This window comes from Pseudomonas sp. GCEP-101 (genome assembly GCF_025133575.1).
Lineage (GTDB): Bacteria > Pseudomonadota > Gammaproteobacteria > Pseudomonadales > Pseudomonadaceae > Pseudomonas > Pseudomonas nitroreducens_B.
The window spans coordinates 5,994,932-6,050,412 of sequence record NZ_CP104011.1 but is presented as its reverse complement, the minus strand read 5'-3'; the positions used below and the strand labels follow the sequence as shown (position 1 = coordinate 6,050,412).

Annotated in this window: 52 protein-coding genes and 1 tRNA gene (2 of these 53 running past the window's edge); 30 read left to right on the top strand and 23 right to left on the bottom strand. The window is 65.4% G+C overall.

The window, feature by feature from the left end; translation table 11 throughout:
• The 5 genes from N0B71_RS27315 to N0B71_RS27295 all read right to left on the bottom strand — a co-directional run.
• Positions 1-1,076, bottom strand: partial view of a deoxyguanosinetriphosphate triphosphohydrolase gene (locus N0B71_RS27315; RefSeq protein WP_259756207.1) — the 5' portion only. It extends 256 nt beyond the left edge of the window; 1,076 of the gene's 1,332 nt are visible here — the first part of the coding sequence; its start codon is at positions 1,074-1,076; its stop codon lies off the left edge, out of view.
• A 68-nt stretch (positions 1,077-1,144) separates the two neighbouring features.
• Complete coding sequence (locus N0B71_RS27310; protein WP_259756206.1) at positions 1,145-2,311, bottom strand: EAL domain-containing protein; 1,167 nt, start codon at positions 2,309-2,311, stop codon at positions 1,145-1,147.
• 81 nt (positions 2,312-2,392) lie between these two features.
• On the bottom strand, positions 2,393-2,737 hold the full coding sequence (locus N0B71_RS27305; RefSeq protein ID WP_259756204.1) for a hypothetical protein: 345 nt from the start codon (positions 2,735-2,737) through the stop codon (positions 2,393-2,395).
• A complete protein-coding gene (locus N0B71_RS27300) occupies positions 2,734-3,114 on the bottom strand; it encodes a phage holin family protein (protein WP_259759689.1) in 381 nt (126 codons plus the stop codon). Before N0B71_RS27300 ends, N0B71_RS27305 begins: the two co-directional genes overlap by 4 nt.
• 15 nt (positions 3,115-3,129) lie before the next feature.
• On the bottom strand, positions 3,130-3,447 hold the full coding sequence (locus tag N0B71_RS27295) for a DUF883 family protein (protein ID WP_259756202.1): 318 nt from the start codon (positions 3,445-3,447) through the stop codon (positions 3,130-3,132).
• A 403-nt stretch (positions 3,448-3,850) separates the two neighbouring features.
• Here N0B71_RS27295 and N0B71_RS27290 point away from each other — a divergent pair, with 403 nt between their 5' ends.
• The gene (locus tag N0B71_RS27290; protein WP_259756200.1) at positions 3,851-5,059 is read left to right on the top strand and encodes an ammonium transporter; all 1,209 of its coding nucleotides are present in this window, start codon (positions 3,851-3,853) and stop codon (positions 5,057-5,059) included.
• Positions 5,060-5,200: 141 nt separating this feature from the next.
• On the opposite strand, the gene N0B71_RS27285 is transcribed toward N0B71_RS27290, so the two are convergent.
• The 3 genes from N0B71_RS27285 to N0B71_RS27275 form a co-directional block, all read right to left on the bottom strand.
• Entirely contained in the window at positions 5,201-6,472 is a 1,272-nt protein-coding gene (locus N0B71_RS27285; protein WP_259756199.1) for an OprD family porin, read from the bottom strand.
• A gap of 176 nt (positions 6,473-6,648) precedes the next feature.
• Positions 6,649-7,515, bottom strand: a complete 867-nt coding sequence (locus N0B71_RS27280; protein ID WP_259756197.1) for an MBL fold metallo-hydrolase — start codon at positions 7,513-7,515, stop codon at positions 6,649-6,651.
• Between the two features lie 67 nt (positions 7,516-7,582).
• A complete protein-coding gene (locus tag N0B71_RS27275; protein ID WP_259756196.1) occupies positions 7,583-8,179 on the bottom strand; it encodes a glutathione S-transferase family protein in 597 nt (198 codons plus the stop codon).
• A gap of 174 nt (positions 8,180-8,353) precedes the next feature.
• Between N0B71_RS27275 and N0B71_RS27270 the strand changes: the two genes are divergently transcribed.
• From N0B71_RS27270 to N0B71_RS27260, 3 genes are read left to right on the top strand one after another with little or no spacing between them, the layout of a single operon-like run.
• The gene (locus N0B71_RS27270; protein ID WP_259756195.1) at positions 8,354-8,911 is read left to right on the top strand and encodes a TetR/AcrR family transcriptional regulator; all 558 of its coding nucleotides are present in this window, start codon (positions 8,354-8,356) and stop codon (positions 8,909-8,911) included.
• Between the two features lie 28 nt (positions 8,912-8,939).
• Positions 8,940-9,179 (top strand): glutaredoxin family protein, encoded by a 240-nt coding sequence (locus tag N0B71_RS27265; RefSeq protein ID WP_311197260.1) that lies wholly within the window; start codon positions 8,940-8,942, stop codon positions 9,177-9,179.
• Between the two features lie 52 nt (positions 9,180-9,231).
• The gene (locus N0B71_RS27260; RefSeq protein ID WP_259756193.1) at positions 9,232-10,107 is read left to right on the top strand and encodes an NAD(P)-dependent oxidoreductase; all 876 of its coding nucleotides are present in this window, start codon (positions 9,232-9,234) and stop codon (positions 10,105-10,107) included.
• A 115-nt stretch (positions 10,108-10,222) separates the two neighbouring features.
• Here the strand turns inward: N0B71_RS27260 and N0B71_RS27255 are convergent.
• The 3 genes from N0B71_RS27255 to mobA form a co-directional block, all read right to left on the bottom strand.
• A tRNA-Pro gene (locus N0B71_RS27255) sits at positions 10,223-10,299 on the bottom strand.
• 144 nt (positions 10,300-10,443) lie between these two features.
• Complete coding sequence (locus N0B71_RS27250) at positions 10,444-10,665, bottom strand: YgdI/YgdR family lipoprotein (RefSeq protein ID WP_017519306.1); 222 nt, start codon at positions 10,663-10,665, stop codon at positions 10,444-10,446.
• A 94-nt stretch (positions 10,666-10,759) separates the two neighbouring features.
• Positions 10,760-11,344: a molybdenum cofactor guanylyltransferase MobA gene (gene mobA, locus N0B71_RS27245; protein WP_259756192.1), complete on the bottom strand. Its 585-nt coding sequence runs from the start codon at positions 11,342-11,344 to the stop codon at positions 10,760-10,762.
• A 70-nt stretch (positions 11,345-11,414) separates the two neighbouring features.
• Between mobA and moaB the strand changes: the two genes are divergently transcribed.
• Both moaB and N0B71_RS27235 read left to right on the top strand, forming a co-directional pair.
• Positions 11,415-11,954, top strand: coding sequence for a molybdenum cofactor biosynthesis protein B (gene moaB, locus N0B71_RS27240; protein ID WP_152224593.1), 540 nt, complete (start codon positions 11,415-11,417; stop codon positions 11,952-11,954).
• Positions 11,951-13,165, top strand: coding sequence for a molybdopterin molybdotransferase MoeA (locus tag N0B71_RS27235; protein ID WP_259756191.1), 1,215 nt, complete (start codon positions 11,951-11,953; stop codon positions 13,163-13,165). Before moaB ends, N0B71_RS27235 begins: the two co-directional genes overlap by 4 nt.
• A 224-nt stretch (positions 13,166-13,389) precedes the next feature.
• Here the strand turns inward: N0B71_RS27235 and gliR are convergent, their stop codons facing one another.
• Positions 13,390-14,418 (bottom strand): AraC family transcriptional regulator GliR, encoded by a 1,029-nt coding sequence (gene gliR / locus N0B71_RS27230; RefSeq protein ID WP_259756190.1) that lies wholly within the window; start codon positions 14,416-14,418, stop codon positions 13,390-13,392.
• 144 nt (positions 14,419-14,562) lie between these two features.
• Here gliR and N0B71_RS27225 point away from each other — a divergent pair, with 144 nt between their 5' ends.
• The 6 genes from N0B71_RS27225 to N0B71_RS27200 all read left to right on the top strand — a co-directional run bounded on the left by N0B71_RS27225 (position 14,563) and on the right by N0B71_RS27200 (position 22,656).
• Positions 14,563-16,158: an FAD-binding oxidoreductase gene (locus tag N0B71_RS27225; protein ID WP_259756188.1), complete on the top strand. Its 1,596-nt coding sequence runs from the start codon at positions 14,563-14,565 to the stop codon at positions 16,156-16,158.
• 4 nt (positions 16,159-16,162) lie between these two features.
• Entirely contained in the window at positions 16,163-17,737 is a 1,575-nt protein-coding gene (locus N0B71_RS27220) for a glycerol-3-phosphate dehydrogenase/oxidase (protein WP_259756187.1), read from the top strand.
• A gap of 51 nt (positions 17,738-17,788) precedes the next feature.
• Positions 17,789-19,348 carry an FGGY-family carbohydrate kinase gene (locus N0B71_RS27215; protein ID WP_259756185.1) on the top strand — a complete coding sequence of 520 codons (1,560 nt, stop codon included), beginning with the start codon at positions 17,789-17,791 and terminating at the stop codon, positions 19,346-19,348.
• Positions 19,349-19,426: 78 nt separating this feature from the next.
• Positions 19,427-20,347 carry a lipid kinase YegS gene (gene yegS / locus N0B71_RS27210; protein ID WP_259756183.1) on the top strand — a complete coding sequence of 307 codons (921 nt, stop codon included), beginning with the start codon at positions 19,427-19,429 and terminating at the stop codon, positions 20,345-20,347.
• Positions 20,348-20,460: 113 nt separating this feature from the next.
• Positions 20,461-21,390, top strand: a complete 930-nt coding sequence (locus N0B71_RS27205) for a chemotaxis protein CheV (protein WP_259756182.1) — start codon at positions 20,461-20,463, stop codon at positions 21,388-21,390.
• Between the two features lie 456 nt (positions 21,391-21,846).
• Positions 21,847-22,656: an MOSC domain-containing protein gene (locus tag N0B71_RS27200; protein WP_259756180.1), complete on the top strand. Its 810-nt coding sequence runs from the start codon at positions 21,847-21,849 to the stop codon at positions 22,654-22,656.
• A 117-nt stretch (positions 22,657-22,773) separates the two neighbouring features.
• Here the strand turns inward: N0B71_RS27200 and N0B71_RS27195 are convergent, their stop codons facing one another.
• Together N0B71_RS27195 and N0B71_RS27190 are read right to left on the bottom strand one after the other, a co-directional pair.
• Positions 22,774-23,154: a lysozyme inhibitor LprI family protein gene (locus N0B71_RS27195; protein WP_259756178.1), complete on the bottom strand. Its 381-nt coding sequence runs from the start codon at positions 23,152-23,154 to the stop codon at positions 22,774-22,776.
• Positions 23,155-23,215: 61 nt separating this feature from the next.
• A complete protein-coding gene (locus tag N0B71_RS27190; protein WP_259756176.1) occupies positions 23,216-25,141 on the bottom strand; it encodes a transglycosylase SLT domain-containing protein in 1,926 nt (641 codons plus the stop codon).
• A gap of 207 nt (positions 25,142-25,348) precedes the next feature.
• Here N0B71_RS27190 and N0B71_RS27185 point away from each other — a divergent pair, with 207 nt between their 5' ends.
• Both N0B71_RS27185 and N0B71_RS27180 read left to right on the top strand, forming a co-directional pair.
• Positions 25,349-27,259: an ATP-binding cassette domain-containing protein gene (locus tag N0B71_RS27185; RefSeq protein ID WP_259756174.1), complete on the top strand. Its 1,911-nt coding sequence runs from the start codon at positions 25,349-25,351 to the stop codon at positions 27,257-27,259.
• Positions 27,260-27,521: 262 nt separating this feature from the next.
• Entirely contained in the window at positions 27,522-28,208 is a 687-nt protein-coding gene (locus tag N0B71_RS27180) for a DUF6901 family protein (RefSeq protein ID WP_259756172.1), read from the top strand.
• Positions 28,209-28,251: 43 nt separating this feature from the next.
• Here the strand turns inward: N0B71_RS27180 and N0B71_RS27175 are convergent, their stop codons facing one another.
• Entirely contained in the window at positions 28,252-28,692 is a 441-nt protein-coding gene (locus N0B71_RS27175; protein WP_024766849.1) for a universal stress protein, read from the bottom strand.
• Positions 28,693-28,772: 80 nt separating this feature from the next.
• Between N0B71_RS27175 and N0B71_RS27170 the strand changes: the two genes are divergently transcribed.
• On the top strand, positions 28,773-29,207 hold the full coding sequence (locus tag N0B71_RS27170) for a hypothetical protein (protein WP_259756171.1): 435 nt from the start codon (positions 28,773-28,775) through the stop codon (positions 29,205-29,207).
• 5 nt (positions 29,208-29,212) lie between these two features.
• Here the strand turns inward: N0B71_RS27170 and N0B71_RS27165 are convergent, their stop codons facing one another.
• On the bottom strand, positions 29,213-30,019 hold the full coding sequence (locus N0B71_RS27165) for a hypothetical protein (RefSeq protein ID WP_259756170.1): 807 nt from the start codon (positions 30,017-30,019) through the stop codon (positions 29,213-29,215).
• Between the two features lie 471 nt (positions 30,020-30,490).
• Here N0B71_RS27165 and fadB point away from each other — a divergent pair, with 471 nt between their 5' ends.
• From fadB to N0B71_RS27135, 6 genes are all read left to right on the top strand, one after another.
• Positions 30,491-32,638 (top strand): fatty acid oxidation complex subunit alpha FadB, encoded by a 2,148-nt coding sequence (gene fadB, locus N0B71_RS27160; protein ID WP_259756168.1) that lies wholly within the window; start codon positions 30,491-30,493, stop codon positions 32,636-32,638.
• Between the two features lie 30 nt (positions 32,639-32,668).
• The gene (gene fadA / locus N0B71_RS27155) at positions 32,669-33,844 is read left to right on the top strand and encodes an acetyl-CoA C-acyltransferase FadA (RefSeq protein WP_259756166.1); all 1,176 of its coding nucleotides are present in this window, start codon (positions 32,669-32,671) and stop codon (positions 33,842-33,844) included.
• 122 nt (positions 33,845-33,966) lie between these two features.
• Entirely contained in the window at positions 33,967-34,230 is a 264-nt protein-coding gene (locus N0B71_RS27150; protein WP_259756164.1) for a DUF1653 domain-containing protein, read from the top strand.
• Positions 34,231-34,322: 92 nt separating this feature from the next.
• Complete coding sequence (gene topA, locus N0B71_RS27145; protein WP_259756162.1) at positions 34,323-36,929, top strand: type I DNA topoisomerase; 2,607 nt, start codon at positions 34,323-34,325, stop codon at positions 36,927-36,929.
• 68 nt (positions 36,930-36,997) lie between these two features.
• Positions 36,998-37,519, top strand: coding sequence for a DUF6586 family protein (locus N0B71_RS27140; protein ID WP_259756161.1), 522 nt, complete (start codon positions 36,998-37,000; stop codon positions 37,517-37,519).
• A gap of 107 nt (positions 37,520-37,626) precedes the next feature.
• Entirely contained in the window at positions 37,627-37,866 is a 240-nt protein-coding gene (locus N0B71_RS27135) for a hypothetical protein (protein WP_045211682.1), read from the top strand.
• A 44-nt stretch (positions 37,867-37,910) separates the two neighbouring features.
• On the opposite strand, the gene sulA is transcribed toward N0B71_RS27135, so the two are convergent.
• Positions 37,911-38,384, bottom strand: a complete 474-nt coding sequence (sulA, locus tag N0B71_RS27130) for an SOS-induced cell division inhibitor SulA (RefSeq protein WP_259756158.1) — start codon at positions 38,382-38,384, stop codon at positions 37,911-37,913.
• 13 nt (positions 38,385-38,397) lie between these two features.
• On the bottom strand, positions 38,398-39,012 hold the full coding sequence (gene lexA / locus N0B71_RS27125) for a transcriptional repressor LexA (protein ID WP_259756156.1): 615 nt from the start codon (positions 39,010-39,012) through the stop codon (positions 38,398-38,400).
• A 251-nt stretch (positions 39,013-39,263) separates the two neighbouring features.
• Between lexA and N0B71_RS27120 the strand changes: the two genes are divergently transcribed.
• The 4 genes from N0B71_RS27120 (at position 39,264) to N0B71_RS27105 (ending at position 42,456) form a co-directional block, all read left to right on the top strand.
• Complete coding sequence (locus N0B71_RS27120) at positions 39,264-39,980, top strand: TetR/AcrR family transcriptional regulator (protein WP_259756154.1); 717 nt, start codon at positions 39,264-39,266, stop codon at positions 39,978-39,980.
• Positions 39,981-40,035: 55 nt separating this feature from the next.
• Positions 40,036-40,560 (top strand): L,D-transpeptidase, encoded by a 525-nt coding sequence (locus N0B71_RS27115; protein WP_259756153.1) that lies wholly within the window; start codon positions 40,036-40,038, stop codon positions 40,558-40,560.
• Positions 40,561-40,571: 11 nt separating this feature from the next.
• A complete protein-coding gene (gene nagZ, locus N0B71_RS27110; protein WP_259756151.1) occupies positions 40,572-41,570 on the top strand; it encodes a beta-N-acetylhexosaminidase in 999 nt (332 codons plus the stop codon).
• 148 nt (positions 41,571-41,718) lie between these two features.
• A complete protein-coding gene (locus N0B71_RS27105; RefSeq protein WP_259756150.1) occupies positions 41,719-42,456 on the top strand; it encodes an S-methyl-5'-thioinosine phosphorylase in 738 nt (245 codons plus the stop codon).
• A 119-nt stretch (positions 42,457-42,575) separates the two neighbouring features.
• Here N0B71_RS27105 and N0B71_RS27100 read toward each other — a convergent pair whose 3' ends face one another.
• Both N0B71_RS27100 and mfd read right to left on the bottom strand, forming a co-directional pair.
• Positions 42,576-43,238 carry a peptidoglycan binding protein CsiV gene (locus tag N0B71_RS27100; RefSeq protein WP_259756149.1) on the bottom strand — a complete coding sequence of 221 codons (663 nt, stop codon included), beginning with the start codon at positions 43,236-43,238 and terminating at the stop codon, positions 42,576-42,578.
• An 11-nt stretch (positions 43,239-43,249) separates the two neighbouring features.
• Positions 43,250-46,714 (bottom strand): transcription-repair coupling factor, encoded by a 3,465-nt coding sequence (gene mfd / locus N0B71_RS27095; protein ID WP_259756148.1) that lies wholly within the window; start codon positions 46,712-46,714, stop codon positions 43,250-43,252.
• A gap of 140 nt (positions 46,715-46,854) precedes the next feature.
• Here mfd and N0B71_RS27090 point away from each other — a divergent pair, with 140 nt between their 5' ends.
• The 4 genes from N0B71_RS27090 (at position 46,855) to sthA (ending at position 52,572) form a co-directional block, all read left to right on the top strand.
• Complete coding sequence (locus N0B71_RS27090) at positions 46,855-48,321, top strand: glyceraldehyde-3-phosphate dehydrogenase (RefSeq protein ID WP_259756147.1); 1,467 nt, start codon at positions 46,855-46,857, stop codon at positions 48,319-48,321.
• A 108-nt stretch (positions 48,322-48,429) separates the two neighbouring features.
• Positions 48,430-49,827 (top strand): amino acid permease, encoded by a 1,398-nt coding sequence (locus tag N0B71_RS27085; RefSeq protein WP_259756146.1) that lies wholly within the window; start codon positions 48,430-48,432, stop codon positions 49,825-49,827.
• Between the two features lie 126 nt (positions 49,828-49,953).
• Positions 49,954-50,967: an FAD:protein FMN transferase gene (locus N0B71_RS27080; protein ID WP_259759688.1), complete on the top strand. Its 1,014-nt coding sequence runs from the start codon at positions 49,954-49,956 to the stop codon at positions 50,965-50,967.
• Between the two features lie 210 nt (positions 50,968-51,177).
• Entirely contained in the window at positions 51,178-52,572 is a 1,395-nt protein-coding gene (gene sthA, locus N0B71_RS27075) for a Si-specific NAD(P)(+) transhydrogenase (protein WP_259756145.1), read from the top strand.
• Between the two features lie 42 nt (positions 52,573-52,614).
• On the opposite strand, the gene N0B71_RS27070 is transcribed toward sthA, so the two are convergent.
• The 3 genes from N0B71_RS27070 to N0B71_RS27060 are packed head-to-tail and all read right to left on the bottom strand — an operon-like array spanning position 52,615 to position 54,238.
• On the bottom strand, positions 52,615-53,337 hold the full coding sequence (locus N0B71_RS27070; RefSeq protein WP_259756144.1) for a glycerophosphodiester phosphodiesterase: 723 nt from the start codon (positions 53,335-53,337) through the stop codon (positions 52,615-52,617).
• Entirely contained in the window at positions 53,334-53,648 is a 315-nt protein-coding gene (locus tag N0B71_RS27065) for a phosphodiesterase (protein ID WP_259756143.1), read from the bottom strand. Before N0B71_RS27065 ends, N0B71_RS27070 begins: the two co-directional genes overlap by 4 nt.
• A 14-nt stretch (positions 53,649-53,662) precedes the next feature.
• Entirely contained in the window at positions 53,663-54,238 is a 576-nt protein-coding gene (locus tag N0B71_RS27060; RefSeq protein ID WP_259756142.1) for a PilZ domain-containing protein, read from the bottom strand.
• 124 nt (positions 54,239-54,362) lie between these two features.
• On the opposite strand from N0B71_RS27060, the gene N0B71_RS27055 reads away from it, so the two are divergent.
• Positions 54,363-55,481, top strand: partial view of a lipoprotein-releasing ABC transporter permease subunit gene (locus tag N0B71_RS27055; protein ID WP_259756141.1) — the 5' portion only. The gene runs 135 nt beyond the window's last position; 1,119 of the gene's 1,254 nt are visible here — the first part of the coding sequence; the start codon lies at positions 54,363-54,365; the stop codon falls past the right edge of the window.

Below are 55,481 nucleotides of genomic sequence, written 5' to 3'. Positions count from 1 at the left end.
AGCGTCTTGCGCTTGTCCTGGAATATTTTCTCCCGTGCCATGCCCTTCGCGCGCTGTACGCAGCGCTTGGCTGGGCCGTGCATGTGCTCCACCAGATCGCCTTGCAGGGTGCCGGCGAGCAGGGCCGGTTCCTGTTCGACAAAGGCGCGTGCGGCGGCGTTGGTCAGGTGTTCGATGGCCTTGCCGCGCAGGATGGCGAGCTTGCGCCGGCGCGAATCCTTCGGACCGAGCTGACGGTAGGTTTCCGGCAGATCGTCCCCCACCAGGTCGAGCAGTAGCGATTCGACCTCTGCGTAGTCGAGCAGCTCCATTTCCAGGCCGTCTTCCAGGTCGATCAGACCGTAGCAGATGTCGTCGGCGGCCTCCATCAGGTAGACCAGTGGGTGACGGGCCCAGCGTTCGTTCTCCAACTGCGGCATGCCCAGCTTGTGGGTGATCTGCTCCAGTAGCGGCAACTCGCTGCGGTAACAGCCGAACTTGTGTTTCTTGTAGCCCAGTGAGTCGGCATGGCGCGCCGTCCAGGGGTACTTCAGGTAGGTGCCGAGCGTGGCGTAGGTCAGGCGGGTGCCCCCGTCGAACTGGTGGTATTCCAGTTGGGTGAGGACGCGGAAGCCCTGGGCGTTGCCTTCGAAGTGCAGGAAATCGGAGCGTTCCTCTTCGCTCATGCCGTCCAGCCAGCCGCGCCCGGCAGCCTGCTGGAACCAGTGGCGGATGGCGTCTTCGCCGGAGTGGCCGAACGGCGGGTTGCCGATGTCATGGGCAAGGCACGCGGACTGCACGATCACGCCCATGTCCGCCGGGTCGCACCATTCCGGCAGGCGGTCGCGGATGATTTCGCCCACCCGCATGCCCAGCGAACGGCCGACGCAGCCGACTTCCAGCGAATGGGTCAGGCGGGTGTGGATGTGATCGTTGCTCGACACGGGATGCACCTGGGTCTTGCGCCCCAGGCGACGAAACGCGCCGGAAAAGATGATGCGATCGTGATCCTTGTGGAAGGCGCTGCGGCCAAGCTCGGCGCTGCTGTGCACGGGTTTACCGAGACGTTCCCGGGGGAGCAGGGTGTGCCAATCCATTCTTCGTTCCGCAATCGAGAGAGTTACCGGCAACGCTAGCCGTTCGCGCCGGCAATCTCAATCGCGCGCTAGAGGCCCTCGGCGTCGATATCGATGAGCAGGAGCCGTCGCCCCTGGTCGATGAACTGGCCGGCGGTCATGCAGTACTGGTTGGTGGTGGCGTCGCGGTAGGTATTGGAGAGGGTCAGGCGGCGCTCCTCCCAGCCTTCGGCGAGCAACTGGTAGAAGTACGGGCGCCAGGACCAGTTGTGCCCCAGGTAGCGGCGGTTCTCTTTCCAGAACAGGCCGTTCCACTCCAGGTTGGGCGACGTCTGGGTGCCGTGCCGGTCGCATTGGTAGATGCGCAGCAATCGGCTGAAGGACTCGGGTGCCGGTGGCAGGCTGCTGAGCATCGCGCCGCCCTCGGCCCAGGGGCGCAGCATGTTCATCAGTTCGGCCAGTTGCTGGCGCAACTGGATGAGGTTCGAGCGCTCCTGCAACTTGCGTTTGACGTAGTGATCGCGGCGCTGGGCGAAGGCGTCGCGGAAGGCATCGCTGGCGGGGAAGTCCAGCGCCGGCTTGGCGAACAGGTAGCCCTGCACGTAGCGCGCGCCGCACTCCAGGGCGAAGTCCATTTCCTCTTCGGTTTCCACGCCCTCGGCGATGATCCAGCAACCGGTCTTCTCGGCCATCTGCGCCAGGGCTTTCACCACCTCGCCGCTGGGGCCGCCCCGAGCGGCCTCCTGGAATAGACGCATGTCCAACTTGAGGATGTCCGGCTGCAGCGCCAGGACCCGGTCCAATTGCGAATAGCCGGCGCCGAAATCGTCGATGGCGATGCGGGCACCAGCGTCACGATAGCGTGCGACCACTTCCGGCAGGCGCTGGTGGGCCCCGCCCAGTTCGGTGATCTCGAATACCACCCGTTCCGGCGGTACGCCTTGCTGCTGGAGTTGCTTGAGGCTGGGGAGCGGTTGGTTCGGGCGCAGGCGGCTGATCCAGCGCGGCGATATGTTCAGGCTGAGGAACCAGTCCTTGGGCGCCTCGTGGATACGCGCGAGGGCAGCGTCGCGGATCTGCCTGTCTAGGCGGCGAAGTTCGGCGAGCCCGACTCGCGGGTTGAAGAACAGCGGGCCGACCGATTGCAGGTCACCGTTGTCCTGGCGCAACCGCCCCAGTGCCTCGACCCCCGCGATCAGGCCGGTCGCGGTGTCGATGAAGGGCTGGAAGCAGGCGATGGGTTGCCCGTCGATCAAGGGACACATCCTTAGTGGCGTGACAGGAGGCGCCGAAGCGCTGTGTCCTGTCGCGTTGCAAGAATGTGGCCAGTCTGGGCGTCAGAGATGCGTCGAAGGGGCTGGTGGGTCCTGGTGCTCGGGCTTCTTGCGCATCTGCAGGATGATCGGCGCCAGCGCGATCCCTAGGCGCAGCAGGCGAATCCAGCGGCGCTTGCGGCCCAGCAGCAAAGCCAGGGCGGCGGCGCCGCCGGCACCCCACAGCGGCGTACTGCTACTGAAGCTGCCGCGAACGTTCTGGCCGAGGCTGCGGGCTTGCCGCAACGGATGCAGGAGCAATTCGCCCTCCTGGCGAATCTGCTGGCGTTGCATCTCCAGGCGCAGGCGCACGATGGCCTTGCGCAGTTCGGCGCGGGTCAGGTTGCGGGCGTCAGGCATTTCACTCATGGCAACAGTCGCTCCCGGTCGCGGGCCAGTTCTTCCAGCGTGGCGCTGAATGGCGAGCTTTCGTCGCTGACCAGCAGGTGCAGTCGCCAGGCGCAGACCAGGCTGCCGCACACGTAAAAGAGGCACAGCCCGATAGCGGCCTGCACGCGGTAGCTGTCCCAGAACAGGATCAATACCAGTACCGACAGCGCCACCAGCAGAAGCAGGGCGAACACCAGGGCCAGGCCGGCCATGAGCAGCATCTGCACACCGCGGGTCTTCTGCTCCTGCAACTCGATGCCGAGCAGTTCGACGTGCCCATGCAGCAGGCCGAGGATCGCGGCGCCGAAGCGCCGCGGGGAAGGGGAGTTGGCCGAGGTCTTCGGCCCGGCATCCATGGCGTCGCTCATGAATCAGCGCCGGCTGACCAGCAGGCCGAGGAGGAAGCCGACGCCGGCGGCAATGCCAACGGCCTGCCACGGGTGATCGCCCACGTAGTCTTCGGTGGCATCCACGGCGGCTTTGCCCTGGTCGCGCACGGAATCCTTGGTGGAGTAGATGGCGTCGCGGGCGCGCTTGAGGCTTTCGTGGATCTGCTCGCGCATCTGGTCGGCTTCAGCGCCGGCCAGCTCGGCGGAGCTTTGCAGGAGTTTCTCGGTGTCGCTGACGAGGGCCTGGAATTCGGCCAGGAGTTCATCCTTGGCGGCGTTCACTGCGGTCTTGCGAGGCATGTGATGCTCCTTGTGCGGGTTGAGGTTCCTAGATTTCGAGCCCCGGGGTGGCTGGAAAGTTTCTCATAAATTCGCGGCGCAGCCGCTTTGCCGTGCGAGTGAAAGCCTAGTCGTTGATTGTTTCGCCGGTGGTATGCCGCTTGCATTTCCCTGGTGCGCATGGAGAGCGGAGCGCCCCATGGCGGGGCGTTTCCGGTGCTGCCAAAGCCCGGGAACCGACGCTCAAACCACTGAAAAACATAAGGAAGTACAAGAAATTGCGACGCCGTTCGGATGGCCCGTGGGCCAATCTGGATCAGCGCTCGGCGCCTGCCTGGTGCGCCACTGCTTCAGTGTGGTGCGTCGAGGGGCGTCGCGAGCCGTTTTGGTGCTTTCCCCTTGACCTCCGGGGCTGCCTGTAGCGATGGAAAACCTCAATAGTGCCGTAGAGACGCTGGTCCACGGCTCCAACACGCTGTTCCTCCTGATCGGCGCGGTCATGGTCCTGGCCATGCACGCGGGCTTTGCGTTCCTGGAAGTGGGGACGGTGCGCCTGAAAAACCAGGTGAATGCCCTGTCGAAGATTCTGTCGGACTTCGCCATTTCGACCCTGGCCTACTTCTTCATCGGCTACTGGATCGCCTACGGCGTCACTTTCCTGCAGCCGGCGGCGACCCTGGCGCATGAGAACGGCTACGCGCTGGTGAAGTTCTTCTTCCTGTTGACCTTCGCCGCGGCGATTCCCGCGATCATTTCCGGCGGCATCGCCGAGCGTGCGAAGTTCGGCCCGCAGTTGTGCGCCACGGCGTTGATCGTGGCCTTCGTCTATCCCTTCTTCGAGGGGCTGATCTGGAACGGCAATTTCGGCTTGCAGAGTTGGCTGAAAGCCGAATTCGGCGCGTCCTTCCATGATTTCGCCGGCTCCGTGGTGGTGCACGCCTTTGGCGGCTGGCTGGCGCTGGCGGCGGTCGTCCTGCTCGGGCAGCGCAATGGCCGTTATCGCGAGGGCAGGCTGGTGGCTTTCGCCCCGTCGAACATTCCGTTCCTCGCGGCGGGTTCGTGGATCCTCATCGTCGGCTGGTTCGGCTTCAACGTGATGAGCGCGCAGTCCCTGGCCGGCGCCAGCGGGCTGGTGGCGGTGAACTCGCTGCTGGCGATGGTCGGCGGCACCGTGGCTTCGTTGCTGGTGGGGCGCAATGACCCGGGCTTCCTGCATAACGGCCCGTTGGCTGGGCTGGTGGCGGTCTGCGCCGGTTCCGACCTGATGCATCCGGTTGGCGCGCTGGCCACCGGCATGGTGGCCGGTGCGCTGTTCGTCTGGGCCTTCACCGCGACCCAGGTGCGCTGGAAGATCGACGATGTGCTCGGCGTCTGGCCGCTGCACGGCCTGTGCGGCGCCTGGGGCGGCATCGCTTGTGGCATCTTCGGCCAGCAGGCGCTGGGCGGCCTGGGTGGGGTCAGCCTGGCCAGCCAGGCGATCGGCACGCTGCTGGGTGTGGTGGTGGCCTTCGCTGGCGGCCTGCTGGTGTACGGCCTGGTGAAGTCCGCGGTGGGCATCCGCCTGACGAAGGAAGAGGAGTACTACGGCGCGGACCTGTCGATCCACAAGATCGGGGCGCTCAGCCAGGACTAGGACGCAAGGCCGTAGGAGCGAGCGTGCTCGCGAACAGTCTCACGGGCAGCAACGGCATCAGGCGGTTCGCGAGCAAGCTCGTTCCTACGCAGAGCAAAAAAAGCCCGGCAGATGCCGGGCTTTTTCGTTTCGCTGCCAGGGTTACCAGAGAGGCATGGTGTAGCTGACGATCAGACGGTTCTCGTCATAGTCGTTGGTGTAGTTGGTGCGCATGGTCGCGTTACGCCACTTCACGCCCAGGTTCTTCAGCGGGCCGTCCTGGAAGACGTAGGCGATGTCGGTGTCGCGTTCCCATTCCTTGCCTTCGCCATCGGTGGTGATCAGGTCGATGTTGTCGCCCTTCACGTAGCGGGTCATGAAGGTCAGGCCGGGAATGCCGAGGCCGGCGAAGTTGTAGTCGTAGCGCGCCTGCCAGGACTTCTCGTCCTTGTTGGCGAAGTCGCCGATCTGGATGTAGTTCACCAGGTAGGGGTCGGTACCGTTGATGTAGGCAAATCCGGTGTCGCCGCTCATCTTCTGGTAGCCGACGCCGAAGGCGTGGTAGCCCAGGGCATAGGTGAACATGGCGTTCAGCGCCTTGTTGTCAATGTTGCTGCCGCCGTCGTCATCGGACTTGGCCCAGCGGATGTCGGATTTCAGCGATTGCTTGTCGGCGATCGGCAGCACGTGGATCAGGCCCAGGTAGTGCTGCTTGTAGATGTCTTCCAGACCGCCGTAGTGGTAGCTGGTGCTCAGGCTGTCGGTCCACTTGTAGGTGAGGCCGCCGAACAGGAACTTGTTGGAAGTCAGGCTATCGCCGAGCTTGATGTTGCGCTTGCCGCCGCCGGTGATGGTCATGTCCTCGTAGTCCGAGGAATCGCGCTGGTTCACCTGGTAGAGGCGGCCGCCGTCCACCGTCAGGCCATCGAGTTCGGCAGAGTTCAGGGCGAAGCCACTGAAGGTCTGCGGCATCAGGCGGGTGTCGTTGAACTGCACCACCGGCATTTTCGGCATCAGGGTGCCGCCCTTGAGGGTGGTCTTGGACGCACGCAGCTTGGCGGTGACGCCCAGGTCGCCGTAGCTGTCCTCGGCGCGCTTGTCGCTGGAAGAGCGTTGCAGCAGGCCGGTGCCGCTGCGGTCAGGCGAGGAATCGAGCTTCAGGCCCAGGGTGCCCAGGGCGTCGACGCCGACACCGATGGTGCCGTCGGTGTAGCCCGATTCGTATTTGAGAATGAAACCCTGGGCCCATTCCTCGGCCTTGTTCTGGGCAGGGGCAGGACTGTCCTGGCGGAAGTCGCGGTTGAAATAGAAGTTACGCAGTTCGACGCTGGCCTTGCTGTCCTTGATGAAGTCGGCGTGGGCCAGTGTGGGAAGGATAAAGCTGGTACCCAGCGTGGACAAAGCCACGGCACGGGCGATCGGGGTCTTGCTCATTGTTATTGTCTCCTCGAGCGCTTGGGGCAGTTCGGTGATGCCGGTTGGATCAGGCCGGCATGTCGATCTGTTACAGCCTATCTACTAAATCATTACCGAATGTTGACGACTCTTAGACCTTAGTCGCTGATTAGTAAGCTGGCTAATGAAGCGCTGAGTGGCGACTGGCGTGGCTCCTACTGGATCCAGCGCGGGTAATAGCCGAGTTTGTCCTGCACCTGGGCGTCGTGGGCGGGGATGACCGTGAGGTTCGGGTAGGCACGCATCAACTCGTGCACGCGGGCCACTTCGGCGAGGGTCTGCTCGCGGTTGTTGTCCACCATGTTGCGGCTGATCCAGAACTTCTCGTGCGGCCCGGTGAAGCCGGACAGGCGCCACGTGGTGTCGCCACTGAAGAAGAACCGCCGCCCGTCATCCAGGGTGATGAACAGGCCCACCGCGCCGGGCGTATGGCCGGCCATGGGCACCAGCACCAGGCTGCCGTCGCCGAACAGGTCGAGACTGCGGTCGTAACTGAGGAAGGGGCCGGAGTCGAACTGGAAGGGCACCCACTTCACCGGATGGCGGAACTGGCTGGGAAAGACCGCCGGCGGTTGGGCGATATGGGCGTAGTTGATCTCGTCATAGGTCGCCCAGACCGGAACGTCGGGAAAGTCCGACAGGGCCGAGGCGTGGTCCCAGTGAGCGTGGGAAAGGATGATGCGATCGATGGAAATGCCGCTGCCCTGCAACTGGTCGCGGGCGGGTTTCAGGCCGTCGTAGCGGAACAGTGGCTTGTCCCACCAGGGCATGTCCTGCTTGAACTGCGCATCCGCCTGGCTGCCCAGCCCGGTGTCGAACAGGAAGGTGGCGGCATGGTGCTGGACCAGCACGGCGGTGTGGTTCATCGGGACCTTCTGGGTCCAGTCGCCGCCCGCCACGGTAAACGCGTCCAGGGTGGTGATGCCCGAGGTGCGGATCAGCGAAAAACGCAAGTCGGCAGCGTGGGCGGTCAGGCCGGTGACGGCGAACAGCCCGGCCAGCAGAAGAGATAGCAGGCGCATCGAAATTTCCTTTTCGTGGAGCGGATGAAGGCGCCGTCGCCGGGGCGGCGGCGCGGATAACGCGAAATCAGAAGGCAGGCTGCGCGATATAGCCGGGCAGGGCGCGTATGCGGCCCAGCCAATCCTGCACGTAGGGATAGCCCGAGGGCTCCAGGCCGCCTTCGCTGGCAAGGGCGACGTAGGGGTAGACGGCGATGTCGGCGATGCTCGGCTCGTCCGTTTGCGCCAGCCAGCGATGGTCGGCCAGCGTGGCGTCGAGCAGTTCCAGCGCGTGCCGACCCTTGGCCTGGGCGGCGGGCAAGTCGCCGGGGCGCTTGAACAGCTGGATCACCCGCGTCTGCGCCAGGCCATGTTGCACCTCGTTGGCCGAGAAGCTCAGCCAGTTGGCGATGCGCCCCTGGGTGACCGCGTCCTGCGGGTTCCAGTGTGGCTCGGCGTAACGAAGAGCGAGGTAGACCAGAATGGCGTGGGAATCGCCCAGGCGCAGCTCGCCATCCTCGAGCGCCGGCACCTGGCCGCGCGGGTTGATGGCGAGGAAGGCCGGACGCTTGTGCGCGCCGCCCATCAGGTCGACGGGAACCAGCTCGGCCTTCTGGCCGATGAGCCCGAGGAACAGACGAACCTTGTAGCAATTGCCGGAAAGCGCGACGTCGTGGAGTTTCATGGCGAAGCCCTGTGCGGTGTGGTGGGGACGACGGTGTAGATAATAGACAGACAGGTCTGTATAGTTCAAGCGAAATGCGTGTCCCCTTGCGCAGTCGCGCTGCGCTTCCGGCAACGGGTGCGCTCCCCATGGGGGCCGAGCCTCGCGCATAATGTCCGGCCAGGAGGTAATGCCATGGCATCCAGCAAACGCGAGCTGCTGCTCACCACCGCCCAGGATCTGTTCTACCGCGAGGGCTACCACGCCACCGGCATCGACCGCATCCTCGCCGAATCGGGCGTGGCGAAGATGACGCTGTACAAGCACTTCAAATCCAAGGACGAGCTGATCATGGCCGCGCTGGAAGAGCGCCACGCCCGCATGGTCGAGCGCGTGAGCGTGGCCGAGCGCATCCTTGCGCCGCGCGAGGCGATCCTGGCGATCTTCGACGGTCTGCAGGAGGTGCTCGACAGCCCGGACTTCTGCGGCTGCGCCTTCATCCACGCCGCCGGCGAGTTCCATGACCGCGAACACCCCATTCACCAGCAGGCGGCCGAGCACAAGGCCTTTCTGGGCCGCTTCTTTGCCGCGCAGCTGGCGCGCCTGGGTGTCGCCGAGCCCGACGCTCTGGCCCGCCAGCTGCAGTACCTGCTTGAAGGCGTGCTGGTGATGGCGCATATGCAAGGCCCGGCGCAGCAGGGGCGGGAAGCCCGTGCCATGGCCGACACACTGCTCAAGCACGCGGGAGTCTGAGTCCATGCCGCCATCCCAGGAACCCACCCTGCCGCCGGAATGCCAGTTGTTCGGCACGCTCGGCTGCCACCTGTGCGAGGTGGCGGAAGCGGTGCTGATGCCCTTCGTCGAACACGGCCTGCTGGTCGAGCTGGTGGACATCGCCGACCGCGAGGAATGGGTCGAGCGCTATGGCCTGACCATCCCCGTCCTGCGCCGCTGCGACTCCGGCGCCGAACTCAATTGGCCGTTCGACGCGCAACAGGTCGCCACCTTCCTCAGTCGCTGATTCCGTCGGCGGCTTTCCCTCTCCTCAATCAACCGACGCGAGGCGCTGTGCAATGAAGATCGGATTTCTCGGGCTGGGCGGCATGGGCGTCGCCATGGCTACCAACCTCATCAAGGCCGGCCACCAGATGGTCGTCTGGAACCGTTCGCCCCGGGCCGCCGAACCGCTGGTGGAGCTGGGCGCCATCGCTGCCGCCAGCCCCACCCAGGCGTTCGACGTGGAGCTGGTGATTTCCATGCTGGCCGACGACGACTCCACCCGCGCCGTGCTGCTGGACAGCGGCGCCCTGGCCTCGGCCAAGCCCGGCCTGGTGCACCTGAGCATGGCGACGCTGTCCACCGCCTTCGTCGGCGAACTGATCGAACTGCACCGCGAGCAGGGCGTCGAGTTGGTCGCCGCGCCGGTATTCGGTCGCACCGATGTGGCCGCCGCCGGCAAGTTGAATATCCTGGTGGCCGGCCCCGAGGCCGCCATCGCCAAGGCGCAGCCGGTGCTCGATGTGCTGGGGCAGAAGACCTGGCCGCTGGGGGACGATCCGCTGCGCGCCGTCGCCGTGAAGATTGCCGGCAACTTCATGATCGCCAGCGCCATCGAGGCGATGGGGGAGAGCGCGGCGCTGGTGAAGACCTACGGCGTCGCGCCGGGCGAGTTCATGGAGATCATGGGCAACACCCTGTTCAACGCACCGGTGTACCGCAACTACGGGGCGCAGATCGCCGAGCAGCGCTTCGATCCGGCCGGCTTCCGCCTGGTGCTGGGGCTCAAGGACGTTGGCCTGGCGCTGTCGGCCGGGCATGAGCAACGGGTGCCGCTGCCCTTGGCCAGTCTCCTGCGTGACAACCTGCTGGAAGCCATCGCCCACGGCGACGGCGAGCTGGACTGGAGCGCCCTGTCCCAGGTGGCATTGCGCAAGTCCGGGCAGCTCTGAATCGCCCATGAAAAAGCCCGTCCAGCTGGACGGGCTTTTTTGTGCCCGGGCATTCCTCGTGGAGGAAAAATCGCAGGCAATAAAAAACCCGCCGTTAGGCGGGTTTTTCGGGATTTGGTCGGAGCGACTGGATTCGAACCAGCGACCTTCTCGTCCCGAACGAGACGCGCTACCAAGCTGCGCTACGCTCCGTTTGATGGCGCGCATTCTACCGAAAAACTTTTGATGCACAAGGGGTTAGCGAAAAATATTTGAAAAAAGTTTTCGCCCCCCGTGAAAACGCGAACGCCCCGCAGACCGATCAAGGCCTGCGGGGCGTTTTCACCACCGGGCGAATCAGAGGTCCTTGACGGTCCGTACCTGATCCTTGTTCACGCGGGCGGTTTTGCCATCCAGCTGTTCGAACTCATAGAAGCCGGATTCTTCGTCGTACTTGGGTTTGTCGACGGATTGAATCTCGCGACCATCGTTCAGGGTGATGACGGACGGAGTGGAGCAACCAGCGAGCACGCCAAAGCCCAGGGCGAGCAGGAAGGCGGGAAGCATCCGTTTATTCATGGGTGAATCTCCTGATGAGCGAACAAAAAAGTACGAAAAGTCTGACCGAGGGCGTTGCCGCATAGTTCCCGGAAAATTTTCGAATGCGTCGCTATCAGGCGCGATAGAGCAGCTCTGGCGTATTCAGGTTGGCCAGGCGTGGGTCGTCGGCCGGGCAATCCACCGCCTGCAGGCCCAGGTTGGCGAACACGTGGCGCGGGCTGCGGTCGCCCTGGCGCCAGGCCTGCTCTACCGGTGCGCGCATCGCCACGGGGATGACGCTGAACAGCGGCTCCCATTGCACGCCACAACGGAGCATGTGAACGACCTCGGGCGCGGCGGCGGAGGCGTGCAGCAGGCGCTCCAGCAACTCGGCATCCACCAGCGGTGCATCGCAGGGCAGCACCAGCAGGTGGGCATGGCGAGCGGCGGCAAGGCCTGCGCGGATCCCGGCCAACGGGCCGGGGAAGTCCGCGCTGTCATCCTGCACCAGGCGGTCGGCGAAGCCGGCGTAGACCTCCGCGTTGCGGTTGCAGGAGATGATCAGGTCGTCGCTGAAGGGGCGGGCGAGGGCGGCGGCATAGCTCACCAGCGGGCGGCCGCGCCATTGCAGCAGCCCCTTGTCCTGGCCGCCCATGCGCTGGCCGCGTCCTCCGGCGAGAATCAGGACGGAGCAGGGCGGCAGCGAGGCGTGTGGCATGGCAGGGTCTCCGGGGCGGGCCTGTGATATAACACCGCGCATTCCAACCTCACAAGCAAGGGCCCTCATCATGAGCCACAAGGCCGAGCAGCCATTCGTCCCGCTGAACATCGCCGTCCTCACCGTCAGCGATACCCGCACCCTGGAAACCGATACCTCCGGCCAGCTGTTCGTCGACCGCCTGAAGGCCGCCGGCCACAACCTGGCTGCCCGCGTCCTGCTCAAGGATGACCTCTACCGCATCCGCGCCCAGGTCGCGACCTGGATCGCCGAGGACGAGGTGCAGGTCGTGCTGATCACCGGCGGCACCGGCTTCACCGGCCGCGACAGCACCCCGGAGGCCGTCACCTGCCTGCTGGACAAGGTGGTGGATGGCTTCGGCGAGCTGTTCCGGCAGATTTCCGTGGCCGATATCGGCACCTCCACCGTGCAGTCCCGCGCGCTGGCGGGCCTCGCCAATGGCACCCTGGTCTGCTGCCTGCCGGGCTCCACCAACGCCTGCCGCACCGCCTGGGACGGCATCCTCGGCGAGCAGCTGAACGCCAGCCACCGCCCGTGCAATTTCGTGCCCCACCTGAAAAAGGCGGCGCCCTGCGAGAGCCGCGGATGAGCAGCTGCGACAAGCCGGGGCTGCTGCCGGTCGAGGACGCCCTGGCGCGCCTGCTGACCCTGGCGGAACAGTCGCCGATCCTGGAGAGCGAAACCCTGCCGCTTGCCGATGCGGATGGCCGCGTCTTGGCCGAACCGCTAGTGGCCGGGCTGGACCTGCCACCCTGGCCGAACAGCGCCATGGACGGCTACGCGCTGCGCCAGGCCGACTGGCGCGGCGAAGCGTTGCCGGTCAGCCAGAAGATCTTCGCCGGCCAGGCGGGCGAGCCGCTGCAGCCGGGCACCTGCGTGCGCATCTTCACCGGCGCGCCGGTACCCGAGGGCGCCGATTGCGTGGAAATGCAGGAAAACGTCGAGGTGCTGGAGGACGGCCGCGTGCGCTTCCTCGAAGCGCTCAAGGTCGGCCAGCACATCCGCCCGCAAGGCCAGGAAACCCGCCAGGGTGACTGTGTACTGCCGGCCGGCACACGCCTGGGACCGATTGAGATCGGTCTTGCCGCCTCGCTGGGGCACGCCGAACTGAGCGTGCGCCGCCGTCCGCGCGTGGCGCTGTTGTCCACCGGCGATGAACTGGTCGAACCGGGCCTGCCGCTGGCGCTCGGGCAGATCTACAACAGCAACCGCCATCTGCTGCGTACCTGGCTGCAGCGCTTCGGTTGCGAGGTGGTGGACGCCGGCATCCTCCCGGACGACCTCGAGCGCACCCGCGTTGCCCTGGCGGGGCTGTCGAACGTAGACCTCATCCTTTCTACTGGTGGCGTGTCCGTCGGCGAGGCGGATTTCCTTGGCGCGGCCCTGCGCGAGGCGGGCGAGCTGGCGTTGTGGAAGCTGGCGATCAAGCCGGGCAAGCCGCTGACGGTCGGGCACTACCAACAGGTGCCGGTAATCGGCCTGCCGGGTAATCCGGCCTCCACCCTGGTGACGTTCGCCCTGCTGGCGCGGCCCTACCTGATGCGCCGCCTCGGCATGCAGAAGGTCGAGCCCCTGCGAGTGCAGGTGCCGGCCGGGTTCCACTGGACCAAGCCGGGCAACCGCCGCGAGTACCTGCGCGCGCGCCTGGAGAATGGTCGCGCGGTGCCCTATGCCAACCAGAGTTCCGGTGTGCTGCGCAGCGCCGCCTGGGCCGAAGGGCTGGCCGAGGTGCGCGAAGGGACGACGCTGGCCGAAGGCGATTGGCTGGCCTTTATCCCGTTCAGCGAACTCCTCGACTGAGGCGTTTGTTTTAGGAGCGGGCTTGCTCTCGAACGATGCCGGACTCCCAGGCATCAGGCGGTTCGCGAGCAAGCTCGCTCCTACAGAGACGGCACGGCGTTGGCCGATGGGTAGGAGCGGATTCATCCGCGATCCGGCCGACAGGCCGGCCTGATGCCGGCCTCGGAAGGAATCCGCTCCTGCGTAGGGCCAACGCGCGTGCCGCTCCATGAAAAACGCCGGTCTCAGACCGGCGTTTTCTTGTGCTGCTGGCGGTACTCGCCGGGTGTCTGGTCGGTCCAGCCCTTGAAACTGCGGTGGAACGAGCGCGACTCGGTGAAGCCCAGGTATTGGGCGATGTCCTGGATCGGCAGGTCGCTGTGCACCAGATAATGTTCGGCCAGTTCCTGGCGCAGTTCGTCGAGGATCTGCTGGTAGCTGGTCCCGGCCTGCTGCAGGTGGCGCTGCAAGGTGCGCACGGTCATCTCGAAGCGCTCGGCGACGCGCTCCTTGCGCGGCAGGCCGTCCTTGAGCAGCAGGCGCAGGGCGTTCTTCACCCGCAGCGGCAACGGCTCGTCGTCGTCCAGTTCGGCCATCAGCGCCAGGGCGTGTTCTTCCAGGGTGCGCAGCAGGTTGGCGTCGGCCTGGCGCAGCGGGTAGCTCAACAGGTGCAGCGGCACCAGCAGGGCGCTGAAGGGTTGTTCGAAGCGCACCGGGCAGCCGAACAGGTGCTCGTACTCGGCGACGTCGGTGCCGTCGGGCTGCGCATGTTCGAACCAGACCTCCTGCGGCGAGCCCTGGGTATCGGCGATCCAGCGGGCGTACAGCAGCCAGGACGCCAGTACGTTCTCCACCATGTGCCGGCGGATCGGCGCGGCCTCGTGGCGGCAGTTCCAGATCAGCTTGACGTGGTCCTCGCCCGGCTCCAGGCGGCTCACGCCCATGTCGCCGACCAGCTTCTCGTAGGGAATGATCCGGCCCATGGCTTCGCCCAGGTTGGCGCAGTTCATGGTGATGTAGCCCAGCACGCTCCAGGAACCCGGCTGCACGAAGCGCGCCGCATGCAGGCCGAACAGCGCATCGCCGGAGTGCGTGCTCAGGTGCTCAAGCAGGCGCTCGTGGGCTTCGCTGGGCAGGCGCTGGCTGTTATCGCTCAGCTGCGAGCGTTCCAGGCCCGCCGCCTGGAGGGCGGCGTCCAGGTCCATGCCGAGGGACTCGGCGTGGCGCAGGTATTTCAGCAGGGCGGGGACGGAGGTATAGCCGAGGGAATGCATGGCGTGAGTTCTTGTTCTGGTGTCTCGATCGGCAACTGCGCCTGTCTTGATTCGACAGTGACAGGGCAGGGCGGCTGGCTAGTATAGGCAGCCATCAAGCGGCACCGAAATAGCCAAGACAGACCCTGATAAAAAGGAGCGGGCATGCGACGCTGGAACGGCTGGGGAGAAGAAACGACGGTAGTGGAACTGCCCGACAACGGACGCGGTTTTCTCGCCGAGCTGGTCGGCCCTGGCCGGACCCTGCCGGACGCCACGCTGGAACAGGTGCTGGCCAAGGTGCCGGCGTCGCGCCTGCCCGAGCATCCGCTGGTGGTGCGCGACGCCCGCGACCGCCTGCTGCACGCACGCGGCCAGAGCCTGCCGGACTGGCTGGCGATGCGCGAAGGCGAGTTCGGCGTGTTCCCCGATGGCGTGGCCTACCCGCAGACCGCCGAGCAGATTCGCGAGCTGCTGAAGTTCGCCGAACTCTGGGATTGCCTGGTGATTCCCTACGGCGGCGGCACCTCGGTGGCCGGGCACATCAATCCGCCGGAGTCGGACAAGGCAGTGCTCACCGTATCCCTGGAGCACATGAACCGCTTGCTGGCGCTGGACGAGCAGAGCCTGATCGCCACCTTCGGCCCCGGCGCCAACGGCCCGCAGGTGGAAAGCCAACTGCGTGCCCGTGGCTACACCCTCGGCCACTTCCCGCAATCGTGGGAGCTGTCCACCCTCGGCGGCTGGGTCGCCAGTCGCTCCAGCGGCCAGCAGTCGCTGCGCTACGGGCGCATCGAGCAGCTGTTCGCCGGCGGCACCCTGGAAACCTTTGCCGGCAGCCTGGAGATCCCGACCTTCCCGGCATCCTCCGCCGGCCCCGATCTGCGCGAAGTGGTGATGGGTTCCGAAGGCCGCTTCGGCATTCTCTCGTCGGTAAAGGTGCGGGTGACGCGCATCGCCGAGGACGAACGTTTCTACGCGGTGTTCCTGCCGTCCTGGGAGCAGGCGCTGGAAGGCATCCGCACCCTGGTGCAGGCGCGTGTGCCGCTGTCCATGCTGCGCCTGTCCAACGCCGTGGAAACCACCACCCAGCTGGCGCTGGCCGGCCATCCCGGGCAGATCGCCTGGCTGGAGCGCTACCTGAAGCTGCGCGGCGCCGCCGAGGGCAAGTGCATGCTGACCTTCGGCGTCACCGGCGACCGTGCGCAGAACGCGACCTCGCTGCGTGCCGCGCGGCGCATTCTCAAAGGCTTTGGCGGCGTGTTCACCGGCACCCTGCTGGGCAAGAAGTGGGCGCAGAACCGCTTCCGCTTCCCCTACCTGCGCGAGGCGCTGTGGGAGAACGGTTACGTCGTCGACACCCTGGAAACCGCCACCGACTGGTCCAATGTCGACAACCTGCTCAACCGCATCGAAGCCAGCCTGCGCGACGGCCTGGCCGCCGAGGGCGAGCGCGTGCACGTGTTCACCCACCTGTCCCACGTCTATGGCGAAGGTTCGAGCATCTACACCACCTACGTGTTCCGCCCGGCCGCCAGTTATGCCCAGACATACGAGCGCTGGCGCAAGCTCAAGCATGCCGCCAGCCAGACCATCGCCAACAACCGCGGCACCATCAGTCACCAGCACGGCGTGGGCAAGGACCACGCGCCTTACCTGCCGGTGGAGAAAGGCCCGCTGGGCATGGCCGCGATCAAGGCGCTGGCCGGGCATTTCGACCCGTCCGGCCGGTTGAACCCCGGCACCCTGCTGCAGGACTGAATCCATGGCCTGGAATGCGGCATGGCGCGCCGAGGCGTTGCCGGAGCTGGCGGCGCGCGACTGGGACCTGATCGTGGTGGGCGGCGGCATCACCGGCGCCGGCATCCTGCGCGAGGCCGCGCGGCGTGGCTGGCGCTGCCTGCTGGTGGAGCAGCGCGACTTCGCCTGGGGCACGTCCAGCCGTTCCTCGAAGATGGTCCACGGCGGCCTGCGCTACATCGCCAAGGGCCAGTTCGGCCTGACCCGCGACTCGGTGCGCGAGCGCCAGCGCCTGCTGGGCGAGGCGCCGGGGCTGGTCGATCCGCTGAGCTTCATCATGCCGCACTACCAGGGCGGCTTCCCCGGCCCGCGCGTGTTCGGCACGCTGCTGTCGCTCTACGACGCGTTGGCGGGGCGGCGCAACCACAGGTTCTATCGCCTGGAAGCGCTGCGCTACCTGGCGCCGGGCTTGAGGGAAGACCGCCTGCTGGGCGGCACCCGTTTCGAGGATGCCGTGACCGACGATGCGCGCCTGGTGATGCGCGTATTGGGCGAGGCGCGGGCCGATGGCGGCGAAGCGCTGAACGGCCTGAAGGTGATCGAACTGGATCGCCGCGACGGCCGTGTACAGGGGCTGGTGGCCGAGGACGGCGAGAGCGGCGCGCGTTTCGCCTTCCGCGCGCGTGCCGTGGCCCTGGCCACCGGCGCCTGGGCGGATGCCTTGCGGCACAAGCACGGCAGCGAGCACATCCGCCCGCTGCGCGGCAGCCACCTGTTGATTCCGGCGTGGCGCCTGCCGGTCGCCCACGCCTTCAGCTTCATGCACGGGCAGGACAAGCGCCCGGTGTTCGTCTTTCCGTGGGAAGGCGCGACCGTGGTCGGCACCACCGACCTCGATCACCGTGACACGCTGGACCACGACGCGGCCATCAGCCGCGAGGAAGTGGATTACCTGCTGGCCGCCTGCGCGCAGCAGTTCCCCAGCGCGCAAATCAGCGCGGCGGACGTGCGCTCCACCTGGGCCGGCGTGCGTCCGGTGGTCAGCGATGGCGCGCCCTCGCTCAAGCCGTCGGACGAGAAGCGCGAGCATGCGCTGTGGGTCGAGCCCGGCTGCGTGACCCTGGCCGGCGGCAAGCTCACCACCTTCCGCCTGCTGGCGCTGGAAGTGCTCACCGCCTGCGCGCCGATGCTGGAGCGGTCGCTGGACGCAGCCGATGCGGCGGTCTTCGCGCCCGTCGATCACCTCGAGCTTCCCGGGCTCACGCCTTGCCAGCAGGCCCGTCTGCGCGGTCGCCATGGCCGCACCCTGCCGGAGCTGGCGCGGGTGCTGCGGACCGTGGGCAGCGAGTGCATCGGCCACACCGATTCGCTCTGGGCCGAACTGGCCTGGGCCGCGGAAGGTGAGCTGGTGCTGCACCTGGACGACCTGCTGTTGCGCCGCACCCGCATCGGCCTGCTGCTAGCCGACGGCGGCGCCCATGAATTGCCGCGGATTCGCGCGCTGTGCCAGCCACGCCTGGGCTGGGACGACGCGCGCTGGAAACGCGAAGAACAGGACTACCTGGCCTTGTGGCGCCGCTGCTACAGCCTGCCCGCCTGAGCGGGAAGCGCGGAGCGGCAAGCCCTGAGCTTCTAGAAGCGAGAAAGCAGAATGGATAACAAGAATTACCTGCTGGCCATCGACAACGGCACTCAGAGCGTGCGCGCGCTGCTCTTCGATCTCCAGGGCAACCTGGTGGGCAAGGGCAAGGTCGAGCTGGAAGCCTATTTTTCGTCGCAGCCCGGCTGGGCCGAGCAGCACCCGGACTATTACTGGGCGCAACTGGGCGAGGCCTGCCAGCGCCTGTGGGCCAGCGTCGACATCGACCGCAGCCGTATCCGGGGCGTGTCGCTGACCACCCAGCGAGGCACCGTGATCCACGTCGACGAAGCAGGCCAGGCCTTGCGCCCGGCCATCATCTGGCTGGACCAGCGCCGCGCCGAACTGGGCGAGTCGATCAAGGGGCCCTGGGGCTGGCTGTTCAAGCTGGTGGGCGCGCAGGGCGCGGTGGACTACTTCCGTACCCAGGCCGAGGTGAACTGGGTGGCCCAGCAGCAACCGGACATCCACCAGCGCACCCACAAGGTGCTGCTGCTCTCCGGCTTCCTCACCCACCGCCTGTGCGGGCGCTACGTGGACTCGGTGGCCTGCAGCGTCGCCTACCTGCCGTTCGACTACAAGAAGCTGCGCTGGGCCGCACCGCGCGACTGGAAGTGGCAGGCGCTGGAGGTCCGCCGCGATCAACTGCCGGCGCTGTTCAAGCCCGGCGAGACGCTGGGCGAGATCACCGCCCAGGCCAGCCGCCTGACCGGCATCCCCGAAGGCCTGCCGCTGATCGCCGCGGGCGCGGACAAGGCCTGCGAAGTGCTCGGTGCCGGTGCCATCGACCCGAGCGTGGCGTGCCTGTCCTATGGCACCACCGCGACCATCAACACCACCCGCTCGCGCTACCTGGAGACCATCCCGCTAATCCCGCCGTACCCGGCGGCGATTCCCGATCACTTCAACACCGAGGTCATGATCTACCGCGGCTTCTGGATGGTCAGCTGGTTCAAGCGCGAGTTCGGCCTGCGCGAAATGCAGCGCGCCCAGGAGTTGGGCATCGAGCCGGAGAAGCTGTTCGACGAACTGGTCAACAGCGTGCCCGCCGGCTCCATGGGCCTGATGCTGCAACCCTACTGGACGCCCGGCATCCGCGAACCGGGGCTGGAGGCGAAAGGCTCGATCATCGGTTTCGGCGACGTGCACACCCGCGCGCATCTCTACCGCGCCATCCTCGAAGGCCTGGCCTACGCGCTGCGCCAGGGCAAGGAGCGCATCGAGAAGCGCTCCGGCACGCGCATCCAGCGCCTGCGCGTGGCTGGCGGCGGTTCCCAGAGCGACGCGGCGATGCAGCTCACCGCCGATATCTTCGGCCTGCCGGCGGAGCGGCCGCACGTCTACGAGGCGTCCGGCCTGGGCGCGGCCATCGATTGCGCGGTGGGATTGGGGCTCTACCCCGACTTCAGCACCGCCATCGCCGCCATGACCCGCGTGGGTGACGTCTTCCACCCGCGCCCCGAGGCGCAGCGCACCTACGAGCGGCTGTACAGCGAGGTCTACCAACGCATGTACCGCCAGCTCAAGCCGCTGTACCAGAGCATCCGCGAGATCACCGGCTACCCGGCCTGAGGGGCAAATCAACATGGAGGAAATTTCCTCGCGCTAGTCTGAGTCATAACCAACGGACTCACCGGGAGGAAACCCACCATGACCCCACCCAAGGCCCTGCTGATCCTGCATGGCAAGCAAGCCGCCAACGACGAGGTGCGTGCCGCCGTGCAGGCCGCGCGTGAAGCAGGGCAGACGCTGGATGTCAGGGTGACCTGGGAGGGCGGCGACGCCCGGCGGCTGGTGGAAGAGGGCCTAGCGGCGGGCTATTCCACGCTGATTGCCGGCGGCGGCGACGGCACCGTGCGGGATGTGGCCGAGGCCCTGGCCCAGGCCGGTGGCGCGGCCAGCCTGGCGATCCTGCCGCTGGGCACCGCCAACGACTTCGCCCGCGCCGCCGGCGTGCCGCTGGAGCCGGCCGCCGCGCTGGCGCTCCTGGAACTGCCGGCGCGGGCCATCGACCTGGGCGAAGTGGACGGGCAGATGTTCCTCAACATGGCCACCGGCGGCTTCGGCTCGAAGGTCACGGCCAATACCCCGGAAGAGCTGAAGAAGCTGCTCGGCGGCGCGGCGTACCTGCTTACCGGGCTGACGCGGTTTTCCGAGGTGCATGCGGCGCAGGGGCGCTTCACCGGGCCGGATTTCAGCTGGGAAGGGGAATTCCTCGCCCTGGGCATCGGCAATGGCCGGCAGGCGGGTGGCGGCCACGTGCTCTGTCCGCAGGCCACGGCGGATGATGGGTTGCTGGATGTGAGCATCCTGCCCACGCCCCAGGACATGGTCGGCACCCTCGGCGCGTTGCTCGGCGGCGGGCTCGGCACCCAGGACGTGTTCATTCGCGCGCGCCTGCCCTGGGTCGAGGTGGAGGCCCGCGAGGGGCTGGACGTGAACCTCGACGGCGAACCGCTGGAAGGCAACAAGCTGCGCTTCGAAGTGCGCCCGGCGGCCCTCTCCATGCACCTGCCGGCGGATTCGCCGTTGCTCTCGTCCACTGGGCGGCTCGGCTTGCCGGAGGGCTGATCGGCCTGGCCCGGACCGGGCAAGTCGTGCATGATGGCGCACGGCCAGTATCTTGTTCCTCAGGATTCAGCCGATAGCGTTCCCGCACGACTCATTCCGAATCTGGAGCAGGCATGGCCGGTATTCTCGACACTGTCGATCAACGCACCCAACTGGTAGGCGAGAACCGCCTGGAAATCCTGGTCTTCCGCCTGGCCGGGCGGCAGCAATTCGCGATCAACGTGTTCAAGGTGCAGGAAGTGCTGCAGCTGCCGCGCCTGACCCTGATCCCGCAGCGCCACCCGATGATCTGCGGGGTGATCAACCTGCGCGGCCAGACGCTGCCGGTCATCGACCTGTCGCGCGCCATCGGCATGCGCGCGCTGACCCCCGATGCCAACAGCACCATCATCGTCACCGAGTACAACCGCTCGGTGCAGGCCTTCCTCGTGGGTGGGGTGGAGCGCATCCTCAACCTCAACTGGGAGTCGATCCAGCCGCCGCCCGGTGGCGCCGGCCGTCAGCACTACCTGACGGCCATCACCAAGGTGGACGACCGCCTGGTGGAGATCATCGACGTGGAAAAGGTGCTGGCCGAGATCGTGCCGATGAACACCCGCGTTTCCAGCGACCGCCTGGACGACGCGCTGCTCAGCCAGACCCGTGGCCGCGAAGTGCTGGTGGTGGACGACTCCAGCGTCGCCATCTCCCAGCTGCGCGACACCCTGACCCAGCTCGGCCTGCGCCTGCACGTGGCCACCGATGGCCTGCGTGCGCTCAACCAGCTCAAGCGCTGGGCGGACGAAGGCAATGACATGGACGAGAAGTTGCTGATGGTCTTCACCGACGCGGAGATGCCGGAAATGGACGGCTACCGGCTGACCACCGAGATCCGCAACGACCCGCGCCTGCGCGAACTCTACGTGGTGCTGCACACCTCGCTGTCGGGCAGCTTCAACGATGCCATGGTGAAGAAGGTCGGTTGCGACGACTTCCTCTCCAAGTTCCAGCCGGACCAACTGGTGGAAGTGGTGCGTCGGCGGTTGCAGAAAGTTCCGGCCTGATCCAACCCGGTTCTTCGTAGGAGCGAGCTTGCTCGCGAACGCATTCCGCCGGACCCACAGGCATCAAGCGGTTCGCGAGCAAGCTCGCTCCTACAGGGAGCAGCCGGTCCCGCTTTTGTAGGGCAATGGGCTTCTTTCCGGCAGGTTTGTGCCGACGCTCCCCCCTCACCCCAGCCCTCTCCCAGAAGGAGAGGGAGCAGATTGTGCCGGCTGACGCTGTGGTTGCACCTGTACCGAACGGTCCCTCTCCCTCTGGGAGAGGGTTAGGGTGAGGGTAGGCCCGAGCGCTGGAGTATCACCATAGGAGCGAAGCTTCTCCGCGAGATCCCTTCTTCCTGCTCCGTCAGTGTCAGGCGTCTGTCTGGGCGCCCCATGCCCGCCACCGCAATGCCCATTGCTAGTCGCCCGTCCCACGCCGTATAAGGTCGCTTTCGCCTGCATGAAAGGAAGCTTCCCATGTACAGCCTGAGCGCGCTCTACCGCTACCCGGTCAAATCCACCGCTTACGAGCCGCTGGAGTCCGTCCGCCTGGACGCGCTGGGCCTGGAAGGGGATCGACGCTGGTTGGTGGTGGAGGCGTCCAACGGCCGCTTCCTCACGCAGCGCCTGCTGCCGCAGATGGGCCGCATCGAGGCGCGCTGGCAGGACGATTTCGCCGCCCTGCGTCTGCGTGCGCCCGGCATGGAGGACCTGCTGGTGAACGTGCCCGGCCGTGACGACAACCTGCGCGGCGTGCTGATCTGGCGCGACACGCTGCAGGTGCCGGACGCCGGCGAGGCGGCTGCCCAGTGGCTGAGCACCTTCCTCGGCCGCGACGTGCGCCTGGTGCAGATGCCCGAGCAGCGCGCCCGGCAGGTGGATACCGCGTACGCCGAACCTGGCGAGCAGGTGCACTTCGCCGATGGTTTCCCGCTGCTGCTGATCGGCCAGGGATCGCTGGACGACCTCTCGGCCCGGGTTGGCCGTCCGCTGGAGATGCTGCGCTTCCGCCCGAACCTGGTGGTGACGGGCGCCGAGCCCTTCGCTGAAGACGGCTGGAAGCGCATCCGCATCGGCGAGGTTACCTTCAAGGTGGCCAAGCCGTGCTCGCGCTGCATCCTCACTACCATCGACCCGCACACCGGCGAGCGCGATGCCGCCCGTGAACCGCTGGCGACCCTGCTGGGCTACCGCAACGTCAATGGCGAGGCCCTGTTCGGGCAGAACCTGATTGCCCTGAACGGCGGCGCGCTGCGCGTGGGCATGGACGTGGAAGTCCTGGAGTAGGTGGGGGATTCCCTGTAGGAGCGAGCTTGCTCGCGAAGCCGCCTGAGGCCAAGGCGTCAGGCGAACAGCGTTCGTGAGCAATAACGATGGTGTCCCTCTCGCTCCTACACGTAGCTGTTACAGCTTGGCGTCGACGCAACCGGTGCTCTGGCACTCGCGCTCACGCTCGCGCAGCACGGCCAGGCGTTCGTTGGTCTTGTCCACCGCGCATTGCAGGTTGACGAAGTAGCCGCCGTCGCGCTCGTAGCTGCACTGGGCGTCGCGGTCCTTGATCCAGGCGATCTGGCTCTTCTTCAGCGCGGCCTTCTGGCCGTCGTTGAGCATCTTGCGCAGGGTGCCGAATTCATTGTTCAGCTCGCGGTCCACCTGGGCGTATTCGGTGCTCAGGCAGTACACGCTGTCGAAGGCATTGCGCGGCTTCTCGCAGGCGGCGAGGGCATGGCCTGCGCTGAGCAGGCCGGCAGCCAGGAGGGTGAGGGAGAGAAGGGGCTGGCGCATGGGAATTTCCTTTTCCTTGAGGGGATGAAGACCGCCCAGCAGGTGCCGGGCGGGGGATGGCTCAGAGTTCGTCGAAGAAGCGTTCGTGCCAGTCGACGATGGGCTGCGGTGCGTTGAGCTTCTGCCCGTAGATCACCGCATAGGACAGCACGTTCTGCACGTAGGCGCGGGTCTCGTCGAACGGAATGGTCTCGACCCAGACGTCGAACGCCAGGTGGCGCGCGTCCTTCAACCACTGGCGCACGCGGCCGGGGCCGGCGTTGTAGGCGGCGGTGGCAAGCACGCGGTTGCCGTTGAACTGGCCGTGCACCTGGCTCAGGTACGCAGCGCCGAGCTGGATGTTCACGTCCGGCACGATCAGTTGCTGCGGCGAAGCCAGGGGGATGCCGAATTTCTTCGAGGTTTCCTTGGCGGTGCCGGGCATCAGCTGCATCAGGCCGGTGGCACCGACGCCGGAACGCGCATCGGACATGAAGGCGCTTTCCTGGCGGGTGATGGCGAATACCCAGCTCGAATGCAGGCCGCGGTTGCGTGCCTCGCGCACCAGGGTGTTGCGGTAGGCCATGGGGAAGCGGATGTCGAGATCGTCCCAGTACTTCGCCTGGCTGATCGCGCGGATCGCCGGGAAATACCACTGCATGTCGTAGGCGATCTTCGCCTGGGCCAGCAGCTCGTCGTGGCTCAGGTGGCGGGCGGCGTGGTACCACTCGCGGCGGGCGTTGATGATTTCGCCGCGGGCGTAGAACTCCAGGGCGCGGCGGGTGCTCGGTGCGTTGCGCACGCGCTGCATCGTGCCCGCGTCCGGCGCTACCGGCCGGTTGTTCAACTGGTAGGGGGCGTTGATCCGGTCGGCGGCGAGGAAGCCGTAGAAGTCGCGCTCGCCGGCCACCGGCTGGTACAGGCTGACGGCCTGCTTGTTCTGCGGCTGCGCCAGTTGCAGGGAGCGCGCCTGCCAGTACTTCCAGCGGTTGGTCTCGGCCAGCGACGGCGGCAGGGCGCGGGTCAGGTCGTAGGCCTCCTGCCAGCGGCCCAGGCGCAGCAGCAGGCGCAGACGCCATTCGGTGACGGTGTCGTCGCGTAGCTGCGGGTCGTACTTGACCATCATCGGCAGGGCGCGCGGGTCGTAGCGGCGCGCCAGGCTCAGGCCGATCTCGCGGGCGATGGACACTTGCTCGTCGCTGGAGAAGGGCAGCACCGAGCTGTAGTAGTCCAGCAGGCTGATGGCCTTTTCCGGGTCCTGCTTGGCGAGGCGACGCAGGCCCAGGCCGACGACGTCGGCGGTGGCGTGGTCCCGGGCACTGAAGCGCGTGGTCTGGCTCAGTTGCGACGGGTTCTGTGCGACGTTGACCATCAGCGCGCCCTGGCTTCCCAGGGTCGGCAGGCGCTTGGATAGCACCGTGGCGAGGCTGTAGTTGCCCTTTTCGGCGGCCAGTTTGAGGCGCTTCCAGACCTTCTCCTCGGTGAGCTGGCCGTCGGCCTGCCACAGGGCGAAGGTGGTGTCGCAGGCATCAGGCTGCGGCTTGCCCACCAGCCAGAGTTTCTCGGCGGTGGCGTAGCCATCGGCCTTGTTGCCGTGGCCGAGCTGGTACTGGCCGTAGAGGCAGTCCAGCTCGGTGAAGTTCATCTTCGGGTCGTAATAGCGCACGAAGGTGTTCCAGTCGCCGCGATCGGCCAGCTGGCGCATCCAGCGCAGTTTCAGCCAGTTGATCTGCGGCAGGTCGCCGTGCTGCTCGATGAAGCGCTCGATCTCGGCGTTGCTGGCGCTTTTCAGGCGGTTGGTCAGTTCGTCGTAGGCGAGGTAGGGCTGCAGCGGATAATCGGCCAGGGCCGATTGATAAGCGAAATAGGGGCCGCTGTCGCCGCGCGCCAAGGCCTTCTGCGCCTCGTCGTACATCTGGCGCTGCTGGGGCAGGGACGCTGCGTTAACTGTCGAAGCGGACAGGCTGAGGATCAGGCAGGAAAACAGGGAAAAAAGGCGACCGCGCATGGCTCTTCCGGGAAGATGATCGGTGGGCGCTGGATGGCGCGCGCCCGCTGCCACCTAGCTTAGCCTGTTGCGCGCAGGCGGTGAAAGCGCCGCCACGGACGCAGGGCGCAAAGGCGGACGCCTGTCTCGCTGCGCGAGATTGTGTGCGACCCTCTGACTTTTGCGCGCTTTCCCTTAAACTGCGCGCCCTGTTTGTGGAGATACCCAATGACCCTGCTCAAGTTCACCGACGTGTCCCTTGCCTTTGGCACCACTCCGCTGCTGGATAAGGTGTCCTGGCAGATCGCCCGGGGTGAGCGGGTGTGCGTCATTGGCCGCAACGGCACCGGCAAGTCGAGCATGCTCAAGCTGGTCAAGGGCGAGCAGAAGCCCGACGACGGCGACATCTGGCGCGCCCCGGCGCTGAAGATCGGCGAGCTGCCGCAGGAACTGCCGCGCGCCGACGAACGCACCGTCTATGACGTGGTCGCCGAAGGCCTGGCCGAAGTGGGCGAGCTGCTGGCCCGCTACCACCACCTGAGCATGCACATCGAGACTGAGGAGGACCTGGCCAAGCTCGCCCGCGTCCAGCAGGAGCTGGAAGCCCGCGACGGCTGGCGCCTCGGCCAGCTGGTGGACACCACGCTGAGCCGCCTGCAACTGCCGGCCGACAAGACCCTCGCCGAGCTCTCCGGTGGCTGGCGCCGCCGCGTGCTGCTGGCCCAGGCGCTGGTCGCCGAGCCCGACCTGCTGCTGCTGGACGAGCCGACCAACCACCTGGACATCGGCGCCATCGCCTGGCTGGAAAACGCCCTGGCGGACTTCCCCGGTGCCGTGCTGTTCATCACCCACGACCGCGCCTTCCTGCAGGCCGTGGCCACCCGCATTCTCGAACTGGACCGCGGCCACCTGATCGACTGGAATGGCGACTACGCCAGCTTCCTCGTCCATAAAGAGCAGGAACTGGCGGCGGAAGAGGCGGCCAATGCGCTGTTCGACAAGCGCCTGGCCCAGGAAGAAGTGTGGATCCGCCAGGGCATCAAGGCGCGCCGTACCCGTAACGAAGGCCGAGTGCGCGCGCTCAAGGCCATGCGCAACGAGCGCGCCGAGCGCCGCGAGCGCCAGGGCAAGGCCAGCTTCCAGCTGGAGACGGCGGAAAAGTCCGGCAAGCAGGTGATCGTCGTCGAGAACGCCGGCTTCGCCCACCCGGGCGGCCCTGCTTTGATCCGTGACTTTTCCCTGGTGCTGCAGCGCGGCGATCGTATCGGCCTGCTGGGCGCCAACGGTACCGGCAAGACCACGCTGCTCAAGCTGCTGCTGGGCGACCTGCAGCCGACGTCGGGCAGCGTCAAGGAAGGCACCCGCCTGGAAGTGGCTTATTTCGACCAGCTGCGTCACCAGCTGGAGCCGGAAAAGACCGTCATCGACAACATCGCCGAAGGTCGCGAGTTCATCACCATCAACGGCCAGAACCGCCACGTGCTCAGCTACCTGGGCGACTTCCTGTTCTCCCCGCAACGCGCCCGCACCCCGGTGAAGGCGCTCTCCGGCGGCGAGCGGGCACGCCTGTTGCTGGCCAAACTGTTCAGCAAGCCGGCCAACCTGCTGGTGCTGGACGAGCCGACCAACGACCTGGACGTGGAAACCCTGGAACTGCTGGAAGAGGTACTGCTGACCTTCGATGGCACCGTGCTGATGGTCAGCCACGACCGGGCCTTCCTCGACAACGTGGTGACCAGCACCCTGGTGTTCGAGGGTGAAGGGCGCGTGCGCGAATTCGTCGGCGGCTACCAGGACTGGCTGCGCCAGGGCGGCTCGCCGAAGTTGCTGGGCGTGGGTGAGGAGAAGGGCGACAAGCCCGCCGCTGCCCCCGCGGTCGAGCATCCGGCGCCGGTGAGCGCACCGGCAGACGCCGCGCCGAAGAAAAAACTGAGCTACAAGCTGCAACGCGAACTGGAGGCCATCCCCGGGCAGATCGACGCCCTGGAAGGCGAGCTGGCCGCGTTGCAGGCAGAAACCGCGTCGCCGGACTTCTACCAGCGACCGCAGGACGAAGCCCAGGCCGCCCTGGCGCGCCTGGGTACCCTGCAGGAAGAACTGGACCGGCTGATCGAGCGTTGGGCCGAACTGGAAGAGTGATCCGTTCGGTCCAGCGGTGTGCCCGTGCGTATCGCTGATCAAAGACTGTCAGAGCCTGTTCAGAATCTTGCGAGCTAGAGCAGAACAAGGCAAAAACAGGCGAGGAAGCGGAGTTTACGTGCTGTAAATGAGCATGACTCGCTCCGCTCGCCCTTTCAGGGCCACACTAAAGTGCGTTAGCTGCAAGCAGCTTCCGAGCCTGTTTTTAACGCCGTGATGCCGACGCGCAGCAGATTTTGAATAGGTTCTAAGGGATGGCCGAATGGCAATTGAGTACCGCATCACCCTGGATGATGAGCACGAGTTCAGATACCGCATCGAGCTGGAGCGTCAGTACGACCCGCAGATAGCTGCCCAGACCCCACGCTGGACGCGTCTTGAGAACAATCGCTGCAGCAACTGCCCGCTGAACCCGGCGCAGCACAGCCATTGCCCGGCGGCGGTGGATCTGCACCGGGTGATCGAGGATTTCCGTGGGTTGCCGGCGTTCAAGAAGGTGGCGGTGCAGGTCCGCACGCCGGAGCGCGAGTACACCAAGCAGGTCGGCCTGGAAGAGGGCCTGCGCGCACTGCTGGGGGTGATCATGGCCACCAGCGCCTGCCCGCTGCTGGGCAAGCTCAAGCCCATGGCGCAGCAGCACCTGCCGTTCGCCAGCAACCAGGAATTCATCCTGCGCGCGGTGTCCCTGTACCTGATGCGGCAGTATTTCAATTTCCGCGAGGGACGGCATGCGGACTGGGAGCTGAAGGGGCTGGTGAAACAATTCCAGCAGTTGCAGCTGGTGAACCAGGCGTTCTGGCAGCGGATTCACGAGACCTGCGAGGGCGACTCGAACCTGAAGGCCTTCCTCAGCTTCTTCTCCATGGCGTCGAGCATGAGCTATTCGCTGGAGGCGCAGTTGCAGAAGGTGCGGCCGCTGTTGATGAGCGGGGACATGCTCGGCGCCTGAAACGAAGCGGGCCCCGGAGGGCCCGTCGTTTGCTGAAGCCGACTCAGCTGGTTTTCTGCAGGCGCACGGCAAGAACGTCGCAGGGCGCGCCGTGCAGCACATCGTTGGCGGTGGAGCCCAGAAGCAAGGCGAGGCCGTGGCGGCCATGGCTGCCGACGACGATCAGGTCGCAGTCCTGCTCGTCGGCGAGTCGGTGGATTTCCTGGCGGGGTTGGCCGTAGACCAGGTGACACTGGGAGCTGGTGATTTCGGCGTAGGTCAGGGTGAACTGGTGCAGGCGCTCCTTGGCCTGGTCGAACTGCTGTTGTTGCAGCATCGACAGGTCCATCGGCACGTCGCCGCCGAAGGCCATCGCCATGGGTTCGACCACATGCACCGCCGAGAGCCGGGCATCGTTGGCCTTGGCCAGCGCGACCGCCCGTTTCATCACCGGATCGCATTCCTCGGTCAGGTCGACGGCGACCAGAATGTGTTGGTAGGGCATGAACGTCTCCTCCGGGGGACTCGTTATTAATCAGTATGGCCCTAATGGCCGTGCTTGACCTGTTGACCGGTATAACCGATATGACCACCTGGATGGTAATTCTTCTCATCGCACTGGTGCTCAGCCCGCTGACCTGGCTGATCCCCTCGCGCGGCCAGCGCGGGCAGATGGACCTGCGCCTGCAGGCGCGGCGCCTGGGCCTGGCGATGCAGATGGCGCAGCAGGAGTGGCCGCACTGGCTGGAGCGACAGCCGCCGCGGCAGTGCGCGCAATACCACCGCGCCCGCGGCCGGAATCGCGATGTCTGGTGCTACTGGCAGAGCGCGCCCGGCGTCTGGCTGGACCGCTGGCGCGAGGCGAGCGCCCCGGCCGAACTGGCGCAGGCGCTGGCCAGCCTGCCCAGGGACGTCTACATGGTCGAGGCGACGCCCCAGTTCCTGGCGTTGTACTGGGGGGAGCGGGGCGACAGCAGCGACCTCGAACGGGTCGCCACCTTCCTTAAACAGCATGCCTGAAGCGATCAGCTCTGCTGCGCCGCGTAGAGGCCGGAGACTTTCTCCAGGTCCTCGATGATGCGGTCGGAGTACTTGTTGATCAGGAAGGGCACGCTGTTCTGGTTGTAGTTCTGCAGCGACTTTTCGATGTAACGCCACTTGATCGCCACGCCGCGTAGCTCCTGGCCAATCTCCGGCGTGGTTTGCGGCGCCTGTTGCAGCTTCACCAGGTTGATCGCGAAACGGTTGGCCAGGTCGTCCAGCGGGCGTTCCTCGCCGCCACCGAAGAAGCTGGCGCCCACCGAGGCGTTGCGCGAGGCATAGTCCACCGCGATGTCCTGCATCAGCAGGCTCTGCTCGCGGGTCTGCTGGGTCAGCGGCGGTACCTTGCTGCCGCTTTCCTCCTGGATCTTCGTATAGAGCTGCTCGGCGGTCTCCAGCAGCTTGCGGTTCTGTGCGGCGAGATCGGCTACCGGTTGCAGGTCGGTATAGCCACTCTTGTCCAGCGCGCCGGTGAGGGTCTTCAGCTGGCCGGCGTAGGCCTTCCACTCGTCCTGCAATTCGGCCTTGAGCTTCTTCGATTCGTTGCCGGGCATTTCCCCGAGCTTGCCCAGGGCGTCGCTTGCGTTCTGCGACGAGGCCTCGACCATCTTGGCGTACTTCTGGTCGCCTTCCATCGCGTTGAACATGAAGAAATCGCCAAGGCTGCGCTGGGCGGCGAGGCGCGTCTGGTGGACGTTGAGCAGGTCGCTGGCGGCGTCGGCGGCAGCGAAGAGGGGCAGGGTGGTGAGCGCGAGCGCAGACAGCAGACGCACAAGCGGACGGCTGGGCATCGTTCCAACTCCTTGGAGCCATGGGCTTCTTGTTGTTTTGTATCCAGGTTCCAGGCGTCCGCCGGCGTTGGCAGAAGGCAGATCGCCATTGCGCCCGACTCTAGCGCGGGCCATGGGGTTTGAACAGTGGCTGTCGGGACGTCGGTGCCAGGTAACAAGTGTCACGATAGGCGTGATGAATAGGGCATCAGGGCTGCGCTGAATGCTCCGCCCCAGACGCCCCGGCCGCATTGCGACTGTTACGTCTCGCGGATTGACAAGCATTGGCTTTTGCTAGAAGGTGGGCGCACCCAAATCAAACGGGCGTATGAATCGATCGTTTGCCACGCGCGAAGGATCCAACATAACGCCCCGGCTATCGCGTCGGCGGGTGTGCCGCCAGCTTTGGGACTATCCTCGGCGCTGCCGAACGGTCCCGATACACGGTGTCCGACGTGTGATTTCAAGCTTCCCTAGCGTGGAGATCAGTTGATGATTTACCAAGGTAAAGCCATCACGGTTAAGGCTCTTGAGAGCGGCATCGTCGAGCTGAATTTCGACCTCAAGGGCGAGTCCGTCAACAAGTTCAACCGACTCACCCTGAATGAACTGCGTCAAGCAGTCGATACCATCAAGGCCGATGCGTCCGTCAAGGGCGTGATCGTGACCAGTGGCAAAGGCGTATTCATCGTCGGCGCCGACATCACCGAGTTCGTCGACAACTTCAAGCTGCCCGATGAAGAGCTGCTGGCGGGCAACCTCGAAGCCAACAAGATCTTCAGCGACTTCGAAGACCTGAACGTTCCGACCGTGGCCGCGATCAACGGCATCGCCCTGGGCGGCGGTCTGGAAATGTGCCTGGCTGCCGACTTCCGTGTCATGAGCGCCACCGCCAAGGTCGGCCTGCCGGAAGTGAAGCTGGGCATCTACCCGGGCTTCGGCGGCACCGTTCGCCTGCCGCGCCTGATCGGCTGCGACAACGCCGTCGAGTGGATTGCCTCGGGCAAGGAAAACAAGGCTGAAGACGCGCTGAAAGTCGGCGCCGTCGATGCCGTCGTGGCGCCGGAAAAACTCCAGGACGCCGCTATCGACCTGGTCAAGCGCGCCATCGCCGGCGAGCTGGACCACAAGGCCCGTCGTCAGCCGAAGCTGGAAAAGCTCAAGCTGAACGCCATCGAGCAGATGATGGCCTTCGAAACCGCCAAGGGCTTCGTTGCCGGCCAGGCTGGCCCGAACTACCCGGCACCGGTCGAAGCCATCAAGTCGATCCAGAAAGCCGCCAACTTCGGTCGTGACAAGGCGCTGGAAATCGAAGCCCAGGGCTTCGTGAAACTGGCCAAGACCTCGGTTGCGCAGAGCCTGATCGGCCTGTTCCTCAACGACCAGGACCTGAAGAAGAAGGCCAAGCAGTACGACGAAATCGCCAAGGACGTGAAACTGGCCGCCGTACTGGGCGCCGGCATCATGGGTGGCGGCATCGCCTACCAGTCCGCTTCCAAGGGCACTCCGATCCTGATGAAGGATATCCGCGAAGAGGGTATCCAGATGGGGCTGAACGAAGCCGCGAAGCTGCTGGGCAAGCGCGTCGAAAAAGGCCGCATGACCCCGGCCAAGATGGCCGAGGCGCTGAACGCCATTCGCCCGACCATGTCCTACGGCGACTTCGGCAACGTCGACATCGTCGTCGAGGCCGTGGTCGAGAATCCGAAGGTCAAGCAGATCGTTCTGGCAGAAGTTGAAGGCGTCGTGAAGGAAGATGCGGTCCTTGCATCCAACACCTCCACCATCTCCATCAACCTGCTGGCCAAGGCGCTCAAGCGTCCGCAGAACTTCGTCGGCATGCACTTCTTCAACCCGGTGCACATGATGCCGCTGGTGGAGGTCATCCGTGGCGAGAAGTCCAGCGACGTCGCCGTCGCCACCACCGTGGCCTACGCCAAGAAGATGGGCAAGAACCCCATCGTGGTGAATGACTGCCCCGGCTTCCTGGTCAACCGCGTGCTGTTCCCGTACTTCGGCGGCTTCTCCAAGCTGCTGGGCTTCGGTGTGGACTTCGTACGCATCGACAAGATCATGGAGAAGTTCGGCTGGCCCATGGGCCCGGCCTACCTGTCCGACGTGGTTGGCATCGACACCGGCCACCACGGCCGTGACGTGATGGCTGAAGGCTTCCCGGACCGCATGGCGGTGGAAGGCAAGACCGCCGTCGACGTGATGTACGAGGCCAACCGCCTGGGCCAGAAGAACGGCAAGGGCTTCTACGCCTACGAGACCGACAAGCGCGGCAAGCCGAAGAAAGTCTCCGATCCGCAGGCTTATGAGCTGCTGAAGTCCATCGTCACCGAGCAGCGCGAGCTGACCGACGAGGACATCGTCAACTACATGATGATCCCGCTGTGCCTGGAAACCGTGCGCTGCCTGGAAGACGGCATCGTCGAGACCGCTGCCGAGGCCGACATGGGCCTGATCTACGGCATCGGCTTCCCTCCCTTCCGTGGCGGTGCCCTGCGTTACATCGACTCCATCGGTGTGGCCGAATTCGTCGCACTGGCCGACAAGTACGCCGACCTGGGTGCGCTGTACCACCCGACCGCGAAGCTGCGTGAAATGGCCAAGAACGGCCAGAAGTTCTTCGGTTGAGTGCGCAACGAATAGAGCGAGAGTGAATTTATGAGCCTGAATCCGAGAGACGCCGTCATTGTCGACTTCGGCCGCACCCCGATGGGCCGTTCGAAGGGTGGCATGCACCGCAACACCCGCGCGGAAAACATGTCCGCGCACCTGATCAGCAGCGTGCTGGCACGCAACCCGAAGATCGACCCGGCAGAAGTCGAGGACGTGATCTGGGGCTGCGTGAACCAGACCCTGGAGCAGGGCTGGAACATCGCGCGCATGGCGTCGCTGATGACCCAGATCCCGCACACCAGCGCCGGGCAGACCGTCAGCCGCCTGTGCGGCTCGTCCATGAGCGCCCTGCACACCGCCGTGCAGGCGATCCAGACCGGCAACGGTGACGTCTTCGTCATCGGCGGCGTGGAGCACATGGGCCACGTCGGCATGATGCACGGCGTCGATCCGAACCCGCACATGTCCCTCTACGCCGCCAAGGCGTCGGGCATGATGGGGCTGACCGCCGAAATGCTGGGCAAGATGCACGGCATCACCCGCGAGGCGCAGGACAAGTTCGGCGTGCGTTCGCACCAGCTGGCCTGGAAAGCGACCCAGGAAGGCAAGTTCAAAGACGAAATCATCCCGATGGAAGGCTACGACGAGAATGGCTTCCTGAAGGTCTTCGACTTCGACGAAACCATCCGTCCGGAAACCACCCTGGAAAGCCTGGCGGCCCTGAAGCCAGCCTTCAACCCGAAGGGCGGCACCGTGACGGCGGGTACTTCCTCGCAGATCACCGACGGTGCTTCCTGCATGATCGTCATGAGCGCCCAGCGCGCCCAGGACCTCGGCGTGCAGCCGATGGCCGTGGTTCGCGCCATGGCAGTGGCGGGCGTTGATCCGGCGATCATGGGCTACGGCCCGGTTCCGTCGACCAACAAGGCGCTCAAGCGCGCCGGCCTGACCATCAACGACATCGACTTCTTCGAGCTCAACGAAGCCTTCGCTGCACAGGCCCTGCCGGTGCTCAAGGACCTGAAGCTGCTCGACAAGATGGAAGAGAAGGTCAACCTGCACGGCGGCGCCATCGCCCTGGGTCACCCGTTCGGCTGCTCCGGTGCGCGTATCTCCGGCACCCTGCTGAACGTGATGAAACAGAACGGCGGTACCCTGGGCGTGTCCACCATGTGCGTGGGCCTGGGCCAGGGCATCACCACCGTCTTCGAACGCGTCTAAGCTTTCGTCGATGGGAGAGCCGGGGCCTTGTGCCCCGGCTTTCGTTTTTGTCGGGCGGGGATTGCCCGGCGGCCGCGCAATGAGCACAATCGCCGCCTTTTGGCCGGCCGAGGGGAACCGACATGCACTTGCAGCCCGGACTGTATCGACATTACAAGGGACAGCAGTACCGTGTGCTCGGCGTCGCCCGGCATTCGGAAACCGAGGAAGAGCTGGTGATCTACCAGGCGCTGTACGGCGAATTCGGTGTGTGGGTGCGCCCGCTGAGCATGTTCACCGAGGCAGTGGAAGTGAACGGCGAGAAGGTCCCGCGCTTCGCCCTGGTGAGCGTCGAAGAGGATCCGCTGGGGCTTCTGACTGGCCCGTCCGGCGAAACCCAAGCTTGACCTTGGCGCGACCGCCACTATATATAGCGGTGCCGCTCCTAGCTCCTCCCTCCTTATAAATTCATCTTTTCGACGCAGGAATCTTCCGATCCATGGGTAAATCGCTGGTCATCGTGGAATCACCGGCCAAGGCCAAGACCATCAACAAGTACCTGGGCAACCAGTACGTGGTGAAGTCGAGCATCGGCCACATCCGCGACCTGCCCACCAGCGGCTCTTCCGCTGCCAAGGAGCCTGCGGCCAAAGGACGCAAGGCTGCCGCCGAAGCGCCGGCCCTGTCGCCGAAGGAGAAGGCCAAGCGCCAGCTCTTCACCCGCATGGGCGTCGATCCGGAGCACGGCTGGAAGGCCAAGTACGAGATCCTGCCCGGCAAGGAAAAGGTGATCGAGGAGCTGCGCCGCCTGGCCAAGGATGCCGACACCATCTATCTCGCAACCGACTTGGACCGCGAAGGGGAGGCCATTGCCTGGCACCTACGCGAGGCCATCGGCGGCGACGACTCGCGCTACAAGCGCGTGGTCTTCAACGAAATCACCAAGAAGGCCATCCAGGAGGCCTTCTCCCAGCCTGGCGAGCTGGATATCAACCGCGTGAATGCCCAGCAGGCCCGCCGCTTCCTCGACCGCGTGGTGGGCTACATGGTCTCGCCGCTGCTGTGGGCGAAGATCGCCCGCGGCCTGTCTGCCGGCCGCGTGCAGTCGGTAGCGGTGAAGCTGGTGGTCGAGCGTGAGCGCGAAATCCGCGCCTTCGTCCCGGAAGAGTACTGGGAAGTCCACGCCGACCTCGCCACCCCGAAGAGCGACAAGGTCCGCTTCGAAGTGGTGCGCGAGAAGGGCGAAGCCTTCAAACCGCTGAACGAAGCCCAGGCCAACGCCGCGCTGGAGAAACTCAAGGCGTCCAGCTACAGCATCGCCAAGCGCGAGGACAAGCCGACTTCCAGCAAGCCCTCGGCGCCCTTCATCACCTCCACCCTGCAGCAGGCCGCGAGCAACCGCCTGGGCTTTGGCGTGAAGAAGACCATGATGATGGCCCAGCGTCTCTACGAAGCCGGCTACATCACCTACATGCGTACCGACTCGACCAACCTGTCGGCCGACGCCATCGACATGGTGCGCGGCTTCATCGACAGCGAGTTCGGCAAGAAGTACCTGCCGGCCAAGCCGAATTTCTACTCCAGCAAGGAAGGCGCCCAGGAAGCGCACGAAGCGATTCGTCCTTCCGACGTCAACCTGCGTCCGACCCAGCTGTCGGGCATGGAGCGCGACGCCGAGCGCCTGTACGACCTCATCTGGCGCCAGTTCGTGGCCTGCCAGATGCCGCCGGCCGAGTACCTGTCCACCACCGTCAGCGCCGCTGCCGGTGACTTCGAGCTGCGCGCCAAGGGCCGCATCCTCAAGTTCGACGGCTACACCAAGGTGCTGCCGCAGCAGAGCAAGCCGGGCGAGGACGACGTCCTGCCGGAAATGAACCAGGGCGACGCCATGAAGCTGCTCAAGCTCGACCCGAGCCAGCACTTCACCAAGCCGCCGGCGCGCTTCTCCGAAGCCAGCCTGGTCAAGGAGTTGGAAAAGCGCGGCATCGGCCGTCCGTCCACCTACGCGGCGATCATCTCTACCATCCAGGAGCGTGGCTACGTCACCACCCATAACCGCCGTTTCTACGCGGAAAAAATGGGCGACATCGTCACCGACCGCCTCAACGAGAGCTTCTCCAACCTCATGGACTACGGCTTCACCGCCGGCATGGAAGAGAACCTCGATGACGTGGCCCAGGGCGAGCGCGACTGGAAAAACGTGCTGGACGAGTTCTATGGCGACTTCCGCAAGAAACTCGACCTGGCCGAGGCTGCCAACGACGGCATGCGCGCCAACCAGCCGACCCTGACCGACATCCCCTGCCGCGAGTGCGGCCGGCCGATGATGATCCGTACCGCTTCCACTGGCGTGTTCCTCGGCTGCTCGGGCTACAGCCTGCCGCCCAAGGAGCGCTGCAAGGCCACCGTCAACCTGATTCCGGGCGACGAGATCGCCGCGGATGACGAAGGCGAATCCGAATCCCGCGTACTGCGTGGCAAGCACCGCTGTCCGATCTGCAGCACCGCCATGGACGCCTACCTGGTCGACGAGAAGCGCAAGCTGCACATCTGTGGCAACAACCCGGATTGCGCCGGCTACGAGATCGAAGAAGGCCAGTACCGCATCAAGGGCTACGAAGGCCCGAGCCTGGAATGCGACAAGTGTGGCAGCGAGATGCAGCTCAAGACCGGCCGCTTCGGCAAGTTCTTCGGCTGCACCAACCCGACCTGCAAGAACACCCGCAAGCTGCTGAAGAACGGCGAGCCTGCGCCGCCGAAGATGGACGCCATCCGCATGCCGGAACTCAAGTGCGAGAAGGTGGACGACATCTACGTACTGCGTGACGGCGCTTCCGGCCTGTTCCTGGCCGCCAGCCAGTTCCCGAAGAACCGCGAGACCCGTGCTCCGCTGGTGGCCGAACTGCTGCCGCACAAGGATGAGCTGGATCCGAAGTACCACTTCCTGCTCGCCGCTCCGGCGAAAGACCCGGATGGCCGCCCGGCGGTGATCCGCTTCAGCCGCAAGACCAAGGAGCAGTACGTGCAGTCCGAAGTCGATGGCAAGCCCACCGGCTGGCGTGCGTTCTTCGACGGCGGCAAGTGGAAGGTCGAAGACAAGCGCTGATGGAAGGCGCGCCCAGCCCAGGCGGGGCGCGCTTATACTGCCGACGTCGACTGCAGAGGGCTCAGGTCATGGCGAACGAACTCTATACCCGCACCAATCAGAAGCTGTTCTTCGCCGGCCTTGCCCTGGAAGCCTGGCGCAACGCCGAAACGGCGCGCGCGATGAATGCCCAGGCGCGCATCCAGGCCGAGCGCGAAGCGGCGCTGTTCCATCTCTACGGAGCGGTGCTGGGCGTGGCCCATGAAATTGCCGGTTATTACCGCCTGCCCCAGGCGGGTGCGCCGCGCGTCGACCAGTTGCTCAATGCCGAGGTGCTGGCCGCCGCGCCCAGCCCGGAGCTGGCGGAAATGGTCGAGCTGGCGCAATCGCCGGAAGCCTGGCTGGGGCGCCTGCTGGCTGCCTATGCCGCGCTGTTCCAGCCGCCGAGCGAGCCGAAGAAAGCCAAGGTCGATCCGACCCAGCCGCTGATTCAAGCGGTGAATGTCGACGACGAGGCGCCGGCCGAGCTGGGTAACGATGAGCTGGAAAGCTGGCGCAAGTCCCTCAAGGAACTGGTGCTGCGCTTCCGCGCGTCGCTCACCGAGCTCTGATTCCCATTTCACACTGCGCCGGCCTTCCGGTCGGTCCGTGCAAGCTTTGGCTAGGGTGTAGCGGATGTGGCTGTTACACTACGCGTTCTGCTGTGGAGAACGTCGCTATGCCAACCTCATTTCTGGAAATTGTCGAGCTGCCTGACGGGCGTATCGTGCTGCGTCGCGCGGACGAGGAGGAGGCACTGGTGACCCTGGAGTTCTCCGCCGATGCCAAAGGCTTCCTGCAGGGCCAGCACATCGAGATCGCCAAGGCGATGTTCAATGTCGGTGTGCAGATGGCCGGTCGTCTCGCCGAAGGCGGCGACATGAGCATGGACGACGAAGGCCCGCGCGTCCTGCATTGAGTTCCGCGCTTCGCCGTGTTCGCGGCGAAGCTTCCTCGATCGGATCAACCCAGACGAATATTCAGGCTCTGCGCCTGGCCGGCAACGGCGGCGCGGGACAGTTGCGTGCGCGCTTTTTCGTTGAGATTCAGCCAACTCACCACGGTATGGCTATTGCCCAGCCGCAACGCCTCGCATGCCAGGGCTTGCGCAGCGGCCTGATCGCGCGCCGGCAGCAGCAGGATGCGCTCGCGGTTGAGGCCGGCCTTGCGCAGCCAGTCCGGAGTCAGGCTGGCGGGCGGGGCGATCAGGGTGAGCCAGCGCGAGTCGCTCTCTTCGCTCAGCTCGCGGAGCATCGGCGCCAGCAGCATCAGGCATTGGCCGGGAAGGCCGCGCAGGGCGATTTCACTGAAGGCGCTTTCCTCGGCGGCGGGCTCATCGTCCATCAGCTCCGGAAGCAGGGGAGCAGTACCGCTCGCCCAGAGTGCTTCCTGGAACAGCGGGAGTTGCGGCAGGTTCTGCGGCTGCGGGTACTGCATGGATGTCTCCTGTTCAGCGACGGATCACGCCGACGCTCAAGCCTTCGATGACCAGTTCCTGTTCCTTGAGATCGACCTCGATGGGGGCGAACTCCGGGTTCTCGGCGAGCAGCCAGACTTTGCTGCCTTCGCGCTTGAAGCGCTTCACCGTTACCTCTTCACCCAGGCGGGCCACCACGATCTGGCCGTTGCGCGCCTCGCGGGTGACATGCACGGCCAGCAGGTCGCCGTCCATGATGCCGACGTCCTTCATGCTCTGGCCGCGCACACGCAGCAGGTAGTCGGCGGGAGGATTGAAGAAGGTCGGGTTGATCCGGCAGGTGTCGTCGACGTTCTGCTCGGCGAGGATCGGTGCGCCCGCGGCGACGCGGCCGATGATCGGCAATTCGTCTTCATTGGCGGCGGCCTTGGGCTCGAAGCCGGGGATGCGGATGCCGCGGGAAGCGCCCGGGGTCATCTCGATGGCGCCTTTGCGGGCCAGGGCCTTGAGGTGCTCCTCGGCGGCGTTGGGCGACTTGAAGCCGAGCTCCTGGGCGATTTCCGCGCGGGTGGGCGGGTAGCCGTTGGCTTCCAGGCAGCGTTTGATGAAGGCGAGGATCTCGGCTTGGCGCGGCGTGAGCTTCAGCATGTCCATACTCTGGCTTTTTATACAGTGCCTGGGATTATATACAGTGATGGCGGCCTGGCAATGCTTTTATTGGAGGGCGCTTAGGATGGAACTTTCGTGCATGTAACCTGGCGGCCTTGGCAAGCGTCTTGCTGTACATAAGGTGTCTCGTCGCATTGCCATGATATTGGTAACAATCCATCGCACTTTGCTTGACAATTGAAGACGCTGAAACGTATGTTTCAAACAAGTGTTTGTCAGGCGGAGTAGCCATGGCCCAGTCGGAAACCGTCGAACGCATCCTGGATGCAGCGGAACAGCTGTTCGCGGAGAAAGGCTTCGCCGAAACCTCCCTGCGTTTGATCACCAGCAAGGCGGGGGTGAACCTCGCGGCAGTGAACTATCACTTCGGCTCGAAGAAGGCGCTGATCCAGGCGGTCTTCTCGCGCTTCCTCGGCCCGTTCTGCGCCAGCCTGGAGAAGGAACTGGACCGCCGCCAGGCCAAGCCCGATGCGCCGCGCGCCACCCTGGAAGAGCTGCTGGAACTGCTCGTGATCCAGGCCATGGCGGTCAAGCCGCGTAGTGGCAACGACCTGTCCATCTTCATGCGGCTGCTGGGGCTGGCCTTCAGCCAGAGTCAGGGCCACCTGCGCAAATACCTCGAAGAGGTCTACGGCAAGGTATTCCGCCGCTACATGCTGCTGGTGCATGAATCCGCGCCGCGCCTGCCGCCGCTGGAGCTGTTCTGGCGCGTGCATTTCATGCTGGGTACCGCGGTGTTCAGCATGTCCGGCATCAAGGCGCTGCGTGCCATGGCCGAGAACGATTTCGGGGTGAACACCTCCATCGAGCAGGTGATGCGCCTGATGGTGCCGTTCCTGGCTGCCGGCATGCGTGCCGACAGCGGTGTCAGCGACCCGTCGCTGGCCGGTGCGCAACTCAAGCCGCGCACCAAGTCGAGCGCTTCTCAGGCTCCTGCCAAGGTCTGAGACAGCCCGGCGTCGCGCTGGGCTGCGTCGGCCTGATCGGCTACAGTAGCCGGCCATGGCTGATCTCGATCTTCTTCATATTTCCCTTGCTGACCAGATGCTCTACGGCTTCGCCGCAGGGTGCCTCGTCGTGCGCGTTCCGATATCCAGCGCCGCCAACGGCGCGGGGGAGCGCAACGGCTCAGGCTGCACGCCACGCGGACTGCACCAGGTTCGCGCGCGCATCGGCGAAAGGTTGCCCAAGGGGGCCGTGCTCAAGGGGCGGCGCTGGACCGGCGAAACCTGGACGGCCGCGCTGCATGAAGCGTTTCCCGGACGCGACTGGATCCTTTCGCGCATCCTCTGGCTCAGCGGCTGCGAGCCGGGGCGCAATCGGCTGGGCGAGGTCGATACCTTCCGCCGCTACATCTACCTGCACGGCACCCCGGACTGCGAGCCCATGGGCACGCCGCTGTCCCACGGGTGTATCCGCCTGCGCAATGACGACCTGCTGGAACTCTTCCCGCGGGTTCCCCTCCATTGCCGGGTCCGAATCGAAGAGGCCGCCTGTCCGCAGTGGCAGACGGCGCAACTGAACTGAAAGGAATGCACATGCAAGGCTCCCTGATGCTCGATGTCGGCGGCACCTGGCTGACCGCCGAGGACCGTCAGATCCTGCGCCACCCGGAAGTGGGCGGCCTGATCATCTTCGCCCGCAATATCGAATCGCCGCGCCAGGTGCGCGAGCTGATGGCCTCCATCCGCGCGGTGCGCCCTGATCTGCTGTTGGCGGTGGACCAGGAGGGTGGCCGCGTGCAGCGTCTGCGCCAGGGCTTCCTGCGGCTGCCGGCGATGCGCGCCATCGCGGATAACCCTAATGCCGAGCGGCTGGCGGAGCAGTGCGGTTGGCTGATGGCCACCGAAGTGCTCGCAGTGGGCCTCGACCTGAGCTTCGCCCCGGTACTGGACCTGGACCACCAGCGCAGCGCCGTGGTCGGCAGCCGTGCCTTCGAGGGCAACCCCGAGCGGGCCGTCACGCTGGCCGGCGCCTTCATCCGTGGCATGCATGCCGCCGGCATGGCCGCCACCGGCAAGCACTTCCCCGGCCATGGTTGGGCGGAAGTCGATTCCCATGTGGGGATTCCCGAGGATGAACGCACGCTGGAGCAGATCCGCGCCGTGGACCTGGTGCCGTTCCAGCGCCTGGCTGGTGAGCTGGATGCCTTGATGCCGGCCCACGTGATCTACCCGCAGGTCGATCCGAACCCCGCCGGTTTCTCACGCCGCTGGTTGCAGGACATCCTGCGCGGCGAGCTGGGCTTTGACGGGGTGATCTTCAGCGACGACCTGTCGATGGCCGGCGCCCATGTGGTGGGCGATGCCGCCAATCGTATCGAGGCCGCGCTCAATGCCGGCTGCGACATGGGCCTGGTGTGCAACGACCGCGCGTCCGCCGAGTTGGCCCTGAGCGCCCTGCAGCGCCTGAAGGTGACTGCTCCGCAGCGTCTGCAGCGCATGCGCGCCAAGGCCTGGCCGGGCACCGAATACAAGCAGCTGCCGCGCTGGCAACAGGCCGTGGGCGAATTGCGCGCCGCACAACTGATCGACTGATTGCGATCTGCTGCGCGTCGGCATAACGGCGTTGGAAGGCGGGATCGGACTGTTCATTGACATCAGGTCTAACTCCGCGTCCGATCCCGCTTTCCGCCGTGTTCTGCCCTGGCTCGCGAGATCGCAGGGATAATTTGAGGATAGAAGCATGACTGTCTACGCCATTATCGGCGGCACCGGCCTGACCCAGCTGGAAGGGCTGACCCTGAAGGACGCCATCGAACTGGATACGCCTTACGGCACGCCTTCGGCGGCGATCCAACGCGGCGAGTTTGCCGGGCGCGAGGTGCTGTTCCTTGCCCGTCACGGCCACCCGCATCGTTTCCCGCCGCACCAGGTGAACTACCGCGCCAACCTCTGGGCGCTGCAGCAGGCCGGCGCCGAAGCCATCCTGGCGGTGAACGCCGTGGGCGGCATCCACGCTGCCATGGGCAGCGGCCATCTCTGCGTGCCGCACCAGATCGTGGACTATACGTGGGGCCGGGAACACACGTACTTCGCCGGCGATATCGACCATGTCACCCACATCGACTTCAGCCATCCCTACGACGAACCGCTGCGGCAGAAGCTGATCGCTGCGCTGCAGGCTCTCGGTTTTGCGTACAGCAGCCACGGCGTGTATGCAGCGACGCAAGGCCCGCGCCTGGAGACGGTGGCGGAGATCGCCAAGCTGGAGCGCGACGGCTGCGACATCGTCGGCATGACCGGGATGCCCGAGGCCGCCCTGGCTCGCGAGCTGGACCTGCCGTACGCCTGTCTGTCGCTGGTGGTGAACCCGGCGGCTGGCAAGTCCAGCGGTATCATCACCATGGCCGAGATCGAACAGGCGCTGCACGACGGCATCGGCAAGGTGCGCGAGGTGCTGGGGCGCGTCCTGGTCAGTTGATGGTTTCCTGTAGGAGCGAGCTTGCTCGCGAACTTGCAAGGCACGGTGCCGGGCGGTTCGCGAGCTAGCTCGCTCCTACGAAGAGCAAGAAAAAGCCCGGCAGATGTCGGGCTTTTTCGTCATTGCGCGGGCTGGGCCGGCGGCGGGGCGTCGAAGCCGCCGTCTGCCGGAGCGGCCGGCGCCGGTGGCTGCTGCGGTGCGCCTGGGCCGGTCGGCGCCTCGTCTTCCATGCCGGGCGGCGGGGCGGAGGCAGGCTTGGCGTTGAGGGGGGAAACCTTGATCAGCATGCCCAGGCTGGGATGATCGAGGTAGGTCAGCACGCTGTTCTTCAGGCTGGCTTCCTGGACCATGTGCTGGCTGGCCGTGAGCAGGCCGTCCTGGCCGAACTGGTTGATCCAGAAGTCGGTCTGGGTATTCACGAAGCGCTGCTGGCTGAGGGTGACGGTGCCTTCCACGGGGAAGTGCCCGTCACGCTTGGCGCCTTCGGTCAGGGCGACGCGCACCGGGGTGGCATCGATCTCCTGGCGCCAGGCCTTGTGCATCAGAACCTGGAAGCCTTCGTTCTGCTTGAGCTTGGCGACCTGGGCGTCCATTGCCGTGGGGCGCGAGCTGTCCGGGCCCGGCGGTTGCGCCCCCTTGGCCCAGTCATCGGGCGCGGGGCGGCTGGCGAACACGGCGTCGCCGGACTGCTGGAAGAGAATCAGCTCCACCTGGTAGGGCTCGGCGAAGGCGGCTGGCGACAACAGGGCCAGCGACAGCAGCAGGGGTTGGAACAGGCGCATGCACAGGGTCCTTAGTGAGTCTGTGGCGTGAGGCGCTCGAGCAGCGCCTCCAGCGTGTTGAACCGTTCTTCCGGGCGCTCCATGGGCACCTGGAACTTGAAGAGGGTGGCCCCTTCGAATTTGTAGCGATTGGGCTGGCTCTGGATCATCTTGATCAGCACCAGCGGGTCGACGCAGGTATCGGCGGCGAATTCTACCCGGCCTCCCTGCGGGCCGGCATCCACCTTCACGATCCCAAGCTTTTCTGCCTGCAGTTTCAGCAAAGTCAGACGAATCAGGTTCTTCGCCGGGTCAGGCAGCAGGCCGAAGCGGTCGATCATTTCCACCTGCAGTTCGCGCAGGCCGTCCTCGTCGGCGGCGTTGGCGATGCGCTTGTAGAGGATCAAGCGAGCGTGGACGTCCGGCAGGTAATCCTCGGGAATCAGCGCCGGCACGCGCAGGTTGATGTCCGGGCCGCCGCCCAGCGGTTGCTCCAGGTTGGGCTGCTCGCCCTTGCGGATGGCTTTTACCGCACGTTCGAGCATTTCCATGTAGAGGGTGAAGCCCACGGCCTGGATCTGCCCGCTCTGTCCTTCGCCCAGCAGTTCGCCGGCGCCGCGGATTTCCAGGTCATGGGTGGCCAGCACGAAGCCGGCGCCCAGGTCCTGGGCGTTGGCGATGGCTTCCAGGCGCTTTTCGGCGTCCGGGGTCATCTGTTTGCGCGGCGGGGTGAGCAGGTAGGCGTAGGCCTGGTGGTGACTGCGGCCGACGCGTCCGCGCAGCTGGTGCAACTGGGCCAGGCCGAACTTGTCGGCGCGCTCGATGAGGATGGTGTTGGCGCTGGGCACGTCGATGCCGGTCTCGATGATGGTCGAGGCCACGAGCACGTTGAAGCGCTTGTGGTAGAAGTCGCTCATCACCCGTTCCAGGTCGCGCTCGTTCATCTGCCCGTGGCCGATGCCGATGCGCGCTTCCGGCACCAGTTCCGCGAGGTCGCGGGCGCATTTCTCGATGGTCTTCACTTCGTTGTGCAGGAAGTACACCTGGCCGCCGCGAAGCAACTCACGCAGCAGGGCTTCCTTGATCACCGATTTCTGCTCTTCCATGACGAAGGTGCGCACCGAAAGGCGGCGTGCTGGCGGCGTGGCGATGATCGACAGGTCGCGCATGCCGGCGACGGCCATGTTGAGCGTGCGCGGGATCGGCGTGGCGGTGAGGGTGAGGATGTCGACCTCGCTGCGCAGGGCCTTGAGCTGCTCCTTCTGGCGCACGCCGAAGCGGTGTTCCTCGTCGATGATGACCAGGCCCAGGTTCTTGAACTTGACGTCGTCCTGCAGCAGCTTGTGGGTGCCGATGACGATATCGACCTTGCCCTCGGCCAGCTGCGCCACGGCGCCTTCGACTTCCTTGGCGGACTTGAAACGGCTCATCACTTCCACCGTTACCGGCCAGTCGGCGAAGCGGTCGCGGAAGCTGTTGTAGTGCTGCTGAGCGAGGAGGGTGGTGGGCACCAGCACGGCGACCTGCTTGCCGCTGTGCACCGCGACGAAGGCCGCGCGCATGGCCACCTCGGTCTTGCCGAAGCCCACGTCGCCGCAGACCAGGCGGTCCATCGGCTTGTCGGCGAGCATGTCGGCCACCACGGCCTCGATGGCGGACTGCTGGTCCGGGGTTTCCTCGAAGGGGAAGCCGGCGGAGAAGGTGGCGTAGTCCGCCTGCGGGTCCTTGAACGCGTAGCCCTTGCGCGCCGCGCGGCGGGCGTAGATGTCCAGCAGTTCGGCGGCGACGTCGCGGACCTGTTCGGCGGCCTTGCGCTTGGCCTTCTGCCAGGTTTCCGAGCCCAGCTTGTGCAGCGGGGCCAGGGCATCGTCGCTGCCGGTGTAGCGGGCGATCAGGTGCAGGTTGGCCACCGGCACGTAGAGCTTGGCTTCGTCGGCGTACTGCAGGGCGAGGAATTCGGCGTTCTGGCCGTCGATTTCCAGGGTGATCAGGCCCATGTAGCGGCCCACACCGTGGTCGATGTGCACCACCGGCGCGCCTTCGCGCAGCTCGGTGAGGTTCTTGATGACGTTCTCGCCGCCGTCGCGGGACTTCTCGCGGCGGCGGCGCTGCATGACGCGCTGGCCGAACAGCGGGCTCTCGGCGACCAGGGCGATGCCGGGCTGGCCCTTGTCGGCGTCCAGCAGCAGGCCTTCGTCCATCGGCGCGATGGTGATCGCCAGGCGATCCTGGTGCGCCAGGAAGCCCGGCCAGCCGTCGACTTCCACCGGGCGCAGCTTCAGCCGCGCCAGCAACTCCAGCAGGACTTCGCGGCGGCCGGCGGATTCGGCGGTGAAGAGGATGCGCCCGTCGAACTGCTCGATGAACTGGCGCAGGCGCGCCAGCGGTTCGCTGGCCTTGGCCTCGATGGCCAGCTCCGGCAGCGGCTCGGCGGGGAAACGCTCGCGGCCGACGCCCGATTCGATCGGCTCGGGGCTGACCACCACGCGCGGCCAGTTCTTCAGGCGGGCGAAGCAGTCCTCCACCGGCAGGAAGACGTCCGCGGGCGGCAACAGCGGGCGTTCCGGGTCGTAGCGACGGTCTTCGTAGCGGTTGCGCACATCGGTCCAGAACTGTTCGGCCGCCGTCTCGATGCCTGGCAGGGAGAACACCTGGGTGTCCTGCGGCAGGTAGTCGAACAGCGTCGAAGTCTCGCCATCTTCGAAGAACAGCGGGATGTAGTACTCGATGCCGGACGGTGTCAGGCCGCTGGCGAGGTCCTGGTAGATCGGGCAGCGACGGTAGTCGACGTCGAAGCGCTCACGGAAGCGGCCGCGGAAGCCGGTCACCGCTTCCTTGCGCAGCGGGAATTCGCGGGCCGGCAGCAGGCGGATGCTGTCGACCTTGTCGATGGAGCGCTGGGTTTCCGGATCGAATGTACGAAGCGTCTCGATTTCGTCGTCGAAAAGGTCGATCCGGTAAGGCAGCTCGCTGCCCATGGGGTACAGGTCGATCAGCGCGCCGCGCACAGCGAACTCGCCGTGTTCGTAGACGGTATCCACGCAGCGGTAGCCGGCCGCCTCGAAGCGGCTGCGCATCTGCTCCACGTCGAGCTTCTGGCCGACGTCCAGCACCAGGCTGCTGCCCAGCAGGAACTTGGCCGGCGCCAGGCGGTGCAGGGCGGTGGTGATGGGCACCACCAGCACGCCGCGGCGCAGCTCCGGCAACTGGTAAAGGGTGGCGACGCGCTGGGAGATGATGTCCTGGTGCGGCGAGAACACGTCGTAGGGCAGGGTTTCCCAGTCCGGCAGTTGCAGCACCGGCAGGTCCGGCGCGAAGAAGCGCAGCTCCTGCTCCAGGCGCTCGGCACTCTGGCTGTCGGCGGTCAGCAACAGGGTGAAACGTTTCGCCGGCCCCGCCGCTTCGGCGATGGCCAGGCTGAGGGCGGCCCCGGGGAGGTTGCCCCAGGATTGTTTGCCGGCAGCGGTCGGCAGGGAAGGAATACGCAATACGGACACGGGCAGTCGTGGCTCCGGTCGAGGAATTTGACCCATCGGATTGTAACTATCCCGATTGACGGATGTCAGTCATACGACCGCTGCGGATTGCCGGCGATTGTTCACGCCGTCATAATGTAGCCCCTTTTTTCTTCTCCTACATGTGGAAGGTATTGCCCGTGACCCAGAAGCCCGACCAGTGTCTCGGTGAGTGGATCGATCGTGAAGCCCTCGCGGAAGCCATGATTCCGCTGATCGGCCAACTCTACCGTAACAACAACGTGGTGACCTCGATCTACGGCCGTGGCCTGATCAACCGTTCGGTGATCGCGATCCTCAAAGCGCACCGCTTCGCCCGTCACCGCCTGGCCGAAGAAGGCGGGCTGTCGGTTCACGACACTTTCCCGATCCTCAAGGCGATGAGCGAGCTCAAGCTGGGCGCCGCTTCGGTAGACCTGGGCAAGATGGTTGCCAAGTTCAAGACCGAAGGTAACGGCCGCAGCATCGAGCAGTTCACCAAGGACGAGCTGGCCGACGTGGTCGGCAAGCAGAACGGCGGCGCCCGCGAAGGCACCGACGTCGTCCTGTACGGCTTCGGCCGCATCGGCCGCCTGCTGGCGCGCATCCTCATCGAGAAGACCGGTGGCGGCGACGGCCTGCGCCTGCGCGCCATCGTCGTCCGCAAGGGCGCCGAGAACGACCTGGTCAAGCGCGCCAGCCTGCTGCGCCGCGATTCCGTGCATGGTCCGTTCGACGGCACCATCACCATCGACGAAGAACACAACACGATCACTGCCAACGGCAACCTGATCCAGGTGATCTACTCCAACGACCCGGCGTCGATCGACTACACCCAGTACGGCATCAAGAAAGCCCTGCTGGTCGACAACACCGGCAAGTGGCGTGACGCCGAAGGCCTGGGCCAGCACCTGAAGTGCCCGGGCATCGACCGCGTGATCCTGACTGCTCCGGGCAAGGGCGCGCTGAAGAACGTCGTGCATGGCATCAACCATGGCGACATCACCGCTGACGACAAGATCGTTTCCGCCGCGTCCTGCACCACCAACGCCATCGTGCCGGTGCTCAAGGCGGTGAACGACCAGTACGGCATCGTCAACGGCCACGTCGAAACCGTTCACTCGTTCACCAACGACCAGAACCTGATCGACAACTTCCACAAGGGCAGCCGTCGTGGCCGTGCCGCGCCGCTGAACATGGTGATCACCGAGACTGGCGCCGCTACCGCTGCCGCCAAGGCTCTGCCGGTGCTCAAGGGCAAGCTGACCGGCAACGCCATCCGCGTTCCGACGCCGAACGTCTCCATGGCCATCCTCAACCTGAACCTGGAAAAGGCCACCACCCGCGAAGAGATCAACGAGTACCTGCGCCAGATGGCCATGCACTCGGACCTGCAGAAGCAGATCGACTTCGTCGCTTCCCAGGAAGTGGTGTCCACCGACTTCGTCGGCTCCCGCCATGCGGGCGTTGTCGATGCCGAGGCGACCATCGCCAACGACAACCGCGTCGTCCTCTACGTGTGGTACGACAACGAGTTCGGCTACAGCTGCCAGGTCGTCCGCGTGATGGAAGACATGGCTGGCGTCAACCCGCCGGCTTTCCCGCGCTGATTCAGGCGGTTTAGGAAAACGGGAGCTCTCGGGCTCCCGTTTTTCGTTAGTGGCTCCAGCATAATCATCAATAAAATCTGCCAATTCCTGATCGTGGAAAGACTTCAAATGGATGGACAACATCTGCATGAAGGCGAGCTGAAGCGCGGCCTGAAGAACCGCCACATCCAGCTGATCGCCCTCGGTGGCGCCATCGGTACCGGCCTGTTCCTGGGCTCGGCCGGCGTCCTGCAATCCGCCGGCCCGTCGATGATCCTCGGCTACGCCATCGGCGGCTTCATCGCCTTCCTGATCATGCGCCAGCTGGGCGAGATGATCGTCGAGGAGCCCGTCGCCGGTTCCTTCAGCCATTTCGCGCACAAGTACTGGGGCGGTTTCGCCGGCTTCATGTCCGGCTGGAACTACTGGGTGCTGTACATCCTGGTGGGTATGTCGGAGCTGACCGCGGTCGGCAAGTACATCCAGTTCTGGTGGCCTGACTTCCCGACCTGGGCCACGGCGGCGGTGTTCTTCGTGCTGATCAACGCCATCAACCTGTTCAACGTGAAGGCCTTCGGCGAGACGGAGTTCTGGTTCGCGATCATCAAGGTCGTCGCCATCATCGGCATGATCCTGCTCGGCGTCTGGCTGCTGGTCAGCGGCGCCGGCGGCCCGCAGGCGTCGGTGAGCAACCTGTGGAGCCATGGCGGCTTCTTCCCCAACGGCCTGAAGGGGCTGGTGATGGTCCTGGCGATCATCATGTTCTCCTTCGGTGGCCTGGAGCTGGTGGGCATCACGGCTGCCGAGGCTTCCGAGCCGAAGAAGGTGATCCCCAAGGCCATCAACCAGGTCATCTACCGGATCCTGATCTTCTACATCGGCGCCCTGGCCGTACTGCTTTCGCTGTACCCCTGGGATGCCCTGCTGCAGAGCATCAACAGCGCCGGCGACCCGTATAGCGGCAGCCCGTTCGTGAAGGTCTTCTCGCTGCTGGGTAGCGAGTACGCGGCCCACATCCTGAACTTCGTGGTGCTTACCGCCGCGCTGTCGGTGTACAACAGCTGCGTGTACTGCAACAGCCGCATGCTGTTCGGCCTGGCCGAACAGGGCGACGCCCCGCGCGCCTTCGCCAAGGTCGACGACCGTGGCGTGCCGCTGCTGGCCATCGGTGTGTCGGCCTTCATCACCCTGGCCTGCGTGGTGGTCAACTACGTGATCCCGCACCAGGCGCTGGAGCTGCTGATGTCGCTGGTGGTCGCCGCGCTGGTGATCAACTGGGCGATGATCAGCCTGGCCCACATGAAGTTCCGCAAGGCCATGGTCGCCAAGGGCGTGCAGCCGTTCTTCCGCGCGCTGTGGTACCCCTACGGCAACTGGCTGTGCCTGGCCTTCGTGGTGTTCATCCTGGGCATCATGCTGCAGATCCCCGGCATCGACGTGTCGGTGTACGCCATTCCCGTCTGGATCGTGCTGATGGGCGTGTGCTACCTGTTCAAGCGCAAGTCCCCGGCGAAGGCCAGCGCCTGAGTCGAATGAGAAACGGGAGCTTCGGCTCCCGTTTTATTTGGGTAATGCACCTTTGCCAGAGCGGAAACAGTAGCGCGGGGTGCTTGCGGTAGAATGCCCGCGCCGCTTGCCTGGCGGCTGATGGAGATGACCTTGTCCCGTGCAAGCCTGTTGATCGTGCTGGTGCTGGCGGCCCTGAGCGGCTGTGGGCAGTCGGTAGAGCGCTTTGGCGGCCCGACCATGGGCAGCAGTTATACGGTGCAGTACGTGCCCACCGGCAAGGCGGCGGACCCGGCGAAGATCAAGGCCGAGGTCGACGCGATCCTGTCCAGCCTGGACGAGCAGTTTTCCACCTACCGTGACGACTCCCTGGTGTCGCGCTTCAACGCCCTGCCGGCCGGCGCCTGCCAGGCCTTGCCGGCGGACATGCTGCAGCTCTGGCGCTACGGCGAGCAGCTTGCCCAGCAGAGTGGCGGCGCCTTCGACCTGACCGTCGAACCGCTGATGAACCTCTGGGGCTTCGGCCCGCAGTCACGCAGCGAGAAGGTCCCCGACGCTGCTGAGCTGGAGCGGGAGCGCGCCCGCGTCGGTCATCAGCATCTGCATGTGCGCGGCGATCAGCTGTGCAAGGACGTCGACGCGCAGTTGGACTTCGACAGCATCGTCGCCGGCTACGCGGTGGACCGGGTCAGCGCGCGCCTGGCCGAGCTGGGCCTGACGGACTACCTGGTGGAGATCACCGGCGAGCTCAAGGCCGTGGGCCACAAGCCCGATGGCACACCCTGGCGGATCGCCCTGGAAGTGCCCAGTGGCGAGCGTGAGCGGCAGGTGGAGCGCTCGGTGGCGCTGGATGGCATCGGCCTGTCCACGTCCGGCGACTACCGCAATTATTTCGAAGAGGGTGGGCAGCGCTATTCGCACACCTTCGACCCGCGCACCGGTACGCCGGTGCGGCATGCGCTGGCGGCGGTGACCGTGGCCGAGGCCCAGGCCCTGCACGCCGACGGCTTGTCGACCCTGCTGATGGTGCTGGGGCCGGAGGAGGGCTATACCTTTGCCGAGCGCAATGGGCTGGCCGCCTTCTTCATCGTGCGCCAGGGCGAGGGCTTCGTGACCCGCGCGACGCCCCGCTTCGAGGCGCTGTTTCCATCGCCTGAATGAAAGCTTCGGCGGGCATGATGGCGCCCCGCAGGCGGGCAACGGCATGTAGTGGCGGCAAAATTCGCCTACCTGCCGACCAACCGCTAATGTGCAGCCTTTTGCCGCAGGGCTAAGCTGCGCCAATGATTTCGATCCGCCTCGGCGCATGTGGTGCCGGGGCTTCGCCGGGAGCGCCACGCGGGCGCCCCGGCCTGTTCTGAAGGAGTACGCATGGCTGTCTACAACTACGATGTGGTGATTCTCGGCACGGGCCCGGCAGGCGAGGGGGCGGCGATGAACGCCTCCAAGTACGGGCGCAAGCTGGCGGTGGTGGACAGCCGTCGCGTGGTCGGCGGCAACTGCACGCACCTGGGGACCATCCCGTCCAAGGCGCTGCGTCACTCGGTGAAGCAGATCATCGAGTTCAACACCAACCCGATGTTCCGCCAGATCGGCGAGCCGCGCTGGTTCTCCTTCCCGGACGTGCTGAAAAGCGCCGAGAAGGTCATCTCCAAGCAGGTTTCCTCGCGCACCGGCTACTACGCGCGCAACCGCATCGACATGTTCAACGGCACCGCCAGCTTCGTCGACGAGCGCACCGTCGAGGTCGTGACCCCCAGCGGTGCCGTGGAGCGCCTGGTGGCCGACCAGTTCGTCATCGCCACCGGCTCGCGCCCGTATCGCCCGTCGGACATTAACTTCAACCACCCGCGCGTCTACGACAGCGACACCATCCTGTCGCTGAGCCACACCCCGCGTCGCCTGATCATCTACGGAGCCGGCGTGATCGGCTGCGAGTACGCCTCGATCTTCAGCGGCCTGGGCGTGCTGGTGGACCTGATCGACACCCGCGACCAGCTGCTGAGCTTCCTCGACGACGAAATCTCCGATGCGCTGAGCTACCACCTGCGCAACAACAACGTGCTGATCCGTCACAACGAGGAATACGAGCGCGTCGAAGGCCTGGACAACGGGGTCATCCTGCACCTGAAGTCGGGCAAGAAGATCAAGGCGGACGCCCTGCTGTGGTGTAACGGCCGTACCGGCAACACTGATCGCCTGGGCCTGGAGAACATCGGCATCAAGGTCAACAGTCGTGGCCAGATCGAGGTGGACGAGAACTACCGTACCTCGGTCTCGAACATCTATGCCGCGGGCGATGTGATCGGCTGGCCGAGCCTGGCCAGCGCCGCCTATGACCAGGGCCGTTCGGCCGCGGGCAACATCGTCGAGCACGACGGCTGGCGTTTCGTGAATGACGTGCCGACCGGCATCTACACCATTCCGGAGATCAGCTCCATCGGCAAGAACGAGCACGAGCTCACCGCGGCGAAGATTCCCTACGAAGTGGGCAAGGCCTTCTTCAAGGGCATGGCCCGCGCGCAGATCTCCAACGAGCCGGTGGGCATGCTGAAGATACTGTTCCACCGCGACACCCTGGAAATCCTCGGCGTGCACTGTTTCGGCGACCAGGCTTCGGAGATCGTCCACATCGGCCAGGCCATCATGAACCAGCCGGGCGAGCTGAACACCCTGAAGTACTTCGTCAACACCACCTTCAACTACCCGACCATGGCCGAAGCCTACCGCGTAGCGGCGTTCGACGGCCTGAACCGGATTTTTTGAAGTACCCCGACCGGCGGCCTGAGCCGGTCGGGGAGAACCTGCTCAGCGATTCCCGATCGTGGCAGTGGCCAAACCGGGAAAGTCTGTGATCAGGCTATCCACGCCAAAATCGGCGAGCCGGCGCATCAGCGCCGGCTCGTTGACCGTCCACACCGACACATGCAGCCCCTGCTTCTGCGCTTTGAGCAGGCGTTCGGGGGTGCACAGCATCCAGTTCAGCGCCAGCAGATCGCAGCCGTAGTGCGCGGCGACCTTCAACGGGTCGAGCCAGGCGTATTCGGCCACCAACCCGCGTGACAGGTCCGGCGCCAGCTCTTCCAGCGCGCGCAGCACGGTACGCGAACTCGAGGTCACGGTGATGCGGTCGCGCAGGCCGAAGCGCCCCACCAGTTGGTGGATCGCCTGCACCGTGCGCCCGGCGCGATCCTTCGACGCGCTTTTCACCTCCAGTTGCCAGTGCTCGAACTCGCAGCGCTCGAACAGCTCCGACAGGCGCGGGATAGGGCAGGGCCGCACCCAGCCCGGGCCGCCTTCACGGGCGTCCATGCTCACCAGGTCTTCCGCCAGTTGCTCGGAGACTTTGCCGCGGCGGCCGGTGGTGCGCTTGAGCGTCGGGTCGTGGATGACCATCAGCTCGCCGTCGCGGGACAGGTGCAGGTCCAGTTCGCAGCGCTTCACGCCATGTTCCAGGCAGCGCAGGAAGCTGTTCAGGGTGTTTTCCGGTGCTTCGCCTTTGGCGCCGCGATGGCCGTAGATCAGAGTCACTGGGGCTCCTTGGGAGTCGGTGAAAGGTCCTTGAGGGATTGCGAACGGTGCTGGCGGACGGCATCGACCACCACCCCGCTCTCGAAATAGACGCTGAATTCGCGGTAGTCCCAGCGCGAGATCGGCGGCTTGCCCACTGCCGGGTGCTCTTCGTCCGGCAGGCCGAAGCGCTCCAGCACGGCCTTCTGGCTCTCGCCATGGGCCGGCAGCACGACGTGCGGGTCGCCCTGGCTGCCCACGGGTATGGAGAGGGTATCCGCCAGCAGTGGCAGCGGGGTGACAAGGCTCAACAAGAGCAACAGATGACGCATGACATTCGTGGGTTTCATTCTTCCCGGGCCTTGGCTTGCCGGCGTTCCAGTGCCTGGCGCTGGAGAATGTGGCGGGCGAGCAACTGGCGCGGGGCGTCGCCCAGTTGGTCGAATTCGGTGCCGATCTCGTAGTCGCCCTCGGGCTGTTGCTGGCAATGGGTGACCTTGGCGCGCAGCAGCAGGCCCAGGCCATGGGGCAGCAGGACGATCTTCAGCGCCAGGTCCTGACCCACGGGCAACGGCTGCGGATCGCGGAAATTGATGCCGCCTTCGGACAAGGTGACCTTGCGCGCCGGACCGATTTCGCTGAGCAGGCTCTGGGTCAGGGCTTGGGCGATCAGGTCGATGCGCTTGTTCATCACCTTCAGGTAGCTGGCCAGCGGGCGGTCGCGCTCATTGATATGGCGCAGCAGGTGCTGCGACTCGAAGTCGGTGAGGTGCAGGTCGCTGAGCAGATTGAACAGCGCGGAATCATCCTGAAGCACTTCTTGCGACTGGATTTCGTCCTCGCGCAGCGGGCGAAATTCCAATGCGAGCGTGTCTTCAATACGATAGTATTCGCGGCGGTCATCCGCGTCTGGAGTGGACATGGCGAACCCACGGCGGCAGTGATGGTCTGAGTGTAAAGCCGCCTGCCGAGCCTCGCCACACGGAAGTCGCACGCCAGATGGAACTGACGCCCGACGCACTCTTCACCTTCTCATTCGGCCCCACATGTTCAGACCCCTTTCCGTCTACATCGGAACGCGCTACACACGCGCCAAACGCCGCAGCCACTTCGTTTCCTTCATCTCGCTGACCTCCATGATCGGCCTCGCGCTGGGCGTGGTGGTGATGATCGTGGTGCTCTCGGTCATGAACGGCTTCGACCACGAGATGCGCACCCGCGTGCTGGGCATGGTGCCCCACGCCACGGTGGAGTCTTACCAGCCGATTTCGGACTGGCAGGGCATCGCCGGGCAGATCAAGACCCAGCACCCCAACGTGCTGGAGGTCGCGCCCTTCATCCAGATGCAGGGCCTGCTGAGCGCCGGCGGCACCGTACAGAAGGTGCTGATCAACGCCGTGGACCCGAACGAGGAAAGCAAGGTCTCGATCATCGACCAGTTCTTCCAGGAAGGGTCGCTGCAGAGCCTCAAGCCCGGCGAGTTCGGCATCCTCATCGGCGACAAGGCGGCGAAGAACCTCGGCGTCAAGCTGGGTGACAAGGTCACCTTCATCGCGCCGGAAGTCTCGGTCACCCCCGCTGGCATGTTCCCGCGCATGAAGCGCTTCACCGTGGTCGGCACCTTCCATGTCGGCGCCGGCGAGCTGGACGGCTACGTCGCCATGGTCCATATCGACGATGCCGCGCGCATGCGCCGCCTCAAGGACGGCCAGGTCGAAGGCCTGCGCCTGAAGCTCGACGACCTGTTCCAGGCCCCGCGCACCGCCTGGGAAATCGCCCGTACCCTGAAGGGCAACGACTACTTCGCCCGCGACTGGACCCGCAGCCACGGCAACCTGTACCAGGCGATCCGCATGGAGAAATCCATGATCGGCCTGTTGCTGCTGCTGATCGTCGCGGTCGCCGCGTTCAACATCATTTCCACCCTGGTCATGGTCGTCACCGACAAGAAGGCCGACATCGCCATCCTCCGCACCCTGGGCGCCACGCCGGGGCAGATCATGGCGACCTTCATGGTCCAGGGCACGGTGATCGGTGTCATCGGCACCTTCATCGGCGGCGTGTTGGGCGTGCTCGCGGCGCTCAACGTCAGTTCCGCCATCGCCCTGCTGGAACGCCTGCTGGGCCACAAGTTCCTCAACGCGGACGTCTACTTCATCGATTAC

What these genes read in the sequence shown, in the direction of transcription:
- N0B71_RS27285 (WP_259756199.1), bottom strand. Translation starts at nt 6,472, where the DNA reads ATGAGCAAGACCCCGATCGCCCGTGCCGTGGCTTTGTCCACGCTGGGT.
- N0B71_RS27100 (WP_259756149.1), bottom strand. Translation starts at nt 43,238, where the DNA reads ATGCGCCTGTTCCAACCCCTGCTGCTGTCGCTGGCCCTGTTGTCGCCA.
- moaB (WP_152224593.1), top strand. Translation starts at nt 11,415, where the DNA reads ATGAGCCACAAGGCCGAGCAGCCATTCGTCCCGCTGAACATCGCCGTC.
- N0B71_RS27080 (WP_259759688.1), top strand. Translation starts at nt 49,954, where the DNA reads ATGACCTTGTCCCGTGCAAGCCTGTTGATCGTGCTGGTGCTGGCGGCC.
- N0B71_RS27235 (WP_259756191.1), top strand. Translation starts at nt 11,951, where the DNA reads ATGAGCAGCTGCGACAAGCCGGGGCTGCTGCCGGTCGAGGACGCCCTG.
- fadB (WP_259756168.1), top strand. Translation starts at nt 30,491, where the DNA reads ATGATTTACCAAGGTAAAGCCATCACGGTTAAGGCTCTTGAGAGCGGC.
- N0B71_RS27215 (WP_259756185.1), top strand. Translation starts at nt 17,789, where the DNA reads ATGGATAACAAGAATTACCTGCTGGCCATCGACAACGGCACTCAGAGC.
- gliR (WP_259756190.1), bottom strand. Translation starts at nt 14,418, where the DNA reads ATGCATTCCCTCGGCTATACCTCCGTCCCCGCCCTGCTGAAATACCTG.
- N0B71_RS27205 (WP_259756182.1), top strand. Translation starts at nt 20,461, where the DNA reads ATGGCCGGTATTCTCGACACTGTCGATCAACGCACCCAACTGGTAGGC.
- fadA (WP_259756166.1), top strand. Translation starts at nt 32,669, where the DNA reads ATGAGCCTGAATCCGAGAGACGCCGTCATTGTCGACTTCGGCCGCACC.
- N0B71_RS27225 (WP_259756188.1), top strand. Translation starts at nt 14,563, where the DNA reads ATGCGACGCTGGAACGGCTGGGGAGAAGAAACGACGGTAGTGGAACTG.
- N0B71_RS27165 (WP_259756170.1), bottom strand. Translation starts at nt 30,019, where the DNA reads ATGCCCAGCCGTCCGCTTGTGCGTCTGCTGTCTGCGCTCGCGCTCACC.
- N0B71_RS27280 (WP_259756197.1), bottom strand. Translation starts at nt 7,515, where the DNA reads ATGCGCCTGCTATCTCTTCTGCTGGCCGGGCTGTTCGCCGTCACCGGC.
- N0B71_RS27220 (WP_259756187.1), top strand. Translation starts at nt 16,163, where the DNA reads ATGGCCTGGAATGCGGCATGGCGCGCCGAGGCGTTGCCGGAGCTGGCG.
- N0B71_RS27140 (WP_259756161.1), top strand. Translation starts at nt 36,998, where the DNA reads ATGGCGAACGAACTCTATACCCGCACCAATCAGAAGCTGTTCTTCGCC.
- N0B71_RS27190 (WP_259756176.1), bottom strand. Translation starts at nt 25,141, where the DNA reads ATGCGCGGTCGCCTTTTTTCCCTGTTTTCCTGCCTGATCCTCAGCCTG.
- N0B71_RS27085 (WP_259756146.1), top strand. Translation starts at nt 48,430, where the DNA reads ATGGATGGACAACATCTGCATGAAGGCGAGCTGAAGCGCGGCCTGAAG.
- N0B71_RS27105 (WP_259756150.1), top strand. Translation starts at nt 41,719, where the DNA reads ATGACTGTCTACGCCATTATCGGCGGCACCGGCCTGACCCAGCTGGAA.
- N0B71_RS27300 (WP_259759689.1), bottom strand. Translation starts at nt 3,114, where the DNA reads ATGGATGCCGGGCCGAAGACCTCGGCCAACTCCCCTTCCCCGCGGCGC.
- yegS (WP_259756183.1), top strand. Translation starts at nt 19,427, where the DNA reads ATGACCCCACCCAAGGCCCTGCTGATCCTGCATGGCAAGCAAGCCGCC.
- N0B71_RS27135 (WP_045211682.1), top strand. Translation starts at nt 37,627, where the DNA reads ATGCCAACCTCATTTCTGGAAATTGTCGAGCTGCCTGACGGGCGTATC.
- N0B71_RS27195 (WP_259756178.1), bottom strand. Translation starts at nt 23,154, where the DNA reads ATGCGCCAGCCCCTTCTCTCCCTCACCCTCCTGGCTGCCGGCCTGCTC.
- N0B71_RS27090 (WP_259756147.1), top strand. Translation starts at nt 46,855, where the DNA reads ATGTGGAAGGTATTGCCCGTGACCCAGAAGCCCGACCAGTGTCTCGGT.
- nagZ (WP_259756151.1), top strand. Translation starts at nt 40,572, where the DNA reads ATGCAAGGCTCCCTGATGCTCGATGTCGGCGGCACCTGGCTGACCGCC.
- N0B71_RS27200 (WP_259756180.1), top strand. Translation starts at nt 21,847, where the DNA reads ATGTACAGCCTGAGCGCGCTCTACCGCTACCCGGTCAAATCCACCGCT.
- N0B71_RS27150 (WP_259756164.1), top strand. Translation starts at nt 33,967, where the DNA reads ATGCACTTGCAGCCCGGACTGTATCGACATTACAAGGGACAGCAGTAC.
- N0B71_RS27305 (WP_259756204.1), bottom strand. Translation starts at nt 2,737, where the DNA reads ATGAGTGAAATGCCTGACGCCCGCAACCTGACCCGCGCCGAACTGCGC.
- N0B71_RS27065 (WP_259756143.1), bottom strand. Translation starts at nt 53,648, where the DNA reads ATGCGTCATCTGTTGCTCTTGTTGAGCCTTGTCACCCCGCTGCCACTG.
- N0B71_RS27290 (WP_259756200.1), top strand. Translation starts at nt 3,851, where the DNA reads ATGGAAAACCTCAATAGTGCCGTAGAGACGCTGGTCCACGGCTCCAAC.
- N0B71_RS27270 (WP_259756195.1), top strand. Translation starts at nt 8,354, where the DNA reads ATGGCATCCAGCAAACGCGAGCTGCTGCTCACCACCGCCCAGGATCTG.
- N0B71_RS27170 (WP_259756171.1), top strand. Translation starts at nt 28,773, where the DNA reads ATGACCACCTGGATGGTAATTCTTCTCATCGCACTGGTGCTCAGCCCG.
- N0B71_RS27060 (WP_259756142.1), bottom strand. Translation starts at nt 54,238, where the DNA reads ATGTCCACTCCAGACGCGGATGACCGCCGCGAATACTATCGTATTGAA.
- N0B71_RS27175 (WP_024766849.1), bottom strand. Translation starts at nt 28,692, where the DNA reads ATGCCCTACCAACACATTCTGGTCGCCGTCGACCTGACCGAGGAATGC.
- N0B71_RS27275 (WP_259756196.1), bottom strand. Translation starts at nt 8,179, where the DNA reads ATGAAACTCCACGACGTCGCGCTTTCCGGCAATTGCTACAAGGTTCGT.
- N0B71_RS27295 (WP_259756202.1), bottom strand. Translation starts at nt 3,447, where the DNA reads ATGCCTCGCAAGACCGCAGTGAACGCCGCCAAGGATGAACTCCTGGCC.
- sulA (WP_259756158.1), bottom strand. Translation starts at nt 38,384, where the DNA reads ATGCAGTACCCGCAGCCGCAGAACCTGCCGCAACTCCCGCTGTTCCAG.
- N0B71_RS27120 (WP_259756154.1), top strand. Translation starts at nt 39,264, where the DNA reads ATGGCCCAGTCGGAAACCGTCGAACGCATCCTGGATGCAGCGGAACAG.
- N0B71_RS27260 (WP_259756193.1), top strand. Translation starts at nt 9,232, where the DNA reads ATGAAGATCGGATTTCTCGGGCTGGGCGGCATGGGCGTCGCCATGGCT.
- mobA (WP_259756192.1), bottom strand. Translation starts at nt 11,344, where the DNA reads ATGCCACACGCCTCGCTGCCGCCCTGCTCCGTCCTGATTCTCGCCGGA.
- N0B71_RS27115 (WP_259756153.1), top strand. Translation starts at nt 40,036, where the DNA reads ATGGCTGATCTCGATCTTCTTCATATTTCCCTTGCTGACCAGATGCTC.
- lexA (WP_259756156.1), bottom strand. Translation starts at nt 39,012, where the DNA reads ATGCTGAAGCTCACGCCGCGCCAAGCCGAGATCCTCGCCTTCATCAAA.
- sthA (WP_259756145.1), top strand. Translation starts at nt 51,178, where the DNA reads ATGGCTGTCTACAACTACGATGTGGTGATTCTCGGCACGGGCCCGGCA.
- N0B71_RS27180 (WP_259756172.1), top strand. Translation starts at nt 27,522, where the DNA reads ATGGCAATTGAGTACCGCATCACCCTGGATGATGAGCACGAGTTCAGA.
- N0B71_RS27250 (WP_017519306.1), bottom strand. Translation starts at nt 10,665, where the DNA reads ATGAATAAACGGATGCTTCCCGCCTTCCTGCTCGCCCTGGGCTTTGGC.
- topA (WP_259756162.1), top strand. Translation starts at nt 34,323, where the DNA reads ATGGGTAAATCGCTGGTCATCGTGGAATCACCGGCCAAGGCCAAGACC.
- N0B71_RS27185 (WP_259756174.1), top strand. Translation starts at nt 25,349, where the DNA reads ATGACCCTGCTCAAGTTCACCGACGTGTCCCTTGCCTTTGGCACCACT.